At 63.0% G+C, this 56,352-nt stretch carries 52 protein-coding genes and 2 pseudogenes (1 of these 54 only partly in view); 19 read left to right on the top strand and 35 right to left on the bottom strand.

Features of this window, described 5'->3' with window-relative positions; genetic code table 11:
• Positions 1 to 25: 25 nt before the first annotated feature.
• From AB4Z38_RS12380 to AB4Z38_RS12360, 5 genes are all read right to left on the bottom strand, one after another.
• Positions 26 to 1,012, bottom strand: a complete 987-nt coding sequence (locus AB4Z38_RS12380; protein ID WP_441429992.1) for a Gfo/Idh/MocA family protein — start codon at positions 1,010 to 1,012, stop codon at positions 26 to 28.
• Positions 1,009 to 1,869: a carbohydrate ABC transporter permease gene (locus tag AB4Z38_RS12375; RefSeq protein WP_441429991.1), complete on the bottom strand. Its 861-nt coding sequence runs from the start codon at positions 1,867 to 1,869 to the stop codon at positions 1,009 to 1,011. The genes AB4Z38_RS12380 and AB4Z38_RS12375 overlap by 4 nt, the downstream gene beginning before the upstream one ends.
• Positions 1,866 to 2,780 (bottom strand): carbohydrate ABC transporter permease, encoded by a 915-nt coding sequence (locus AB4Z38_RS12370; RefSeq protein WP_441429990.1) that lies wholly within the window; start codon positions 2,778 to 2,780, stop codon positions 1,866 to 1,868. The genes AB4Z38_RS12375 and AB4Z38_RS12370 overlap by 4 nt, the downstream gene beginning before the upstream one ends.
• Positions 2,781 to 2,838: 58 nt before the next feature.
• Positions 2,839 to 4,104, bottom strand: coding sequence for an ABC transporter substrate-binding protein (locus AB4Z38_RS12365; protein ID WP_441429989.1), 1,266 nt, complete (start codon positions 4,102 to 4,104; stop codon positions 2,839 to 2,841).
• 146 nt (positions 4,105 to 4,250) lie between these two features.
• Positions 4,251 to 4,535 (bottom strand): hypothetical protein, encoded by a 285-nt coding sequence (locus AB4Z38_RS12360; protein ID WP_441429988.1) that lies wholly within the window; start codon positions 4,533 to 4,535, stop codon positions 4,251 to 4,253.
• A gap of 127 nt (positions 4,536 to 4,662) precedes the next feature.
• Between AB4Z38_RS12360 and AB4Z38_RS12355 the strand changes: the two genes are divergently transcribed.
• Positions 4,663 to 4,869: a hypothetical protein gene (locus tag AB4Z38_RS12355; RefSeq protein WP_441429987.1), complete on the top strand. Its 207-nt coding sequence runs from the start codon at positions 4,663 to 4,665 to the stop codon at positions 4,867 to 4,869.
• A 162-nt stretch (positions 4,870 to 5,031) separates the two neighbouring features.
• Here the strand turns inward: AB4Z38_RS12355 and AB4Z38_RS12350 are convergent, their stop codons facing one another.
• From AB4Z38_RS12350 to AB4Z38_RS12330, 5 genes are read right to left on the bottom strand one after another with little or no spacing between them, the layout of a single operon-like run.
• Positions 5,032 to 6,024 carry a Gfo/Idh/MocA family protein gene (locus AB4Z38_RS12350; RefSeq protein ID WP_441429986.1) on the bottom strand — a complete coding sequence of 331 codons (993 nt, stop codon included), beginning with the start codon at positions 6,022 to 6,024 and terminating at the stop codon, positions 5,032 to 5,034.
• Positions 6,021 to 6,923, bottom strand: a complete 903-nt coding sequence (locus AB4Z38_RS12345; RefSeq protein WP_441429985.1) for a sugar phosphate isomerase/epimerase family protein — start codon at positions 6,921 to 6,923, stop codon at positions 6,021 to 6,023. Before AB4Z38_RS12345 ends, AB4Z38_RS12350 begins: the two co-directional genes overlap by 4 nt.
• On the bottom strand, positions 6,865 to 7,494 hold the full coding sequence (locus AB4Z38_RS12340) for a VOC family protein (RefSeq protein ID WP_441429984.1): 630 nt from the start codon (positions 7,492 to 7,494) through the stop codon (positions 6,865 to 6,867). Before AB4Z38_RS12340 ends, AB4Z38_RS12345 begins: the two co-directional genes overlap by 59 nt.
• Positions 7,491 to 8,486: a LacI family DNA-binding transcriptional regulator gene (locus AB4Z38_RS12335; protein ID WP_441429983.1), complete on the bottom strand. Its 996-nt coding sequence runs from the start codon at positions 8,484 to 8,486 to the stop codon at positions 7,491 to 7,493. Before AB4Z38_RS12335 ends, AB4Z38_RS12340 begins: the two co-directional genes overlap by 4 nt.
• Positions 8,479 to 9,459, bottom strand: coding sequence for a Gfo/Idh/MocA family protein (locus AB4Z38_RS12330; protein WP_441429982.1), 981 nt, complete (start codon positions 9,457 to 9,459; stop codon positions 8,479 to 8,481). Before AB4Z38_RS12330 ends, AB4Z38_RS12335 begins: the two co-directional genes overlap by 8 nt.
• Before the next feature lie 134 nt (positions 9,460 to 9,593).
• Between AB4Z38_RS12330 and AB4Z38_RS12325 the strand changes: the two genes are divergently transcribed.
• The 4 genes from AB4Z38_RS12325 (at position 9,594) to AB4Z38_RS12310 (ending at position 14,174) form a co-directional block, all read left to right on the top strand.
• Entirely contained in the window at positions 9,594 to 10,241 is a 648-nt protein-coding gene (locus AB4Z38_RS12325; protein WP_441429981.1) for a bifunctional 4-hydroxy-2-oxoglutarate aldolase/2-dehydro-3-deoxy-phosphogluconate aldolase, read from the top strand.
• Positions 10,241 to 10,807 carry an AAA family ATPase gene (locus AB4Z38_RS12320; RefSeq protein WP_441429980.1) on the top strand — a complete coding sequence of 189 codons (567 nt, stop codon included), beginning with the start codon at positions 10,241 to 10,243 and terminating at the stop codon, positions 10,805 to 10,807. The genes AB4Z38_RS12325 and AB4Z38_RS12320 overlap by 1 nt, the downstream gene beginning before the upstream one ends.
• 360 nt (positions 10,808 to 11,167) lie before the next feature.
• On the top strand, positions 11,168 to 12,589 hold the full coding sequence (locus AB4Z38_RS12315; RefSeq protein WP_441429979.1) for an MFS transporter: 1,422 nt from the start codon (positions 11,168 to 11,170) through the stop codon (positions 12,587 to 12,589).
• Between the two features lie 745 nt (positions 12,590 to 13,334).
• Positions 13,335 to 14,174, top strand: a complete 840-nt coding sequence (locus AB4Z38_RS12310; RefSeq protein ID WP_441429978.1) for an MFS transporter — start codon at positions 13,335 to 13,337, stop codon at positions 14,172 to 14,174.
• Positions 14,175 to 14,351: 177 nt separating this feature from the next.
• Here the strand turns inward: AB4Z38_RS12310 and AB4Z38_RS12305 are convergent, their stop codons facing one another.
• The 6 genes from AB4Z38_RS12305 to AB4Z38_RS12280 all read right to left on the bottom strand — a co-directional run bounded on the left by AB4Z38_RS12305 (position 14,352) and on the right by AB4Z38_RS12280 (position 25,121).
• Entirely contained in the window at positions 14,352 to 14,990 is a 639-nt protein-coding gene (locus AB4Z38_RS12305) for a TMEM175 family protein (protein ID WP_441429977.1), read from the bottom strand.
• A 1,368-nt stretch (positions 14,991 to 16,358) separates the two neighbouring features.
• Positions 16,359 to 18,287 carry an allophanate hydrolase gene (gene atzF / locus AB4Z38_RS12300; protein WP_441429976.1) on the bottom strand — a complete coding sequence of 643 codons (1,929 nt, stop codon included), beginning with the start codon at positions 18,285 to 18,287 and terminating at the stop codon, positions 16,359 to 16,361.
• Complete coding sequence (uca, locus tag AB4Z38_RS12295) at positions 18,284 to 21,982, bottom strand: urea carboxylase (protein ID WP_441429975.1); 3,699 nt, start codon at positions 21,980 to 21,982, stop codon at positions 18,284 to 18,286. The genes atzF and uca overlap by 4 nt, the downstream gene beginning before the upstream one ends.
• Positions 21,979 to 22,686, bottom strand: coding sequence for an urea amidolyase associated protein UAAP2 (locus tag AB4Z38_RS12290; protein ID WP_441429974.1), 708 nt, complete (start codon positions 22,684 to 22,686; stop codon positions 21,979 to 21,981). Before AB4Z38_RS12290 ends, uca begins: the two co-directional genes overlap by 4 nt.
• Positions 22,683 to 23,564, bottom strand: coding sequence for an urea amidolyase associated protein UAAP1 (locus tag AB4Z38_RS12285; protein WP_441429973.1), 882 nt, complete (start codon positions 23,562 to 23,564; stop codon positions 22,683 to 22,685). Before AB4Z38_RS12285 ends, AB4Z38_RS12290 begins: the two co-directional genes overlap by 4 nt.
• 42 nt (positions 23,565 to 23,606) lie before the next feature.
• Positions 23,607 to 25,121, bottom strand: coding sequence for an amino acid permease (locus AB4Z38_RS12280; protein ID WP_441429972.1), 1,515 nt, complete (start codon positions 25,119 to 25,121; stop codon positions 23,607 to 23,609).
• 241 nt (positions 25,122 to 25,362) lie between these two features.
• On the opposite strand from AB4Z38_RS12280, the gene AB4Z38_RS12275 reads away from it, so the two are divergent.
• Positions 25,363 to 26,046, top strand: a complete 684-nt coding sequence (locus tag AB4Z38_RS12275; protein WP_441429971.1) for a TetR/AcrR family transcriptional regulator — start codon at positions 25,363 to 25,365, stop codon at positions 26,044 to 26,046.
• A 282-nt stretch (positions 26,047 to 26,328) separates the two neighbouring features.
• Here the strand turns inward: AB4Z38_RS12275 and AB4Z38_RS12270 are convergent, their stop codons facing one another.
• The 3 genes from AB4Z38_RS12270 to AB4Z38_RS12260 form a co-directional block, all read right to left on the bottom strand.
• On the bottom strand, positions 26,329 to 26,895 hold the full coding sequence (locus tag AB4Z38_RS12270) for an enolase C-terminal domain-like protein (protein ID WP_441429970.1): 567 nt from the start codon (positions 26,893 to 26,895) through the stop codon (positions 26,329 to 26,331).
• Positions 26,816 to 27,433 (bottom strand): mandelate racemase/muconate lactonizing enzyme family protein, encoded by a 618-nt coding sequence (locus AB4Z38_RS12265; protein ID WP_441429969.1) that lies wholly within the window; start codon positions 27,431 to 27,433, stop codon positions 26,816 to 26,818. Before AB4Z38_RS12265 ends, AB4Z38_RS12270 begins: the two co-directional genes overlap by 80 nt.
• A gap of 88 nt (positions 27,434 to 27,521) precedes the next feature.
• Positions 27,522 to 28,799 carry an MFS transporter gene (locus AB4Z38_RS12260; RefSeq protein WP_441429968.1) on the bottom strand — a complete coding sequence of 426 codons (1,278 nt, stop codon included), beginning with the start codon at positions 28,797 to 28,799 and terminating at the stop codon, positions 27,522 to 27,524.
• Between the two features lie 583 nt (positions 28,800 to 29,382).
• On the opposite strand from AB4Z38_RS12260, the gene AB4Z38_RS12255 reads away from it, so the two are divergent.
• Together AB4Z38_RS12255 and AB4Z38_RS12250 are read left to right on the top strand one after the other, a co-directional pair.
• The gene (locus AB4Z38_RS12255) at positions 29,383 to 30,204 is read left to right on the top strand and encodes an IclR family transcriptional regulator (protein ID WP_441429967.1); all 822 of its coding nucleotides are present in this window, start codon (positions 29,383 to 29,385) and stop codon (positions 30,202 to 30,204) included.
• Positions 30,205 to 30,672: 468 nt separating this feature from the next.
• Positions 30,673 to 32,829 (top strand): amylo-alpha-1,6-glucosidase, encoded by a 2,157-nt coding sequence (locus tag AB4Z38_RS12250; protein ID WP_441429966.1) that lies wholly within the window; start codon positions 30,673 to 30,675, stop codon positions 32,827 to 32,829.
• 178 nt (positions 32,830 to 33,007) lie between these two features.
• On the opposite strand, the gene AB4Z38_RS12245 is transcribed toward AB4Z38_RS12250, so the two are convergent.
• The 12 genes and pseudogenes from AB4Z38_RS12245 to AB4Z38_RS12190 form a co-directional block, all read right to left on the bottom strand.
• Entirely contained in the window at positions 33,008 to 33,262 is a 255-nt protein-coding gene (locus AB4Z38_RS12245; protein WP_441429965.1) for a hypothetical protein, read from the bottom strand.
• Positions 33,263 to 33,649: 387 nt separating this feature from the next.
• A pseudogene (locus tag AB4Z38_RS12240) lies at positions 33,650 to 34,370 on the bottom strand (zinc-binding dehydrogenase); the annotation flags it as partial.
• A gap of 9 nt (positions 34,371 to 34,379) precedes the next feature.
• A complete protein-coding gene (locus AB4Z38_RS12235; protein WP_441429964.1) occupies positions 34,380 to 35,504 on the bottom strand; it encodes a mandelate racemase/muconate lactonizing enzyme family protein in 1,125 nt (374 codons plus the stop codon).
• Positions 35,501 to 36,697: an alcohol dehydrogenase family protein gene (locus tag AB4Z38_RS12230; protein ID WP_441429963.1), complete on the bottom strand. Its 1,197-nt coding sequence runs from the start codon at positions 36,695 to 36,697 to the stop codon at positions 35,501 to 35,503. Before AB4Z38_RS12230 ends, AB4Z38_RS12235 begins: the two co-directional genes overlap by 4 nt.
• 36 nt (positions 36,698 to 36,733) lie before the next feature.
• A complete protein-coding gene (locus tag AB4Z38_RS12225) occupies positions 36,734 to 37,492 on the bottom strand; it encodes an SDR family NAD(P)-dependent oxidoreductase (protein ID WP_441429962.1) in 759 nt (252 codons plus the stop codon).
• A 72-nt stretch (positions 37,493 to 37,564) separates the two neighbouring features.
• The gene (locus AB4Z38_RS12220; RefSeq protein ID WP_441429961.1) at positions 37,565 to 37,804 is read right to left on the bottom strand and encodes a hypothetical protein; all 240 of its coding nucleotides are present in this window, start codon (positions 37,802 to 37,804) and stop codon (positions 37,565 to 37,567) included.
• Between the two features lie 97 nt (positions 37,805 to 37,901).
• Entirely contained in the window at positions 37,902 to 39,488 is a 1,587-nt protein-coding gene (locus tag AB4Z38_RS12215) for an aldehyde dehydrogenase (NADP(+)) (protein ID WP_441429960.1), read from the bottom strand.
• A 91-nt stretch (positions 39,489 to 39,579) separates the two neighbouring features.
• Entirely contained in the window at positions 39,580 to 39,999 is a 420-nt protein-coding gene (locus AB4Z38_RS12210; RefSeq protein ID WP_441429959.1) for an ester cyclase, read from the bottom strand.
• Positions 39,996 to 40,547, bottom strand: coding sequence for a flavin reductase family protein (locus AB4Z38_RS12205; RefSeq protein WP_441429958.1), 552 nt, complete (start codon positions 40,545 to 40,547; stop codon positions 39,996 to 39,998). Before AB4Z38_RS12205 ends, AB4Z38_RS12210 begins: the two co-directional genes overlap by 4 nt.
• Positions 40,548 to 40,592: 45 nt before the next feature.
• Positions 40,593 to 41,117, bottom strand: coding sequence for a flavin reductase family protein (locus AB4Z38_RS12200; protein WP_441429957.1), 525 nt, complete (start codon positions 41,115 to 41,117; stop codon positions 40,593 to 40,595).
• The gene (locus tag AB4Z38_RS12195) at positions 41,114 to 42,445 is read right to left on the bottom strand and encodes a flavin monoamine oxidase family protein (RefSeq protein WP_441429956.1); all 1,332 of its coding nucleotides are present in this window, start codon (positions 42,443 to 42,445) and stop codon (positions 41,114 to 41,116) included. The genes AB4Z38_RS12200 and AB4Z38_RS12195 overlap by 4 nt, the downstream gene beginning before the upstream one ends.
• 39 nt (positions 42,446 to 42,484) lie before the next feature.
• Complete coding sequence (locus tag AB4Z38_RS12190; protein ID WP_441429955.1) at positions 42,485 to 43,885, bottom strand: LLM class flavin-dependent oxidoreductase; 1,401 nt, start codon at positions 43,883 to 43,885, stop codon at positions 42,485 to 42,487.
• Positions 43,886 to 44,235: 350 nt separating this feature from the next.
• On the opposite strand from AB4Z38_RS12190, the gene AB4Z38_RS12185 reads away from it, so the two are divergent.
• Positions 44,236 to 45,057, top strand: coding sequence for an IclR family transcriptional regulator (locus AB4Z38_RS12185; RefSeq protein WP_441429954.1), 822 nt, complete (start codon positions 44,236 to 44,238; stop codon positions 45,055 to 45,057).
• 51 nt (positions 45,058 to 45,108) lie between these two features.
• Here AB4Z38_RS12185 and AB4Z38_RS12180 read toward each other — a convergent pair whose 3' ends face one another.
• On the bottom strand, positions 45,109 to 45,297 hold the full coding sequence (locus AB4Z38_RS12180; protein ID WP_441429953.1) for a helix-turn-helix domain-containing protein: 189 nt from the start codon (positions 45,295 to 45,297) through the stop codon (positions 45,109 to 45,111).
• 210 nt (positions 45,298 to 45,507) lie between these two features.
• The gene (locus AB4Z38_RS12175; RefSeq protein WP_441429952.1) at positions 45,508 to 45,876 is read right to left on the bottom strand and encodes a CBU_0592 family membrane protein; all 369 of its coding nucleotides are present in this window, start codon (positions 45,874 to 45,876) and stop codon (positions 45,508 to 45,510) included.
• 212 nt (positions 45,877 to 46,088) lie between these two features.
• Between AB4Z38_RS12175 and AB4Z38_RS12170 the strand changes: the two genes are divergently transcribed.
• The 9 genes from AB4Z38_RS12170 to AB4Z38_RS12130 all read left to right on the top strand — a co-directional run bounded on the left by AB4Z38_RS12170 (position 46,089) and on the right by AB4Z38_RS12130 (position 54,862).
• Positions 46,089 to 47,471: an LLM class flavin-dependent oxidoreductase gene (locus AB4Z38_RS12170; RefSeq protein WP_441429951.1), complete on the top strand. Its 1,383-nt coding sequence runs from the start codon at positions 46,089 to 46,091 to the stop codon at positions 47,469 to 47,471.
• Between the two features lie 10 nt (positions 47,472 to 47,481).
• Entirely contained in the window at positions 47,482 to 48,018 is a 537-nt protein-coding gene (locus tag AB4Z38_RS12165) for a flavin reductase family protein (protein WP_441429950.1), read from the top strand.
• A 3-nt stretch (positions 48,019 to 48,021) separates the two neighbouring features.
• Complete coding sequence (locus tag AB4Z38_RS12160) at positions 48,022 to 48,447, top strand: ester cyclase (RefSeq protein ID WP_441429949.1); 426 nt, start codon at positions 48,022 to 48,024, stop codon at positions 48,445 to 48,447.
• On the top strand, positions 48,444 to 49,538 hold the full coding sequence (locus tag AB4Z38_RS12155) for a quaternary amine ABC transporter ATP-binding protein (protein WP_441429948.1): 1,095 nt from the start codon (positions 48,444 to 48,446) through the stop codon (positions 49,536 to 49,538). The genes AB4Z38_RS12160 and AB4Z38_RS12155 overlap by 4 nt, the downstream gene beginning before the upstream one ends.
• Positions 49,528 to 50,433, top strand: a complete 906-nt coding sequence (locus AB4Z38_RS12150; protein ID WP_441429947.1) for an ABC transporter permease — start codon at positions 49,528 to 49,530, stop codon at positions 50,431 to 50,433. The genes AB4Z38_RS12155 and AB4Z38_RS12150 overlap by 11 nt, the downstream gene beginning before the upstream one ends.
• A gap of 38 nt (positions 50,434 to 50,471) precedes the next feature.
• The gene (locus AB4Z38_RS12145) at positions 50,472 to 51,359 is read left to right on the top strand and encodes a glycine betaine ABC transporter substrate-binding protein (RefSeq protein ID WP_441429946.1); all 888 of its coding nucleotides are present in this window, start codon (positions 50,472 to 50,474) and stop codon (positions 51,357 to 51,359) included.
• Between the two features lie 131 nt (positions 51,360 to 51,490).
• Complete coding sequence (locus AB4Z38_RS12140) at positions 51,491 to 52,294, top strand: IclR family transcriptional regulator (protein ID WP_441429945.1); 804 nt, start codon at positions 51,491 to 51,493, stop codon at positions 52,292 to 52,294.
• A gap of 66 nt (positions 52,295 to 52,360) precedes the next feature.
• Positions 52,361 to 53,260, top strand: a complete 900-nt coding sequence (gene dapA, locus AB4Z38_RS12135) for a 4-hydroxy-tetrahydrodipicolinate synthase (RefSeq protein WP_441429944.1) — start codon at positions 52,361 to 52,363, stop codon at positions 53,258 to 53,260.
• 90 nt (positions 53,261 to 53,350) lie between these two features.
• Entirely contained in the window at positions 53,351 to 54,862 is a 1,512-nt protein-coding gene (locus tag AB4Z38_RS12130) for an aldehyde dehydrogenase family protein (protein WP_441429943.1), read from the top strand.
• Positions 54,863 to 54,967: 105 nt separating this feature from the next.
• Here AB4Z38_RS12130 and AB4Z38_RS12125 read toward each other — a convergent pair.
• Together AB4Z38_RS12125 and AB4Z38_RS12120 are read right to left on the bottom strand one after the other, a co-directional pair.
• A pseudogene (locus tag AB4Z38_RS12125) lies at positions 54,968 to 55,270 on the bottom strand (FCD domain-containing protein); the annotation flags it as partial.
• 4 nt (positions 55,271 to 55,274) lie between these two features.
• Positions 55,275 to 55,565 (bottom strand): IclR family transcriptional regulator domain-containing protein, encoded by a 291-nt coding sequence (locus AB4Z38_RS12120; RefSeq protein ID WP_441429942.1) that lies wholly within the window; start codon positions 55,563 to 55,565, stop codon positions 55,275 to 55,277.
• Between the two features lie 538 nt (positions 55,566 to 56,103).
• On the opposite strand from AB4Z38_RS12120, the gene AB4Z38_RS12115 reads away from it, so the two are divergent.
• Positions 56,104 to 56,352 carry the 5' portion of a hypothetical protein gene (locus tag AB4Z38_RS12115; protein WP_441429941.1) on the top strand. Its footprint extends 120 nt past the window's final position, so only the first 249 of its 369 coding nucleotides appear in the window; its start codon is at positions 56,104 to 56,106; the stop codon falls past the right edge of the window.

Raw genomic sequence — 56,352 nt, 5'->3', positions numbered from 1 at the left:
CGCCATGTGGTCAGGTTTGATCATGCTACGGGGCGACCACGTCCTTAGCTCGGGAGGCTACCGCTGCCAGGAGTGCGTCGGCGATTTCGGTGGCGCGGAGTGCCTGGGCGAATGTGACTGCAGGGGTCTCTCCCGTGCAGAACTTCAGTGCTGCCTCTGCCTGGCGAAGGAAGAGGTCCGAGGGATCGAAGGTCTTCTCGTACTGGCTGCCGTCCCGTTCCCACGCGTGAAGGGAATCGTTGGACCAAAACATCCGGCCGGTGCTTGCCAGGACATCGATGGTGAGGCTCCAGTCACCTTGATTGAGACCTTGAGGCTCCTGCCACGGAGACCAGTAGCTCTGAAGGTTCAACACCGCGCCCTCAGGAAATTCGAGGGTGGCGATGACGTGTTCTGGTACCTGCGAACCGTACAGACTGCTGCTGGCGCTGGCGGCCAGAACTTTCGGGTCGCCGTCGAACCAGGATGACACTAGTTCGATGGCGTGAATGCCGTTGATGACCGCGACGCCGCCCTCCTTCGGGTCGGCGCGCCACGAGTCGACCTTCTGTTTATGGGCCACGGAGCGGACGGACACGGCAATCACGTCGTGGTCCCTGACCCATTGAGAGACAAGGGGTGCGGCGGGATGCTTGTGGAGGGTGTACCCGACCATAAGGCGTTCGTTGACGCCGGATGCAGCGGCAAGGACGGCAACGCCTTCGGTATCTGCGGCTACCGGCTTTTCAGTCAGCACACGGAAACCCCTGTTGAGCAGGTCTGCGCAGACGTCAGGTTGCATGGTGGTCGGGAGGGCAACGACCACGAGGTCCAGGTCCTCGGGGCGGAGTGCCTCAGTGCTGGGCACCAACGCTGACCCCAGCTCCCGGGCGAGCAGGTAGGCGCGGTCGTCCTTGTCAACAAGGAAGACGACGTCGGCACCGGCTGCGACGAATGCTCGTGCGTGCCGTGATCCGGCCCAGCCGGCCGCTCCTACGACGGCGACGCGGGGAGCATGTTCCGTTACGGTCATGATTTGACGCCTCCCGAGGTCAGGCCGGCGATGAACCAGCGTTGGAATACGGCGAAGATGCCCAGGACGGGTATGAAGGCGACGATGACGAAGGCGCCGAAGGAGGCCCAGAAGTTGCCGAAACCCGTTGAGATGTAGCGGACGATGCCGTTCTGCACGGTCTTCATGTCCTCGGTTGTTGCGAGGACGGTTCCGACAAGGAAGTCGTTCCAGACGAAGACGAAGATGAAGATTGCAACGGCTGCTATGCCAGGACGGATCAAGGGCAGCACGATCCGCAGGAGGATTTGGCGCCGGCTGCAGCCATCGATCGCCGCTGCTTCCTCGATCTCAACCGGAATGTTTTCGATGAAGTTGCGCAGGAACAGGATCGTCTGTCCGCAGATGATGCCCGTGTAGACCACGATCAGCAGAGGGTAGGTGTTGATGAGGGACGTTTTGACGAACATCGAATAGAGCGCAATGAAAACGACGACACCAGGGACCATGGACAGCACGAGAATTGCCGTCATGAGGGCCTCCATTCGGCGGCCGCGGAAGCGGGTGGCGACATACGCTGCAGGAATACACACAGCCAAGGCCAGGACGATTGACCCGATGGCGTAGATGAGTGAGTTCGCGAAGAAGCGAATATTGGCGGAGGTAAACAGCCCGCCGTAGCTGCCGAAGGAGACCGGGTCGGGGATCCATACCGGCGGGAAAGCCACCGTGTTCGCTTCAGTCTTCAGGGATGTCGACAAAATCCACAGGATGGGTGGCAGCACCAGGGCGGCGGTCACGGCAACAACGACCCAAATGGGTAACCGTTGCAGAATCTGTCCCGGGCGTCGGCGTCGGGCGGGGATAGTGGCAGTCACAGGGTGTCCTTCCGTCGGAAGCGGATTGCTACCAGGGTCAGGGCGATGTTGATCGCGAAGAGCAGGATGGCCGTTGCCGAGGCTCCCGACAGGTCAAAGTCTTGGAACGTCTTGTTGAATACGCGCATGGAGAGCGTTTCGGTACCGCCAAGCGGGCCGCCGCGCGTGGTGACCAGGATGATGGTAACCATCTGCACATAAAGCATCAGCAGGACGACGACGACCGAGACGATGGTGTTCCGGAGGAAGGGCAGCGTGATGTTCACAAAGCCCTGCCAGGCGTTCCCTCCGTCGACGCGAAGGCTCTCGTAAAGTTCCATGGGAACGGTCTGCAGAGCCCCAAGGAACAGGACCATCGCTTGCGGGTAAGACCACCATGCGGTGATGAGAGTCACGGCCACAAGGGCAGAACCAGGTGATGAGAACACGTCCGTGGGTCCGAAACCAAGTGCCTTGGTGATGGCCGTGCCCGGACCGTAGTTGGGGTTGAGGAACCACAGCCAGAGGGTGCCGACGGTGGCTTGGGACATCAGCCAAGGAAGCAGGAACAGGCTCCGGACCGTCCGCTTGAAGCGGATGATTTTGTTCAATACCACTGCAGAGGCAAACCCCAGCGGCACGGCGATGGCCAGCGCACCAAGTGAGAAGGCAAGGGTGGTGCCGATTTGCTTGGGTAGATCCTTGTCTGAGAAGAGCTTCGTGAACGAATTCAGCCCGGAGAACTCTTTGATCTGGTAGTACGTGGTTTCGTGGAGGGCAGTCAAGGCTGTGAAGACCAGGGGCCCGACGAAGACGAAGAGGAAGACCGCTACGACCGGGACGACGTAGAGCCAGACAGCGCGGTCTTTCCGGGAAGTCCGGATTCGGGGTTTGATACTCCGCGCTGTGCGTCGTACTTGTGTCACTGACATGGGGTTCGCTTTCCTGGGGCCAGGGCTGTTCCGTCGTTATTCCTGTCCGGACCGAGGCTCACTTGTTGGCCGCGTCCTGGGCAATCTTCATGAACTCGTCCGCTGAACGGTTGTTGAGGTACAGCTCCTGGCCGGCGCCGGCGAGGCCGCCTGCGATGGCAATCCAGTTGTCCGGGTAGGGGTGGGGCTCGCTGTGCTGCTCGACAAATTTACTGACCTCCAGCACGGTCTTGGCCCCGGGAGTGGTGAAGTAGGGATCCTTGAAGGTCGCGGAGCGAGTGGGTACGTCACCTCCGGTTGCCATGACTGCCCCGGCTTTCGGGCCGGTCATGTACTCAATGAACTTCCAAGCCGCCTGGGCATGCTTGCTTCCGGCACCGATGCCAAGCGTCCAGCCGAATGTCGATCCGGTATCCGAGCCGTTTGAGGTCTTGGGCAGGGTGGAAGACTTGATGTCCGGGTTCGCCTTCTGCAGGGTCAACAGGCGTTCAGTTCCGAGGACGGCCATCGCCACAGTGCCGTTTTGGAGACCGTCATTGACTGTCGAGTACTGGTCCCCCACCACACTCTTGGACATGCCTCCGGCTTTTTTGAGCTTGACAAGGAAGTCGGCGAATTCCTTGCCTTTCTCAGTGTTGAAGGTGGCTTTGCCGTCCTGATTTGAGATTTCCTGCCCCACCTGACTCATGAAGCAATCAAAGAAGGTCGAGATGATCGCCGAGTTGTCGACGCCGGAGAATCCCGTGCCAAACCCCGTATAACCGGCGGCTGCTGCTTTTCCAGCTACGTCCGCGACCTGGTCCCAGGTCGCGGGTACGGCCGCTCCGATCTGCTTGAGGATCTTGTCGTTGTAATAGAGCGTGCAGGTGCGGTAGTCGTACGGCACGGCTACCTGTTTTCCATCCTTGTCCGCCAGCTTATCCACCGGGCGCAGCCAGTCGGTGATCTGCTTGGCCTCCCCTGGAAGCGGCTGATAGACCTGGGCGGCAGCCATCTGTGGAACCACCGGTGCGTACATCTTCACAACGTCCGGCGTCTGACCCGCTGCTGCCGCCTGCGGGAGCCTGCTGATCATGTCGCCGAAGGAAACCGTCGAAAGCTGGACACGGATGTTGGGATTTTCCTTCTCGAAGTTCTCGATGTTCTGCTTCAGCGCCGCGGACCGCGGGTTGTTCTGGCTGGGGTCCATGAAGTCCCAGTACGTCAACGTCACGGGACCGGCTTCGCTGTTGTTGCCGGTGTCGCCCGGATTGCTGCTTGAGCAGCCTGTCAGCAGTGCCGCGGCCAGGGCAACTGCGGTCAAAGCGCCTGCACTTTTGATCATTGAGTCTCTCCTTTGAGATCGGTTGCATTTACGTCACCACGAATGAGATCGGTTGCTGAGATCGGTTGCAATAAACATAGGGTGGCGAAAAGGGTCTGTCAAGGATCTATTTGGCTCGGGGTTTGGGGTAGTGGCGTTCTGGATTGTCAGCGAAGATGATGTCGACTTTGGGAGCTGCTGGAGCCGAGAACCCCATCAGTGTCTTGCTCTGTTGAGTGCTTGGCTGTCTCACCCGGGAAGGCATCTTCAAGCTCGCGTGGCTTGTTGATCATGCTGGCCCCCAGCGTGAGCACCAGGAGCCAGGCTCCGAGCATGCCAAAAGAGGGCAGCCAGCGGTCCCCTGGATGATGCAGGAGACCGAAGAGGAAGGGGCCGGCGCTTGCGAGGGCGTAGCCGACTCCGTGGGCGAAGCGGCGGCGGACTGACGACATTGACCACCCCGATTCCCAGCATGGTGATCCAGGTGAAGGCCAAAAAGGCCGGGGTGGCCCATCCCAGTGCGCGGCCGACCTGGCCAAGTGTTGTCAGTAGGATCGAAAACAGGAGCAGGTTTTCCAGGTGGATACGCCGGACGAGCGGGAGGGCCAGGAAGCCCATCACTGCGAAGCCGACGGTCGGCAGCACCCCAAGGAACCCTGTCGTCAGTGCGTCGAGGGGCAGGTCCTCGCTTATCGGACCAAGGAGTGGGGATACCGCCGAAACCGCTTGCCTGGCGCTGAACGCGACCAGCAGGATGCCGGAAAGCGGGGCGAGCCGGCCGCGTAGCAGGCCTGGCCCCTCTCCCCCGCTATGCGGTCTACTTTGGCGGAGGCGGAATGGAGCTATCTTTACACCTCCCTAATTTCTGTGGGGTGTGTTCAGGCAGCTCTTTCCAGAGTGCTTTCGTCAAGCACCAGGCGTGGAGATCGGCGGGTCGGGCGTGGTTGTTCAGCTTGCGTTTACTGCATGGCTGGCCCATTCCCGACCGGCTTGCTCCTCTGTCGGCAAGCCGGAAGCAGCGAGGATCTGGTCGAGCAGGCGCTGGGTGTAGACAGCTTCGCGGCCTGAGGTCAGCGGCTGCGCCCGGTCGGCGACCCGGTCGAGGAAATGGTGAACGGCGGCAGAAAAGCCCAGGGTGTCTGTGGCGGTAGCCCAGCCGTACGCCTCGGCGCTAAGCTCCCGTGAGGTGGTGACTCCCCTGTCAGTGATCGAGACAGTTTCGGGTGCCCTGACCTCTACGGTCTTACCGTCACCGTAGGCGTCCAGTTTCTCGTTCCAGGCACCTGCCGTGCGGGCTGCCATGAGCACTCCTGTGTTGCCGGTGCTGAAACGGATCATCGCTGCGATGCCGTCTTCTTCCCAGGGGTCGTCACCGGCGGCGTGGGCGGCCACGTGCTCCGGTTCGCCGCCGCAGTACCAGCGGAGGAGGTCGACCATGTGGATGGCGTTCTCAAATGTCGCACGGTATTCCGATCCAGGCCGGTTTTTTTGGGCGACGCAGAAGGTGGCACCTTGGTCGCCGAAGACTTCCCGGCCGGCCGTGTAAACGGGCGCGTAGCGGCGGTTGAAGTCGACCATCAGCACTCGTCCGCGCTCGTCGGCCAGGTCTGCCAGTCGTTCTGCTTCATCGCTTGCCGGAGCCAACGGTTTTTCGCAGAACACGTCGACGTCACGGCTCAGGCATAGCTGGACGGCATGGGCGTGCTCGGAGCGTGGCGTCAGCACGAAGACCGCATCCAGCTCCTGGGAATCCAGCATGTCCTCCACCGTTTTGTAGGCTGCGTTGAAGCCCCAGCGTCGGACCAGGTTGCTTGGGTCCTCACGCCGTGACACCAAGGCGGCCAATTCGACGTCGGCACGTTGTACGAGGGTGGGCAACTGGGCAATGGTGGCGATATTGCCTGCGCCGACAACTCCGACGCGGAGACGGTTGGTGTTCATTGGATGTTCCTCACTTTGGCCAGGTCAGAGAGCATTGAGCGCAGCACGGCGGCGGATTCCCGGAATCCGTCCTCGGGCACAGGCAGGTCTTGCGGGTGCCAACGGTACTCAAGCTCGATGCTCAGCACGTCGTCGTAGCCATGCTGCAGCAACGCGGCCAGGACTTGGGACCACGGAACGACGCCGCTTCCCACCACGCGGGACCGGACGGCACGCTCGGACGCGTTGACCCGGGCCGTTTCAGTGGCGCGGAAAGCCGCGTTGGGGTTCGTGAAGACGAGGTCCTTCACGTGCACGTGACCGATCAGGTCCCCTTGAACAGCAAAGGCCTGTTCGAACGATTCATCGTGCGTGAATGTCAGGTTTGCCTGGTCATAGAGAACGCGGACGGCCGGGTGGGCAATTTCCCGGACCAGTGCGGCGGTGTCCGCCGCGGTCTGGGTCATGGTGCCGAAGTGGTTTTCCACGCAAAGGCGAACCCCTGCCTGGTCAGCTTCAGGTGCGAGCGTCTCCAATGCCTGGCGCAGTTTTACCCATCGCGCCGCGTGGTCGTTGTCACCGGGGTGCCAGGAACCAGCATAGACACGGACCCGGTCAGCGCCGAACAGGTGTGCAGTCTCTATGGCGCCCCGGAATTCATCGACTGCTTTACGCCATTCTGCATCGTCCAGTGAGTTGATGGCGGTTGTGTAAGGCGTCAGACCCACGATGGGCACGCCTTCACTATTGGCCGCCTGAAGTGCCTCCATGGCGGCGCGCCGGTCACCTAACGGCAATCCGGACCTGTAGTCATCCTGGTAGATGACTTCGGCGGCATCGAGCCCGGCGGCTCGGAAGAGTTTAAGTGCTTGGGGAACCGTGTGGTCCGGAGTGCCTAGTGTGTGACCCGCTAGCCGCATTGTTCATTGTCCTTTCTGAAGTGTTGTGGGCTGCTGTCCAGTCCGCAGGGCCGACCAGCCGGGGCGGGACTGCGACGCGGGATCGGTCCACGATTTCCATCAGCAGTCCCCATGGGGTGATGAAGTAGGTCCAGCGGTTGCCGGCTACGCGGGGGCTGTCGCCCGCGACTTCCTTGCGTTCACCGAGCACGCGTACCCCAGGTGTTTCCTGCAGCACAGCGATCGCTTCATCAACATCGTCTACTACGAAGCACAGGTGGTGCCCGCCGGCGTCGCAGTGGCGCGGTGGCGTATCGCGCCGCTCAGCGCTGTTCCACTCGAAAAGCTCGATGTTGAGGTTCGGTGGAAGGCGCAGCATGGCGAGCGTGAGCTTGGCATCTGCCGGGACTTCGAAGTTCGTGGGCATGAATTCTTCGTCGGGCCCGCGTTCGGAGCGGTAGAGTTCCTCGGCTCCGAGAACGTCGACGAAGAACCGGATGCCTTCCTCAAGGTTCGGAACCGTCAGGCCGACATGGTCCGTGTGCTGGAGCCCCGGCAGACGCCGGAGCACCGCGCCCTGTCCCCCGGTCATTTGCGTGGTCCCGAGGTGGATCCGCGCACCAGGAGCTCAGGTTCGAGGACGATATGGTCCACCGAGCCATCCGCGATCTGCTTCTCGGCGAGTTCGATGGCAATGTGTCCCATGTCGGCGATCGGCTGCCGGATGGTGGTCAGAGGAGGGTTGAACCGGGCACCAAGAGCGAGACCGTCGAACCCGATGACGGATACGTCTTCCGGGACCCGTACGCCGCTTCGGCCAAGTGCCGAAATCACTGCAAAGGCCACCATGTCATTGGCTGCAATGATGGCCGTTGGGGGATTGTCCATTTCCAGGAAATGCTCTGCTCCCCGCGTGCCCGCATCAAGATCTGACCCGCTGTCCAGCACGATGGGCGTGCCGCCGCTCTGGGCTGTGAGCTCCAGGTAGGCATCCATCCGGTCCTGGGCGGTGTGCGTCCCGGCAATGCCGGATACGTAGCCGATCGAGGTGTGCCCCAGCGAATGCAGGTGCTCCAGCGCGAGCAAGATTCCCTGGCGGCTGTCGACGGTGACGGTGGGAACGGAGTCGTCACCTTCCACGCGGTCGATCACCACGACCTTATGGCCGAAGTCGAAGCGCTTCAGGGCCTCGGTATCGACCTTTGTTGACGGGGCCACAATCCCGAAGGGGGCATACATCGCCTGCATGGCAGTGAAGTACCCATCGGTTTTGGTCGGGTCCCCGTTGGTGACGCAGAGCAGCAGCTGGTAGCCGCGCTCGTCAGCTGCCTGTGTCATCGTCTTGGCAAGTTCAGCGAAGAACGGGTTTGTGATGTCAGGGACGATCAGCGGGATGAAGGTGCTCGTCTTACGACGAAGCGCCTGGGCGAGTGGACTCATCGTGTAGCCGAGTCCCTCGGCGACCCGGAGAATGTGCTCACGTGTTTCGCTCTTCACCGCCTCAGGGCGTGAGAACGCCCGGGAGACCGTCGACCGGTGGACACCGGCAGCTTTTGCGACGACGTCGATACTCAAATCAGGCATGTTCTTTTCCTCCGTGCTGGTCGTCGTAGGCCTGCCAAATGGGGCGCATGACGTTTTCGAGCTGGGCCAGCGTAGGCAGACCCCGGAATCCATCATCCAGCGTCCGGGCAACGCTCCGCACGAACGGATCATAGAGAGGGTCACTGTCCACGTCGATCTTCTCGACCTCCGTGGTGCCGTCCAGTGCGGTGAAGGTAGCTGTACCGTCCGAATCAACGGACGCGAATCCTGCCTCACCCACCGAGGTAAAGCTGCAGTAGCGCTTAAGCGGGGAGCCAGGGAATGCGTAGCCAACCTCAATAATGGCTTCGCGTCCCTCCGGAGTCGTGAGGATCAGGCTGGCATGATCCTCAACGGCCTGGTGGTGAAGAACCGAGGAGAGCCGCGATTCCACATGTGCCGCTGACTCACCGCAGCCCTGGAGGAACAGATCCACGAAATGTGGACCCAGGTTGGCCAGACAACCCCCGCCCGCCTCGACCGGGTCGAGCATCCAAGGATTGGCATTGTCGAGATACCGGGATGGCGGTCCTGCAATGAATGAGGTTCGCTGGTACGTGGGCCGACCTGCCTTGGCAAGCCATTGATCTGTAGGTCCGCCGCGCTGGACCAGGGGGACAGTGGCAGGCACGCCGGCAGCCTCGGCGGCTTGACGCACGGCAGAAAGCTCGGCAAGGGACGTGCCCAACGGCTTTTCCACGACGAACGGAATACCGCGCTCAATCAGGGCGAGACACTTTTCGGGCATACCCCCATGGGGACCAAAGACATATGCGAGACCGACGTCGGGAAGATCAACCAGCTTCTGCCAGTCATCTTCAACCGGCGCCCCCCAGCCTTCGGCCAGCTCCTGCACGAGGGATACATCGTCGTCACTGACTCCGATGACCTCGTGCTCTTCGACAATGCCCCGCGCGTACAGCGGAACGTGCCAGTGGGAAGCGCCAAGAATGATGGTGCGTACATGAGTCAACCGCAATACCCCCTTGTATGAGATCGGTTGCTGAGATCGGTTGCAATAACACTATGGATGGTGGGAGAGTTTGTCAACGACACCTCAACAGCGGCCCAGGCAACCAAACCGCTTGGGCCTTAAGAAAGGCCAGCATGTACAAGAAACTTCGCACCCTGCAGACCATCGACGAATCCGGAGCGGTCCTCATCGTCCGCCTTGAAAACGCCGACCTGGCGGAACGTGTGGCGGAAGCTGCCATCGCAGGAGGCTTCCGCGCCCTTGAAATCACCCTTTCAATCCCCGGAGCCGTCGACGTCATCCGCCGGCTCTCCACCAAGCACGGACCCAACGGAGTAGCGGTGGGCGCCGGCACGGTGCTGGACGAGCACTCGGCCTACGAATGCATCCGCGCCGGCGCTGAGTTCCTGGTCAGCCCTCAACTGAACCCCGCGATGATCCGCACAGCCAACCGCTACCAGGTACCAACCGTCAGCGGGGCATACACGCCGACCGAGCTCTTAAACTCCGCCGAAGCGGGCGCTGACATCCTCAAACTCTTCCCCACCGAGGCCGGCGGCATCCCCTATGCCAAGTCCGTGCTCGCCCCGCTCGCACATCTGCCAATCATGCCTGCAGGCGGCGTAACGCTGGAGAATGTCAGCGAATGGTTTGCGGCGGGCGTTGTCGGAGTCGGCGTCGGCAGCTACGTGACAAAAGCATGGCAGCCGGACGGCGACTTTACCCGCGTCACCAAAGCTGCCGAGGAGTTCCTCTCAGCAGTGGCAAAGGCCCGCCAATAATGTACCCGCACGTCTTCATTGTTATCGGGCCGGCGGGCTCAGGGAAAACGACGATTGCCCAACAAACAGCACAGGAGCACGAAGCGGCATACCTGGACAAGGACCGGGTCAGCGGCCGTTTCGTTGAATTCGCGCTGACCGCTACCGGGCACGACCCCACCGACCGGGAATCCAACGACTACTATCGCGACAATCTGCTGCCCCTTGAGTACGAGACTCTCATGGATGTGGCTGGGGTGAACCTGCGCCTCGGCCGGTCCGTTGTCCTCGATGCCCCCTTCGGAGCCTACTTCGGAGAAGCAGACTATTTGACTCGTGCGGCAGAGGACTTCCAGTGGCCCTCATCCGAGATCACGGTGATACGCGTTCGGGTACCTCAAGACGTTCTACGCGCTCGGCTGACCCGCCGCGGACTGGAACGGGACCAATGGAAACTTGCCCATTGGGATGACTACTGGTCGGTGTATGGCAGCCTGGAGTGCGCATGGTCCGGAGTGCAATTCCTGGACGTCAACAACGAGGCGCTTCTTCCAGTCGAAGGCAGTGAACTGGCCTCAGGCAATTAGTGGCGCACACACTTGCGCACGCTGATCAACGAGGCGCAGGACCCTCGCCCTTGAGACCGTGCCGTCCTCAAAACCAAGGGCGCATCGTCGAAACCTGCGCCGCCGCAATTAAACGTTGACAAGTCTGACCAATCATTCGTAATGTTGTTGCAACCGATCTCAGCAACCGATCTCATTACGTACCTACCAGGACCCGACCCGTAAGAACAGCTGGACAGGGAAACATGATCAGGGGACTTGAAGAGGCCTCCAAACGGTCCCATGCTTGGCAACGGGCGCCCATATCGCAGTCTGCCGCCGCGCGGATTGCCTCAAATCATCCCGGTACTCCCTCCCTAAACACCGTGAAAGTAGAGTTCAATGAAGACCTCAAAAGAAGCGCTCGACAGTCCGGGCTCTTCAGAATTTCCTGAAGCGTCCGTGCGGCCTCGCCGCAGCGTCAACATGATCGCTGGTACGATCGGCCACTTCGTGGAGTGGTACGACTGGTACATCTACGGGCTGCTGGCAGCCGTCTTTTCGGGACAGATCTTCCCAAGTGATTCCGCGTTCGCATCCCTTGTCGCGGCCCTGCTCACGTATGCCGTCGGGTTTGTTGTACGTCCATTCAGCGGAATCATTATCTCGCCACTGGCTGACCGCTTCGGACGACGGCTCATCCTGACGTTGTCCATCTCCGGGATGGCGCTGGGCGCTCTGATCATTGCCCTGACCCCTTCATTTGCAACGATCGGCTACGCAGCGCCAGTTCTGTTCCTAGTAGCGCGCATCCTTCAGGGAATTTCGGCCGGCACTGAGCAGCAAAGCGCCATCGCGTTCATGGTCGAACACGCTCCCGCGAACCGTAGGGGCCTGTTCGGATCCTTCTCCAACATGGCAAGCGGCCTCGCGACCCTCGCAGCGACCGGCGGCGCGGCGATGGTGACATCGGCATTTGCCCCTGCAGACCTCGCCGCCTTCGGTTGGCGCATTCCGTTCCTCGTGGGCGGCGTTCTTGGCGTCGTTGGTCTCGTCATGCGGGCCCGCGCAGACGAGACGCCCGAGTTTGAAGCAAGCGCCCTCGTCGATCAGAAGTCCGCATGGGCGCGGCTTATGGACCTGCTCCGTGAGCACCCGAAGGCTCTGCTACAGGCGGCCGCACTCTCGGCTCCGGCCGTGGCCTACTACACCTGGGCCACCTTCCTTCCCACCTACGCCAAGCTGACCACGGGCCGGGACCTGTCCTCCACCCTGGCCGGAAGCGTCATCGGATTGGCCCTGCTCGTCATCATCGTGCCGATTTGTGGTTATCTTTCCGACCGCATCGGTCGTCGCAAGATCTTCCCCATCATCGGTGCCATCGGCATGATCGCGCTCTTCTACCCCTTGCTCCTGCTGCTGAACCAGCCAGGCTTCGGCGTGTACGTTCTGGTGTCGGCATCCGGATGGGTGGTTCTCGGTATCTGGCAGGCCGTCTACCCGACCATCCAGGCCGAGCTGTTCCCGGCCGCTGTCCGGGTGTCCGGCATCGGGTTCGCACATCAGATCGTCATCGCCGTCTTCGGAGGCACCGCACCACTGATCGCAGCAGCATTCGTCGGCGCCGGACAGCCCATGTACGTAGCGGTTTACATGATCGCCATTGTCGCCCTCAGCCTCATCGTCTACTTCACGCTCCCGGAGACGGGCAGCCGCACGGGACGCGCCACTGTCGCTCCGGCCGACCCAGAGGTGCTGAAGGGTGAGCACCTGATCTCGGAAACTGCATCAAGCGGGATCCGGACGCATGGATCAAAGCCCTAAACGTCCTGTTATTTGCTGACGAGGGCGTCGATAAACGCGTCACACCCTGAATATTGGGAATCGCCCTCGACCGAGGCCCGGTCGAGGGCGATCTCGCGTCTGCCCAACGCCAGCAAATCGGCTGAAGTATGCGAACTCAAGAGAGTCCCGGCCGTCTCTATCTCGAAGCCAACCGCAACAGGCCTGCTACACCGCGCCCTCTAGCCGGCTGAGCTACACCCCAACCTGACATCAGGCACGTAGCCGAAGACTGTCAGAATAGGGTCCGATTCGGCACTCCTGACAATGGCTCGGTTGCGAGACACAGCAACGTACGTTTCATCAGACGGTAGTGATGGGGCGGCCCATGTCTCGGTTCGACGTCTTTCAACCCTCAGTCTGCCGGACAAACTCCGTATGCCCGAAATCCGCCGCGTGATGCGCCGGCGGTTTCCGGTCGTCCTCCCTGCCAGCAAGCCCATGGCCGTTGAAGAGCAGGCTCAGGTAGTCACCCGATTGCCGCGCGTCTAGACCCGGACCGGCCATGACGGATCAACAAAGCCAGGACCGCCCCGGAAGAAAGCCCGGATCCCACACACCTGGACTCTGTGGACGGCCTGTACGCCTGCCACAGGGATCCCCATTGACGTTCCCGCTGAACCAGGAACGCCTTTGGAAACCGAGGGTTTGGGCCGCAAGGTCATGTCGCCTGCAACAGAGACCGGCATGAAATTGTGTTGGCAGAACCAGGAGGAAGGGTCCAAAAATGCATGTCGAAAGCGGCCGTAACCGCGGGTTCGCGCTCGGCTCCGTCAGCGCAGCATTCGGCCTGGGCGGCTTCACCGGACCACTGCTCGGCGGAGCCATCCTGTCGGCGACGGGCGACTGGCGAGCACCCCTGGTCGTCTTCGGCGGAATCGGACTGGTCATTCTTCTCATGGTTCTTGTCCTTGTACCGAAGTCCGTCACCGAGGTCGGCCGCATGCAAATACCAGACGCGTCATCCTCATCGGCGACCACGAACGGTCTGCGCTTCTTGAACCGTCGTGTGGTGTGCAGCGTTTTCGTCGCGATCGCCGGCGGTTTCGCGATCTACGGCTATCTGGGACTGTACCCGACGTATCTTCGTGAAGCGCTCGGATTCACACCTTCAGAGTCTGGTCTGGCGGCTAGCATGTTCGGCATCGGTGCCCTGGGAGCGCTCGTCGGCGGTGCAATCGCTGACCGCGTCGATCAAAGACTGCTCAACATGACAGGTTTGCTCGCAATCATGGCACTGGGGGTGGCCATCTTCGGATTCTCCACCCCAGTTCCCGTCCAGATGATCTTCTCGGCACTCCTTGGCGCCGCGTTCAGCGGCATCGTGGTCACGAACACCAGCACCCTGATGCAGCGGTCGGTGGACGTCAAGTACGTCGGTCGCGTGAGTGGCCTCATGATCGCAGCGATGTACATTCCCGCCAGCGCTTCCGGTTACTTCGTCACGTCCATGCGCGACAGCTTCGGGTGGCAGACCGCCGGAATCATCCAGCTGACACTCATTCCGATTATCGGCTTGGTCGCCATGGCCGCGATGGGCAAGACGCCTGCCCGCACCAACCCATAGATCTCCTCATTTTCAGTCCGACATCTACTATTTGTCTGCAGAAAAGACTTCACCATGACAGAGCGTTACCCATCGAAGACTGACGTGCGGGAGAAATGCCGGGCGGAGACATCCTCGGGTTCTAAAAACGCCGGAACCTTCCGGGACCGTTGCTCCTCCCGGCCGGTCCGATCCGCTTTAAGATGATTGCGCGGCTGGCGTCAGACGCGCAGCAGCTGATCTTCGATCGTAGACCCGCTGCAGTGGGACGGTCAGCAAAATAATCAACAGCGCGTAGAAGTTGATGGGGGGCACGAGGACTCCCACGATCAGGGCGATGAAGAACCCGATCGTCGAAACGGCGCTGGAGAAGACTTCGCGGCCAGGAATGGGATTCTCTTCCATCTCGAGCTGCGGGTGTTTCCGGATCAAGAGCGTCATCGCCGTGAGCGTGAGGCTGCTTGCGGCCATCGTCCCGATGTAGACGCCGACCGAGAGGGGCGAAGTCCTGAACTGGGACACCATTTCCGTCGGCAGCGGCAACACCACCACCGTGAACGCCCAAAACAGGTTGAGCAGCAGGAGGAGACTGCTGTAGGACCTGACATGCTCGAACGCCGAATGGTGGGCAAGCCAGAGCCGGGCGATCACCACGAAACTCAAGGCGAAGCCGGAGATCGCAGCGTAATTGTTCCCGATGAATTGCTCAGCACTCAGCCCGTCGTGGGCCGCCTGGGTGACGGAGTCGACCAGCGGCAGCACGAGCAGAGTGATGGCAATGGCCGTCACTGCGTCCGTGAAGAAAACGAGCCTGTCCAAGCCGCGGGTTGTTTGCATTCATTCAGTATGTTCCGACAACTGTCCGAAGCGAACTCGGCATCCGCCACCCGCACCCTCACCGGAGACCGTTGAGGGTGCAGGCGGCTTCGAACTCTTCCTTGTCTTAAGTCCTCTGCACCACATCGGAGTTCCGAAGTATACGTCCAGAGTCGAATCCGGATGGCCTGCCGATCCAAGAGCATCTGGTTGGATGACACCGTTAGAGTCGAGAAGCGAATCCGGGACCAGAGGCGCGGCGAGACGATGTTGATGAGGTACGACGACACGGCGGATGCGGTCTACATCCACCTCGATGCCGCCATCCTCGGACGGCAACGCGGCCAACACCTGTCCGTGAGATCCCATCGTAGTTCCGGGCCCAAGAACAAGCTGCCACCTGAGATACTGAGGACACCTCGCGCCCAACGTCGTCCACGGGCAGAGCGCGTCTTGGAAGGTCACCGCGGCGCCAGGGCACCCTTGCGGTGAGAACCAGACCGCACGGATCACGTCATGCCTCGCCCTTCCCGAGAAACCAAGAAGGACCGAAAGGTGCTTGGCGGTTTGTCGTTCTGATGCCCCATCGTCGCTGGGCGGGTCCGACGCGAAACCAGGGCGCCACGCGCCAGTCCCGATCCAAAACTTCGGCGCTCCTACGTCGCTTCATTCCTCGCCAACTTTTGGATCGTTCCCGGTTCCCCAAGTTGCACTCCGGCCCCTCTGCCCAGCCGTGCTCCCTCCATCGGAACGCCGCCCGGGACTGACAGACAACCTAGGCTGTTAGCCGCGAGTCACTGCGGAAGACCGTTGAACGATAAAAGCAGTGGCATCCAAAGCCGTTTCCTTCACGGGCGGTCAGCTGGCCGAGACCGTATCCCTCCCCGGCATCACCGCACCGCCGGCGGCAGCCCAACGCAGGCCCTGCAACTGAACCTGGCCCAGGCTGAGCCAGACCAACGGCACCTTCACAAGTCATGTAGCCCTGTCCTCTTCAAGCCATGAAGAAGCAAGAACAGGGACATCCTGCCTAACACAAAGGAAAGCGGCGCACGGCCAAACCAACGGCCACTAACAAAAATGGCCCCGAATGGGCCCATAAAAAGCTGATTTGTGCACAGTCAGGGGCCAAATAAGTCCCTGACCTGCGAAAACACCGTGCCCGAGGTGGGACTCGAACCGCATTCCAACCCTTGAAAACACGGGGAACTCCCGAAAACATTGGCAATCCGGCCCAGTCCGGCCCGATCCGAGGTCCAAAGTGTTGACACTGTCAACACTTCTGTCCTTGGCTTTTTCGGCGTCTCCAGTCGGACCCCGCGGCCACGGAACCACTGAGACACTTGGAGAAGTCGCCAAAGGTCGTACCGCTTTGGACTCGCTTTCTTCCTAAACCCTCCCCCGCTGCAGCCCCCTGACAAGTGCCTTGCCGACCTCGCGCCAAACTCCCTTCCAGGCCGGTTCCGGTTCCAGCTCCGCCGTACCGTCGACCTCCGTCGTGGAGCCGGACCTCGCCGCTTGGGCTGCCAACCAGTCTCCAAAGTGGGTAATGTCCTCACCCCGGGACGCTGCGACCGCGTCGCATGCGAAGCCCACTGCCTTTGAACCGTCGCTCAGCAGCACGGAGCCCAACAGCATGGGTTCGGGTAGCTCTGAGAGGAAGGAGCCCAGGGCCGTTCCGGAGAGCAGCCACCGTTCGGCAACGAGTTCGGCGCCGTCGTCAGAGCGGACCACGCCGGGTTTGGGCGGCTGGGTGTCCAGCGAGACCATCCGGTACCGGGGCGCCGTCCTGACCGGACCCTCCCAGAAGGCGCCGCGCCGTTCCAGTTCGGTGACCAACGGCTGGCCCTTGCGGTGGGCGCCCACCACCACCAAGGGCACGACGGCGGCCCCCGCCGCCACGGGCCACGGCACTCCCTGCGAGGAGACACGCGCCGGCGCGGCGCCGGTCGTGAAAAGCCTTGGCCTCGCCGGGGTGCACTCGATGCGCCGCGCGATGTCGGCCACCACGGCGTCGTCGAAGGTCCGGCCGACCACCGTCAAGCCGAACTGGGACACCGAGGGCGCCCCGCCGTCGTCGGTTCCGCTGCTGTCCTCAACAATCCCGGCCGGAACTGCTACGGCGCACAGATCGAACAGGTTGCAGAAGTTCGTGTAGGTGCCCATGCGGGAATTCACGCCTACCGAATCCGCTGCGACCGCTGCCAGCGTCGGATGGAACGGCGCTGTCGGCACGATGAGGGCGTCGAAGCCTTCAAGCCGGGACATCGCCTCGCGCTTCAGTTCCTCCAGCGCCTCGGTGTCCGCCACATATTGGTGGGCGGGCACGTGGCCGGCCACACTGACGATGCCCGCCACGGTCGGATCCAGCCCGCCGCCGTTGTCAGCGCCGCCGGAAAGCGCGCCGTCGATGAAACTCCCGACGGCGGCATAGCGCTCAGCGACCAGCGCTCCGTCGTATAGCAACCGTGCCGCCTGCAGGAAGACATCGAATTCGATCGGCTCCGCATCCACGCCGGCGGCGCGCAGACGATCGATCTGGACCCCGAACTCGGCAGCCCAGGCAGGATCCAAGGCCGGGAGGTCCGCCGGAAACGCGACACGCGGCTTCGAGGGAGCGGCCAACCGGATGTCTGTGGGCCACGTCCGGCTCTGCCCGGCCATGACGCCCATCGCGAGTTCGGCGGTGTCCAGGTCCCGGGCGAGGATGGAAGCCGTGTCCCAGGATCGGCACGCCGGGACCATGCCGGCGGTGGAGACCACGTTCAGGGTCGGTTTGATACCGACGATTCCCTGTAGTCCGGCCGGAACTCGCCCGGAGCCGGCGGTATCCGTACCGATGGCGATGTCCACGAGTCCCAACGCCACAGCCACGGCGGACCCGGAGCTGGAACCCCCGGAAATCCGGTCAGGCCGGCGTGAGTCACGGACCGCCCCGTACGGGCTCCGGGTGCCCACCAGGCCCGTGGCGAACTGGTCAAGGTTCGTCGCGCCGAGCACCAGGGCGCCCGCACTCCGCAGCCGGGCCACGGCTACAGCATCTTCCGCCGGTTCGTACCCGAACCCGGGACACGCCGCCGTCGTCGTGATACCGGCGACGTCCACGTTGTTCTTGACCGCCAACAGGAGCCCGGCCAGCGGCAGTTCGGAGCCGGATGCCGCCTCGGCGTCGATGCGGGCCGCCTCGGCCAGCAATTCTTCCTCTCCGCGGATTTCGATCCAGATCTCGGGCCGATCCAAGGCGTCAATAGCGGCAAGCGCGTCCTTTACGCGTTTGGCGGCAGTGGCTGCACCGATCTTTGTCCCGTGGGTGGTCATGCTGCTGCCTCTTCCAATTCACGTTCGCTCAGTTCGTCCGCGCCGACGAGCACCACAAGGGCCTCACCGGCCACAACCTGGGAACCGGCGGTCGGCAGCACTTGGTGCACCACGCCGTCGCACGGTGCGGACAGGACGGTTTCCATCTTCATGGCCTCAAGGGAAACCAGTGGCTGTCCCTCTGTCACGCGGTCACCAGCTGCGACATCCACCTTCCAGACGCTGGCGGCGAACGGCGCTGAAACGAGTGTTCCGCCGTCGGGCACCACCACTTCGCCGGCGTCGGGAACCGCGACGGCGGCTGCGACTTCCGCGCGATCAAACTCGCCGGCATCCGCCCAGGCCTGGCGTTCCACCGCGAACGCCGCCGCCTGCCGCTCCCTGAAGACGCCGATCGATTCGCGGTTCTCCTCCAGGAACGCCTCGTGTTCGGCCAGCGAGAAACTGCCGTCCTCAATCTCGACTCCCCGGCCGCGGCCGGCGGCCATGTCGGCGCGGAGGTCCAGCAGCTCTTCGGGGCTGACGGGGTACCAGGAGATGCGGTCGAAGAAGCGCAACAGCCAGGGCGATCCGGGTTCGAAGGGTGCAGAGTCGGCGTAGCGGGACCACACCTGCGTGGTGCGGCCGACGAACTGGTAGCCGCCCGGGCCTTCCATGCCGTAAATGCACATGTAGGCCCCGCCGATGCCCACGGCGTTCTCCGGCGTCCACGTCCTGGCCGGGTTGTATTTGGTGGTGACCAGCCTGTGACGCGGGTCAAGCGGCGTCGCCACGGGCGCGCCAAGGTACACGTCGCCAAGGCCCAGGACCAGGTATTCGGCGTTGAAGACGGTGTCGAAAACGTCGTTCACCGAATCCAGGCCGTTGATGCGGCGAATGAACTCGATATTCCAGGGGCACCACGGAGCGTCGTCCCGGACGCCGGTCATGTAGCGTTCGATCGCCTCGCGCGTGGCGGGGTCGTCCCAGGACAACGGCAGCCGGACCGTGCGGCTCGGCACCACGAGCTCGGAACTCGCGGGCAGCGCGGCCACGATCTCCTGGACGAAGCCCAGCAGCAGCCGGGTGGACAGAATCGACGGATCCACCTTGATCTGGAGCGAGCGGATCCCGGGCGTAAGGTCCACCACTCCGGGGACGCGGAGCTCCTCGATGCGCTGATGCAGGGCATGGACCCGCGCGCGCAGACCGAGGTCCAACACCATGTCGCCAAACTCCACCAGAAGGTTGTCATCTCCCGAGCGGCGGTACGTGACCGCCGGCCGTCCCTCGCTTTCCGGCATGCGTCCCAGCACGCCGTCGTCGCCGTCGCCCTTCGCCGTCCCGGCATGCCCGACGGCGGCTAGGCCGTTTGTGCGGGTGCCGGCACCATCGGACAGAATAAGCTGCCGTCCCGGTCCAAGGTCCTTCACCGACGGAGCATGGGCGTCCGTCACCGGCACGAAGCGGACTTTATCGCCCGGACGCAGCTGGCCGAGCTTCCAGCGTTCGCCGGTCACCACCGTCACCGGGCAGACGAAGCCGCCCAAGCTCGGGCCGTCAGGGCCGAGCAGGATCGGGGTGTCGCCGGTGAAGTCCAGGGCGCCCACGGAGTAAGGGGTGTCGTGGATGTTGGAGGGGTGCAGCCCTGCCTCGCCGCCGTCGGCACGTGCCCAGCGCGGCTTGGGGCCGATCAGCCTGACGCCGGTGCGGGCCGAGTTGAAATGCACCTCGTAGTCCGTCGCGAAGAGTTCGTCGATGTCCTCTCGCCGGAAGAATTCCGGGGCGCCGTGCGGACCTTCGACCACCTTCAGTTCCCAGTGGGACGTGAGGGCGGGGCGGCTCTCGACGGGAACGGGCTGCAAAGGGACATCCACCGATGGCTCGTTGGTGGTGCGCAGCACATCACCGGCGCGGAGCACGCGGCCGCCATGGCCGCCAAACTGGCCGAGGGCGAACGTGGAATCGCTGCCGAGGTAGTGAGGGACGTCGAGTCCGCCTCGGAACAGGACGTAGCCGCGTAAGCCGGCCGCGTCGGCGGAGCCAATATCCAGCAAGCCGCGAGCGGGGACCGTCAAGGGTTCCCAGGCTGGGACAGATTCGCCGTTTAGCGTGACGGTCACATCGGCGCCGGTCACGCACACGGTGGTGGCGTGGGTGAACCGCAGAGCGGGGCCGGCCATGGTGAATTCCAGGCCCGGCGCACCCTCCGGGTTGCCCAGGGCCTTATTCCCCAGCCGGAAGGAGAGATCGTCCATCGGGCCGCTGGGCGGCACTCCCACCTTCCAGAGCCCGGTTCTGCCCGGCCAGTCCTGCACGCTCGTCTGGAGGCCCGGGCGTTCCACGGTGATGCGGGGTTCGGGATCGCCCACGGTGTCCAGGGTTCCCGTGGAATGGTTCGCAGCCCGAAGCACGTCCAGCCCGGTCACCGCGCGCAACATGCCCAGGTTGGTTTCGATGCCGTCAATGCGGGTGTGAGAAAGGGCATCGGCGAGGGCGTCAAACGCCGCATCCCGGTTGGGGCCGAAGGTGATGAGTTTGCCCAGCAGGGGGTCGTAATTGGTTGATACCTCGCTGCCGGTCTCCACCCACGCATCAACACGCGCGACGTCGGCGCTTGGGTACTGCGCGTTGGTGACGGTTCCCGCACTGGGCTGGAAGTTGCGGGCCGGGTCCTCGGCGTAAATGCGGGCTTCGACCGCGTGGCCTGTGACCGGAACGCTTTCCGGGACGCCCGCGAGGACGGGCCGCGCTTGGGCCAGGTTGAGCATCCACTCTACGAGGTCGACGCCGGTGATCGCTTCGGTTACCGGGTGCTCCACCTGGAGCCGGGCGTTGACTTCGAGGAAGGAGGCTTCCTGCCGGGCGGGATCGTAGACGAACTCCACGGTCCCCGCCGAGCGGTAGGCCACCGAGGCGCACAGGGCACGGGAGCTGCGGTGGAGCTCTTCCCGGAGCACTGCCGGCAGGTCCGGTGCGGGGGCTTCTTCCAGCACCTTCTGGTGCCGACGCTGAAGGGAACAGTCGCGGTCTCCGAGGCTTACGACCCGGCCCTCGCCGTCGCCGAAGATCTGCACCTCCACATGGCGGGCGTGTTCGATGTAGCGTTCGGCGAACACTCCCGCGGTGCCGAAACTGGAGTTCGCAAGCCGGGCCACGCGGGCATAGCTTTCCGTCAATTCTGCTTCGTTCCGGCACACGGCCATTCCGATGCCGCCGCCGCCACCGGTAGCCTTCAGCATCAGCGGGAACCCGATCTCCCCGGCGGCTCCGATCGCGGCGTCGAGGTCTTCAAGCAGGCCGGAACCGGCAATCATGGGCACGCCTGCCCGCTGCGCCGCGTCCCGGGCGGTGTGTTTGGTGCCGAAGATCCGCAGCTGTTCGGGGGTCGGGCCGACGAACACCAGCCCCGCGGCTTCCACGGCCTCGGCGAAACCGGCATCTTCGGAGAGGAAACCGTAACCGGGGTGGATGGCGCCGGCGCCGGTCGCGGAGGCGGCTGCCAGGATGGCGTCGACCCGAAGGTAGGACTCCTTGGCCGAGGCCGGTCCGAGCAGCACGGCTTCGTCGGCGAGGCGGACGTGCTTCGCGCCGCGGTCCGCTTCGGAGAATACTGCCACCGTTCGAAGCCCGAGTTTTCGGGCGGACTCGATGATTCGGCAGGCGATCTCGCCGCGGTTGGCGACGAGCAGGGTGTCGAAACGGTTCACGGTCATGCCTCCGGACGGGTGACGATCATGCGCACGGGCGTGGGGTTGAAGCCGTTGCAGGGGTTGTTGATCTGGGGGCAGTTTGAGACCAGGACCAGCACGTCCGTTTCGGCCCGGAGCGCAACGCGCTTCCCGGGAGCGGACAGCCCGTCCACGATGCCGAGGGCACCGTCGGGATCGACCGGCACGTTCATGAACCAGTTGATGTTCGAGACCAAGTCCGGCTTCCCCAGTCCCCATTTGGACCCCTCGATCAGGAAGTTCTCCACGCAGGCATGCTGTTCGTGGGTGTGCTGCCCGTAGCGCAGTGTGTTGGACTCCTGGGAGCACGCTCCGCCGATGGTGTCGTGGACACCCACCTCGTCAGCCTCCACGGTCATCAGGGCGTCGCCATCGTCTGAGCGGAGGACGGACCCTGTGGTCAGAATGATGGACCGCTGGGCGGCAATGGTGACGGCGGCAGAGTAGCGGATGGTGGCATCGGCTGCCGAATAGAGGAGGCAGTCCACAGCCTGGTTGCCCTCGAGGTCCACGATGGTCAGGACATCCCCGGCTGCGACCACGGCCGACCAAGGACCGCGGGCCTCGATGTATTCGTCCAGGATGACCCGTCCGGAAATCAGCGCAGCGGACTGGGCATCGGGCTGGCGCTGGGCATCGGGCTGGCGCGGGGCCTCCGGCCGGCGAGCTGTGGCAGTGGTGGCGTTCATGCGGAGGTCCTCGCTTTGTGGTCGTGTTCGGTGTTCTGCAGAGCCAGGAGGTGCTCGGGGCCAAAATCGAGCCCAAGTTCTCCGGTGGCGAGGGCCCGGAGGTCCTGCGGCGCCTGCCAGGCGACGATGTCCACTGCACTGCCGGTGAAGGCCGGGCGGGGGTCGAGGGGATGGGCGGTGTTGGCAAGGACCAGCACCAAATCCATGTGGAGCAGGAGTTCGATTGCGGTTCCCGCGCCGGCGCTGCCGTTGAACCGGATGCCGCCGTCGGCGTCTACGGTGATGCCTTTGAAGAAGGACACCGACGGCGGGAGCTCCCGCCGGCTGATCCCGTGCTTAAGTGCGCCAAGGGTCAGCAGTTCGCGGCTGGCCGGTGACGCGCTGTGGGCGCTGCCCGCACCATACTTGGCCTCGTTGCCGGCCCGGTGTGTGGTGCCGGTGAGGGCGTCGTGCCTCCCTGAGGAATCGGCGACAATGGTGGCCATCAGCCGTCCGGCGTCGGAAAGCAGCGGGTGGCCCTGCCCGAGGTAGGCCTGCCACGGGACCTTGACGGTATCCGCGACGTTGATGCGCTCGTGGTGGGAGCCTCCGCGGAAGAGAACTGCGTGGACGCAAGCGTCGCCGTCGAGGTCGGTCAGCCGGATCCGCGTCCCTCGCGCAAGTTCCATGTGGGTGTAGCGGCCGAAGGCCAGCGACTCGGTCCAGATGACGGCCTCGCGTGCGTCGAGTCCCGCCGTCAGCCGTTCCGGAGCCGATACGGCGGGCACGTGAATCATGGTGTCGGCAGTTCTGCCGTGCTGCGAGCGTGCATGGGCGCGGGCACCGGCTGTCGTCGCCGTCCCAACGGCCGTTTCAGTGGTTTCGAGGGTCTGTGTCATGTCAGTTCGTTTCTGCGTGGCGGTTTCGTTGTGGTGTCGGCGTCAGTCCACCGGTGTGAGGTCAGCTGTCTTCCTCGTCCGAACCCAGATGCCCAGGAGCAGGACGGCGCCCACCATCAGCGGAGCGGAGAACAGCAGGAGGCCGTTATCGCCGCTGGGGTCATAGACCTCGGGCCGGGGCCAGGCGAGGTTCACCACCATCAGTGCGCCGTAGAGGACTGCGAGGATGTTGACCGGAAGCCCCCAGCGTCCGAGCGAGAACAACCCTTGGGGCATCGTCTTACCCGTACGGTCCCAGTCTCCGCGCAGCCGGTTTATCAGCAGCGGCACTGTGACCAGCAGGTAGGCGAGGTAGAGCATCACGATGCAGACGCTGCAGAGAGTGGTGAACAGCGCGGCGTTGCCGATGTTGATGGCCAGGACGGCGATCGCGAGCAGGCCCACGATGACCGAAGGCCACAGCGGGGTGCCGCTGCGCGGGCTGACGGCCGACAATGCGCCCGCGGCGGGGAGCTGGCGGTCGCGAGCCATGGAGAAGACCAAGCGTGAGCCCGCGGTCTGGATGGCGAGGGTGCAGACGAAGATGGCGATCGCGACATCGACCAACAGGACCTTGCCCCAGAAGGTCCCGAGGACCGCGGTCAGCACGTAGGGCAGGCCTTGGCTGGCCAGGTTGCCGTCGTCGAGGCTTGGGGCGGCCATGAGGGCACCGATGATCATGAGCCCGCCGCCGAGTCCGGAGATCAGGAGGGCGGAGATGATGGTGCGGGGCGTGGTGCGGCGCGGATTCCTGGTCTCCTCGGACAACTCGCCGGCGGAATCGAACCCGACCATCACGTAGGCGGCCATCAGGCCCGAAACAAGGAACGCGCCTACCGGACCGAGGTCCGAACCACTGACGAGCTGCGTGTCCTGGACAACATCGGGGCCGCGTTGCGCCACGGAAACGAGCGCCAGGATCACGGCGGCGACGCCGACCAGCTCGCAGGTGACGCCGATCGAATTGATGTGCGACATGAGCTTCACGCCGACGGCGTTGATCGCCGTGGTCGCGACCAGCAGCACGGCGCCGAGAATAACGGCATTGCTCGCCCCGGTGACTGTATTCAATGCCGGGTCGCCGCCGACGAGCTGGAACCCGTCCCAAAGCTGGGGAAGGACCACCTGCATGGCGATGGCGGCCGCGGCGGCAGTGATCACCTGGGCAATGGACATGAACCAGCCGGCGAACCAACCAACGGCTTCGCCGCCTACCCGCCGCGACCACTGGTAAACGGCCCCGGAAATCGGGTACCGGGCAGCCAGCTCGGCGAAGTTCAGCGCCACAAGCAGCTGGCCGACGAGGACGATCGGCCAGGTCCAGAAGAAGGCCGGCCCGGCAAAGGAGTACCCGAAACCGAACAACTGGAAGATGGTGGTCAGGATGGAAACGAACGAAAAGCCTGCGGCGAAGGAAGCGTACCGGCCAAGTTTGCGATGCAACGACGGCTCGTAGCCAAGCGACGCCAGGTCTGCATCGTCGACGTGGGCGGACGCCGTCGAAATGGTGGAAGTCATCGGTTTCTCCGTGTCTGGAACGGGTGGATGGTGACAACGGAAACGAGAAGGCTCTGGCAGCCGTCCGCAATACCGTTCACTTGATAATTTTCCAGCGGGATGTCCCGTTACCGTTTCGCCAATGTAAAAGATGGATGACGGCGCATTTCCGGCACGTGAACATGAACTCACCTGAGACTGGCGCGTCCCGACGACGACGGAATCGGCCACGAAGGCGCCTTTAACGATGTAAGAATGTGGGGTGAACTCAGCCGGACCGGGTAGACCCCGCAAACAGCAACCCGTGCGCCCTGGCGCCACAGCCCGGGACGAAATCCTCGATGCAGCGGCCGAACTATTCACCAGCCAGGGCTTTGCGAACACCTCCACCAGGGCGATCGCCGACGCTGTGGGGATCCGCCAGTCGTCGCTCTACCACCATTTCGGCACTAAGGATGACATTCTGGCGGAACTCCTTGACGGCACCGTGACAGGAGGCCTGGTCTTCGCGAGCACCTTGCATGCCAGTCCGCCGCCGTCCGACTCCGGAACCGCGGCGGCCCGTTTGCACGCGGTGGCACTCTACGACGGAAACCAGCTATGCAGCGCCCGTTGGAACCTCGGCGTCCTCTACCATCTACCGGAAGCCCGTGCGCCGAGATTCCAGCGCTTCATGGATGACAGGCTGCAACTCCGTCGGCTTTACGGGGAGCTGGGGCAGAATGTGGAGGAATTCACCCCGGCGGGTCACCGGCAAGGCGCCCCATCGCTTGGCGATCTCCTCTTCCGGCTGGTCGAGTCGCTGATCAATCTTCGTGCCGATGGCCTCGTGGGGCCCGATTCAGCCATGCAGACGGCAGACGCCGGAATTGCCCTCGCCGGGATGGCTGCAGACCTGGATGAAGTACGGGCCATGAGCGCAGGACTGATCCGCCAATTCGGGTAGGGCCACTGTTGGGTAAGACCTCACTCCCCGAGTTCAAGGATGCCCGCAAAAGTCATCCCATTGGGGCAGTGCCCGTCCAGCCGGCACGGCAACGACCGGCTACAGTCCGGTCCTCCGCGGAATCCCCTGCCGAACTATGAAGGTCCGCTCTTCCCGGACATGGCCGGATAGCAACGGTCACGGGGACCCTTGAATCTACTCAAGGTCAGCTCAGTGACACCTGGCCCTCGACTCGCGAACGCCCCGTTCTCGGACGGACTGCTGTCGGGATCGTCGTGCCGTCTAGCTGAAGGACGCGAGGGGTTCGCCGAAGACGCCCTCGTCGGGAACTACGCCAAGCCCCGGGCCGGTCGGCAACTTGATGTGTCCTCCGTCAATCCGGACCGGGTTGTTTGAGTCGTAGTGGACATCCATGTAGGAGTCGGCTATCCAAACGCCTTCGAGCAAGCGCTGCTGCACTGTTGCGGCTATGTGTACGCAGGCGGCTGCGATGATGTCGCCGCCCCAGGTGTCGTCGCATGTGTGGGGCATGGATCGGGACTCGCAGACGTCTCTGACCGACGCGAAGTTGCCGAGTCCGCCCAGGCGCGTGACTTTGAGTCCGAAGCCATCGGCGATGCCGAGCGAGATCGCACGCAGCACGCTGCTGAGGTTCTCGGTGTTTTCGTCAAGGTAGATCGGATGGTGCACTTGCGCACGGATCGCAGCAATCTCCTCCATCGTGTTGCAGGGCTGTTCAAAGATGAAGGGGATGTCCGCGCATTCCCGATCAATGCGCAGGACGTCGCGCGTGGTCAGTCCCCGGTTGGAGTCGACTGGAAGACGGATGCACCCCGTGGCCTCCCACACTTTGCGGATCGTCTCGATGTCGAGTTCGACCGGACGTCCGCCCGCCCGCCTTGATCTGAAGCCGCGGATAGCCCTCGGCGACCTTCTCTGCGGCAGCCCGGGCGACGTCGTCCGGTTCGCCTAGGGCGAGGGCGTAGTAGGAGTTCGCGCTGTCAGTTATCGCGCCGCCGAGCATGTCACTGACACGGATGCCATGGGTTTTTCCGATGAGGTCGTGAATTGCGATGTCGATCGCGGCTTTGGCGTAGTTGTGTCCGTTGAGGAGCTTGTCCATTGAGTGGCGGACCGCAAGTGGGCCGGTGACCTCCTTGCCGATCAGTCCTGGCGACATTTGGTTCAGAGCCGCGCGGGCACCCAGAGCATGTTGCGGCTGATAGCTCGGGCCGACCGGGCAGGTCTCCCCCCAACCAGAGACACCTGTGTCCGAGATGACTTCAACGATCGTCGAATCCAGTATCGAGTACGCACCTTCGGACATCCGATAGGTCCCGTTCAGCGGCAAGTCCATCTGGTAGAGGTGAATTTCAGCTATGCGCACGGTGGCTCTCCTTCGTTCCAACTTCATTGGATGGTTGGCGTGTGGCCATTCGTCCAGCAGGACCGCGAGCCTTGGTCAGGCCGTCGGCTTAGCTTTCGTGCGAGTAGCCTGCTGCTGCCTCGGTCAGGCTCTTGCCCTTGGTCTCCGGGGCCAGCCACTGGGACACCCCGGCCCCAACCACGGCGACACCGGCGGCAATCAGCATGGTGGGGCCGGCGCCGAGGGTATGCATCGACGTCGGCATTAGGAACGTGCCGATGCCTGCCCCGATCCGGCTGAAAGCTGCCGCGAAACCCGTTCCGATCCCCCGGATCTCGGTCGGGAGGACTTCGCCCGGGTAAACGCCCGTCAGCGTTGTGTACAGCGCGTTGAAGAACGAGAAGACCAGGAACAGGGCGAGCACCACGGGTCCCGGCGCGCCTGCCCACAGGCCGATGATCGCCAGGACGACGGCGCACAGCCACTGCGGCGGAACGGTCAGGATGCGGCGGCCGGCCTTGTCGATCAACAAGAACGTGATGACGACACCGAGCAGGGCGACGGCCGAAAGGCCGACCCCACCGGCGAGCCCGCCGGAGAGGCCGTACTGTTCCAACACGCTGTCGGCGAAGGTGGCGATCGCGAAGTACGGTGTGACGGCGCAGAACCAGAACACGGAGATGAACACTGTGGACCGCCAGTATTTCTTGGAGAACAGCATCCCGAAGCTGCCCTTGCGGACGTCCTCGTGCTGGACGTCGTCGAGCGCGTCCTCAGGCAGGTATTTGTAGGCCAGAGCCTGGGCCTCGTCCTTGCGGCCCACGCTCCACAGCCAGCGTGGAGACTCCGGCAGGCCGATCCGGCCAAGGAACAAGGCCACCGCGACGAACGTGCTGGTGCCCAGGATGAAGTGCCAGCTCAGGTCGGTGTACTCGTTCAGCAGGTAACCGATCAGAAACGCAATCATGAAGCCGCCGTACCAGGCGATCTCCATTGCGCCCAGGAACCGCCCCCGCAGATGGGTCGGCGAGAATTCACTCATCATGGGCCAGCCGACCGAGTACTCGGCCCCGATCGCGATGCCCATCAACAGACGCACCACGATGAGCCATGTCGGTGAGTCGATGAAGAACTGCATGCCCGACGCGGCCGCGAAAAGAGCGATGTCGAACATGAAAATCGGTTTGCGGCCCCATTTGTCGGCGGCCCAGCCACCTAGGGGTGAGCCTGCCAGGATCCCGATCAAGGCGGCAGCAGCGATTACGCCCTGCGAGACCGGCGAGAGGTGCAGGTCCTGGGCCATCTTCCCCGACAAGGGTCCGACGATGCCCAAGATGTAGCCGTCCAGGAACATGCCACCGATCAGGACGGTGACCATTCTGGTCATGAAGCGTCGTTTGCTTGCCGGTGATCCGATGCCCCGGTGAGTAAGTGCATTATCTATGGTTGACATTTTCTCACTTCCCCACAGTCGGGGACATGGGTTCCGCCGTGTTCGCGGCAGTGGGAAGTTGGTTCGTGAGCATGTTTTGATCTCCTGGTCAGTGAGGGCGCTGGGCGTGCGATGAGCGATGGGGTGTTGTACAGATGCGAGTCCGCCTAGTGCCCACGGCCCAGCGGTTGCCCGCTTAGTACGACGATGAAGTTGCGTTTGGTTGGCGTCCCGATCAGGGGCGCACATAGGTCTCGGTAGGCGGGTCCTGCCGTCATTCTCTTGCCACGTTGCTCGAGAATTCGGGCTGACTGAACCAAGCTGCCCTGCGGAGCCATCCCACACCGCTCCGTTCATTAAACGAACGTAATGATCAAATTATGATCGGCATCACAGTCCCGGTCAAGACCCGCAAGCGAGATGACGCACCACATCCGTAGCCGTTGACAGTAGTGGAAATAACGCCTAAATTGAATGCAGCGTTCATTATGTGGACGTCTGTGTAGACACCACGACCAGCAAGGAAGCGGGAGCACAAATGGCGGCGGTACGAAGTGCGGCGCTGGAGGAAGTAACAGCGGGCGACGGAGCCTTGCTTTCCGAAGAGCCCTTTGACCTGGCCAATAAGTCCGTCATTAAGGCCACCGTGCTGCTCAAGGAACTAGGACACCACCGGCAAGGCATTACCGTCACCGAACTGGCGCAGTCAGGGGAAATGACGCGCCCGACAGCCTTTCGTCTGCTCCTGAGCCTGGAGCAGACCGGGTTTGTCCAGCGCATGGACAACCGCTACCTGCTTGGATGGCAGGTAGCCCGCCTGGGCAGGCTGGCCGATCCCCATGCAGGCGCAGTTGTGAGGATCCAGCCCACCTTGGACAAGTACGCGGCCAAGTGCAACGAGACCTTCAGCTTCGTCATGGTGCACGGCGAAGGGGACCACCAGGTGATCGCCGAAGCCCTCGGCTCGCGCTACCTCAGTGTGTCCCACCAGTACCTGGGTGGAATCTACCCCCTGCATGCCAGCGCAACGGGCAAGCTGATCCTCGCCGAGCAGAGTGACGAAAAAATCGCAGCGGAACTGCCTGAGACGCTCGACTCCCACACGACGGACACCATCACCAGCCGGGATGCACTTCTGCGTGAGCTGGGCAAGATCCGGGAGCAGGGCTACGCAATTCTCGACAACGAGCTCGAAGAAGGCCTCCTCGCGGTCGGCTTCCCGGTCCGGGACTCCGCCGGCGAGCTCATCGGCGTTGTGACCATCAACGGACCCACGCAGCGCCTGAAGTCGGACCGCCTGCCCGAAACGATCGACAAACTGCGTCAAGCCGCAGAGGAACTCGCCAAAGCTCTGGCTTAACGGAGGTCTGATTCTGAAGAATCGCCCAAGGTCCTGCCGCTCCGACGAATCCATGTCCTTCAGCCGACGCGTACGGGACTGAACGCAATCCATGCCACTTCCGCAGATGACTCCTCGTCGCTCCGTATCGGCCACCCCCCGTCACTTTCTCTAGAAGGCAGCCCCTGCACCCATGGGGGTCACTTATCGCAGCCATCCACACGACCGGCAAGGACATCAACGCGCAGGCCACTCAGTAGAGCCCCCGGCAAAAAGCATGCGGCCTCGCTTGAAACCATCGGCCACTGGACGGTCCTCGCACCCTGCCACCATCGCCGGAAGTAGCCGCGCAGGGACTCGATTTCAGAGGGTTCACAACACCTACTATCAACGGGGGCAAAGGCGTACCGTTCATCCAACGGAGTACGGCGACCTACGGTTGGACAACGGTAGCGCCGCCCCGGTCTTGAGCCGTTGAAGGAGGCGGAGATGGCTGGATGGAATGCTGACACGGCCGCCGGACCCGTGGGACCCGGAACGGTTACCTTGGTGGAGGGTTCATCGTTCTGTATTTCCTCGGCGAATGGGGACATCCAGCCCGAGCACCCTCACGGTGTTTTCCATGACGACACCCGCATTTTGTCCCGATGGAACCTTGCAATTAATGGGCGAGCCCTGGAACCGCTGACGGCGGAGACGAAGGAACCCTACCGGGCTTTGTTCATCGGCCGGGTTCCGCGCTCCGACGGGTACGCGGACAGCCCCTTGATCGTGGAGCGCCTGCGGGAAGTTGGGGCCGGGATCTTCGAGGAAATCACTATCCGGAACTATTCCCTGGCTGAAGCCGAATGTGCTGTCACCCTCAGCGTCGCAGCCGACTTTGCGGATCTCTTCGAAGTAAAGGAAGCTCGGGTCCAGCGGCAATGGGAGGAAACCCGCCACCCTGACGGCGACTCGCTGACCATTAGGGCCGTCTGGCAGGACGTCCGGAAGGGCGTCCTCGTCAAGGCGAGCGGCGCCGACGTCGCCCCCGAAGCCCTGAGCTACCGGGTGGTTGTCCCGCCACACGGGCACTGGAGCACCCTGCTGAGCGTGGTGCCCACCGTCGACGGCGCAGCACCGCTGGCGTCGTTCGTTCGTCAGGCCGGAGATGCAACATCTCCCAGCGACCGACGCCGCGCGGAATGGGTGGCGAAGATTCCCAAACTGCACATGGCCAACCGTTCCGTCGAACGGACCCTGCGGCGAAGCTATGACGACCTCGGCGCACTCCGCATTGAGGATCCTGCCCATCCGGAACGGATCGTCGTGGCCGCCGGCGCCCCGTGGTTCATGACGCTCTTCGGCCGCGACTCGCTCTGGGCTTCGGAAATGGCGTTACCGGTGGACCCGTCGCTGGCCTTGGGCACGCTGCAGACGCTCGCCGACCGCCAGGGAAGCACGGTGGATCCGATGAGCGAGGAGGAGCCGGGAAAGATCCTGCATGAGGTCAGGCTCGGCGTTTCCAGCGGGCTCTCTCTGGGAGGCAAGTCCGTCTACTATGGCAGCGTCGACGCGACCCCGCAGTTCGTGATGACACTTGCATCGGTGAGCCGCTGGGGTTTTGCCAACGACACCATCGCCGCGCTGCTCCCCCACGCGGACCGCGCGCTGGACTGGATCCGGGAGTATGGCGACAAGGACGGTGACGGGTTCGTCGAATATGAGCGCCTCAACGACCAGGGCCTCATCAACCAGGGCTGGAAGGACTCCTGGGACGGGGTCAACTTCGCTGACGGCCGTCTGGCTGAGCCTCCTATCGCGCTCTGCGAAGTCCAGGCATTGGTCTACACCGCGTTTATGTCCCGGGCATGGATGGCTTACGACGCCGGCGACGCGCCTTTGGCCGGCCGACTCACCGGTGAAGCGGCGCGGCTGAAGAAACGGTTCAACGAAGAGTTCTGGATGCCTGACCGCGGCTACTATGCCATCGCCCTGGACGGCAAGAAGCGGCAAGTCGACGCCTGCGCGTCCAACATGGGGCAATGCCTGTGGCACGGCATTGTCGACGAGGACAAGGTGCCGCTGGTCGCGGAACGGCTAATGTCGCCCGAGATGTTCAGCGGCTGGGGCGTGCGCACCCTTGGGAGCGACATGGGCGCCTACAACCCCGCCAGCTACCACAACGGATCGGTCTGGCCGCATGACAACGCGATCATCGCGGCAGGCCTGATGCGCTACGGCTTTGTGAAGGAGGCGCAGCGGATCGCCACCGCGCTCTTCGAGGCAGCCGATTACAGCGAGGGCCGGCTGCCGGAACTGTTCTGCGGATTCAGCCGTGAGCAGGTCACAGAGCCGGTGCCGTATCCGACGGCATGCTCCCCGCAGGCCTGGGCGGCGACGACGCCGATCATGTTGATTACGAGCATGATGCGGTATGACGCCCATATTTCCCAGGGCGGCTTCTGGATGGATCCAGCACTCCCGGAGTCATTCGGCGATCTTCACATCACCAACGCGCCCATGGCAGGGGGCCGCATCACCATCGACATCGCGGGCTCCGAACCTACCGTGCAGGGACTGCCCAAAGGAGTCGTATTCCACCGTGAACACCGACCATGGCTGACGGAAATGATGGAACAAGCCAAACTGCTGAGGGAAGACTAGTATGACGGCTGCGACGATGACCGGGTCGCCCCGCGTTGCGAGATGGCTTGGCGTCCGTGTTCAGTCCGGATCGGGTTAGGGGCAGAAGAAGCACTCCCTTGATGCCACTCTGGTGTAGCAACTTGCTTCATTTGTCCAAGACTGGCAGCAGAAGCTCTGTCAGCCCCCAGCAGCCTCCCTACTCGCCGTACATGATGCCGTTGAGGAAGCGGTACTGCTCCTCGTTCGGCTCCACCCGCTCCTCGAAGGCTTGCTCAGCCGGTGCGTCGTCTTCCAGGTAGAGGCCCTCCCAGGGAGACGACGTGATGTTTCCGGTCACTCCGTAGCGTCGGGATTTGGAGAGTTCCTCCTGGCGGGCCTGGCCTTTCTTCGGACGACGGGTGGCATGGCTGGTACCGAAAGCGGCAGAAAGTGCGCGATGTGCGATGGTCATGATGGCTTCCTCTCTGAAGTGATCGGACAATTGAAAATGTTGAATTGAACGTAACGTTCAATAGATGAACGTTGATAAAATCATGACACGAGTCACAGATTGCCCGCAAGTCTTTTGGCTGAATCATGGGAAAAATAAACATGACGTTCGTGCTATGAACGCGCGTACCCTTCGCCGCATAACTACTTGCCCGGAACATCCGAATCGGGGGCACCTGAAGCGTGCACGCCACTTCACGCATAAACCTGTCCGGTTCTGGTTCAGGAGCCCGGGCAGCCACGCCCCGCGGAGACCGCCCCCGGGCACACAATGAGCGGCCACCGACCAAAGTCAGGAGCCGCCCACTTATGCCTCTTGACAAGCGACGCTACCTATCAACTGGACCTGCTAGGGGATGAGGATGACCTTGCCCGTGGTTTTTCGGCTCTCCAGGTCACGGTGAGCCTGGGAAGCTTCGGCCAGCGGATAAGTGGCCCGATTCGGACGACCATTTCATCCGAAAGGACGGCCGAGAAGATCTCCTCCGCTCGCCAGCGTCGTTCCTCAGCGGTCTGTAGGCAATGGGCCATGGTCGGCCGCGTCAGGAAGACGCTACCGCTGGAATTCAGGCGCTGAATATCGAACGGAGGGACTGGCCCCTAGGCTGCACCGACCAGGACGAGCATTCCTTGGATTTTCACGCTGGCGAGGGAGCCATCGAACGTGTCCCTGCCGATGCCGTCGTAGACGCAGTCGGCCCCGATACCGTCAGTGAGTTCTCGGACTTTGTCCTCGAAGCCGTCATACCGCAGGACGACGTCGGCTCCAGCACTGCGGGCAACCTCCTCCTTACCGTCATCGGACACAGTAGTCATGACGCGTGCATCTTTGGCCTTCAGAAGCTGAATCGGCAGCGATCCGACTCCGCCGGCCCCGGCATGGATAAGCACCGTGTGGCTCTGCCGGGCGGTCATGCTTTGGGAAAGCAGTGCAGCCGCCGGCTCGTTGCTGATGCCCTGAGGTATGGGGAACACCTTGTCTCGGCATATGTCAGAGCGCTTTCCGCCGGGGCGACCCGGTCACTAACAGCAAAACTTTCCGCTCCCTCGCCGAGGGCTATGACAGTTCCTTGCTCCAGCTATTCGCCCCAGACTGCTACCGGGTCACCGAGGACTTCCTCGTTGACATCGAGGCCCAGGCCTGGGACGTCCGGAGGGAGGACTCCGCCGTCCTTGAAGAGGAAGTCGAATTTTGCGGTGTCAACGCTGAGCATGTCCTGGCAATTAAGAACGCACCTTAGGATGCGGGGTGGAACGGTAGCCCCGAGATGGGCGATCGCGGCGAAGGCGATGGCCGATCCGGCCGTTTCCTGCACGCTGATCGTCAGTCCGGCGGCGCGAGCGATGTCGCGGTGGCCCCTTCCCCGCGTCAGTCCGCCTGCCTTGGAGATCTTGAGTCCGATCCCATCGGCTACATCGTTGGCGATGGCCCACGTGATGTCCTCGTCCTGTTGGGCAAGTTCGTCAACGATGATCGGGTACGGACACCGCTGCCTGAGCGACATGGTTTCGCGCCATGTGGCGCACGGGGCCTCCAGGACGAAATCAAGGCCAGGCGGGAGCATGCGGAGCATCCGCAAGGCCGTTTCCGGGATCAGCCCGCCGTTAGCGTCGACGATGAAGTATTCCCCGGGACGTTTATCGGCCAAGGAAGCGGCGATCCGTTCAGCATCCAGCGCCGGTCCCCCTTCGCTGTCGAGGGCACCGATCTTGATGGAATGGCCGAGGTACCCGCGCGCCCGGTGTTCAGCAACGCGATGGCGCATGTCCTCAGGGTCGCCCGCATAAATCGAGGAAATCATGGGCATGGGAATCCCGGTGGAGCCTCCGAGGAGCTCGGAGTCAGGCAGGCTCACCGACTTGCCGAAGATGTCCCAGCAAGCAACATCGAGCGGCGTTTTGGCATGGTTGTGGCCGACAAGGGTGGCGTCCATGAGGTCGTTGATGCGGTCGGCCTGGCGCGGATCGCGGCCGAGGAGAGCGGGTGCTAGTTCAGCAATGCCGGCCCTGGCTCCGAGCGCGTGCGCGGCGATGTAAGTCGATCCGAAGGGAGTGCTCTCACCCCATCCTTGCGTTCCGTCGTCGCACGTGATCCTGACGATCGAAGAGTCGAACGAGGTGTACGTGCGTCCGCCGGAGAGCAGGTATGTGCCTCCGGCGTACGGAAGGTCTACCTGGAAAAGTTCGATGCGTGCGATCTTCACTGTGTGGCCTCGGTTCCGTTTGTGTCGGGTGTTGTGTTTGCGGGTGTGACGGGCGGCGGGATGAGAACGAGCTTTGCGGTGTGTTTCTTGGAGAGGAAGTCCTGCTGTGCCTGCGCAATCTCAGACAGGGGGTACGTGTTGGAGACAACGGGGCGTATCTCGTTGCGCTCGACGTAGCCGATGAGGTTTTCGAATACTTCATCGTCCTGGAAGGTGCAGCCCAATAGTTGGAGGTCCCTCAGGTAAATGGTGCGAAGGTCGATGTCAGCGTGCGGGCCGTCGATGGCCCCGGCGATGGCGTAGCGTCCGCCAGCGCGCAGCAGGTCCAGGCGCTGCGCCGTTTGGGAACCGCCCACAATGTCGACCACGACGTCGATGGAGTTGCTTCCGAGCGCCTCCAAGAGGTCGGCGCCCCTGTCGAGCGTCTGGTCTGCACCCCGGGCCTTGACCTCGGCTGCCTTTGCCGGTGAGCAGACTGCGATCACCGTAGCGCCACGGCGTTTGGCGAGCTGAACGGCTGCCAGGCCGACGCCGCCGGAGGCTCCGGTAATCAGGACCCGTTCTGCGCCGACGCCTGCACGGTGCAGCATGTTTTCTGCTGTCGAGTAGGCACAGGGAATCGATGCAAGCTCCGCATCGGTCCAGTCCGAGCGCACAGGGTGAGCCTCGCGGGCAGGGGCCACGGTGAACTGGGCAAACCCGCCGTCACATTCAGCGCCCAAGGTCCAGCATTCGAAGGGACGGTATCCAACGTAGCTGCGCAGCATGTTCCGGACGAGGACCCGCTCGCCGATCCGTTCCTCGGACACGCCCTCACCGACGGCGGCGATGCGTCCGCAAACGTCCGCGCCTTGGATCCGGGGAAAGGCCATCGCTTCACCCGACCAGGCCGCGTCGGAAGTGGTGATAGTCGCGAACCCGTCCGTGCCTCCGGCGTTCGTACCCGACGCAACGGCCTTGGAATACCATCCGATCCGCGTGTTGATGTCCGTGTTGTTGATGGCCGCGGCGGCGACCTCGATGAGCACCTCCCCCTGCTGTGGGCGGGGAACGGCGACGTCGGTGCGGTAGTCGAGTTTGTCGAGCCCGCCGTGGCCTGTGAGCAACACTGCGGCCATGGTCTCGGGCAACGAAATCCGGCTCATCCCTTTGGCTTTGGGGTCTAGGCCGGCTACTACTTGGTTGTTGTTCATTGCGCTCCAATGATTCGTACTTGATTTCACAGAGTTTCAGAAAGGCAGCGGCAGCCTTGCCGTCCTGCCGCCGTCGAGCACTACGACCTCGCCAGTCAGGAAGCCTGACTTGTCGCCCGCCAGGTAGACGGCAAGGTCTCCGACGTCTTCGGGCCGCCCGACTCGCCCTAGCGGGTGTAGGCGGTTCAGGGCCTCGAGGATGGCTGCTGGATCAGCTTGGCTGTCCAGATAGCTTTCGCTCAGTTCGGAGGAAATCCATCCGGGAGCGATCGCGTTGCATCGGATGTTGTCCTTGCCAAGATCCACCGCCAGGGCGCGCGTCATTCCGTGGATGCCCGCCTTGGACGCGCAGTATGCGGCATGGCTTGGGTTGGCCGCGAGGCCCTCAATGGAGCCGATGTTGATGATGCTTCCCCCGCCACGCCGGCGCATGTGCGGCAGTGCAGCTTGCGTCAGGAACAGCGGTGCCCTCATGTTGATGGCAATCATCAGGTCCCACTCCTCCGGCCTGATCTCGGAGACGCTTCGCTCAAACATGATGCCAGCGTTGTTGACCAGGATGTCGACACCGCCGAACTGCTCGACCGCGCGTTCCACCGCAGGGGAAATTGCCGACGAGTCGCTCACGTCCGCTTGGATGCCGAGAACCCCGGCGTGCTTGTCCAGTTCAGAGTCCAGCGGCCGGCGCTGGAGGATCGCCACCTGCGCTCCTTCCTCCAGGAACCGATCGACGATGCCACGGCCGATGCCTTGACCGCCGCCGGTGATCAGGGCGATCTTTCCTTCCAATTGCATCGGCTTTCCTATCTCGAGCAGCGCGGGCTCATCTTTGAGCTTCCAGCCGGTGGCGCATCTTGTCCACGCTACTCATGTAAGTGAAAGATCGTCCCCCGGCGCCAGGAAGCGCTGCGGAACGCGGCCGACAAGCTTATATCCCACGAGTCGGTCGCCGTTCGCGACTGCGTGGCTGACGTTGATCTTCTGCACTTCGAATGCGGCATCGGCGTCGAGGGCCGGCCAGGTTTCGGTTGGTGCGGCGATGGGCTCGCCCTGCAGCCGGGCGGTGCGGAGGGTGTCCACGATGTCCTCAAGTGTGGTGCTAGGCATGGAATGAAGTTCCTTCGAAAATTTGTGAACATTCGGCCCCGGACGAGCGCTGGGTGAACCAGGTACTTCCGGGGCCGCCAGCCGTGGGCTCAGGTATTCAGCGCGTCGGGATGACCGTCTCGCCGTTGACGAGCCGGCTTACCTTCCAGGGGTTGGAATCCTGCAGGGCCGACGGAAGCAGCTGTTCGGGGAAGTTCTGGTAGGAGACCGGCCGCAGGAAGCGGTTGATGGCCAGCGTGCCGACCGACGTCGTGCGCAAGTCGGAGGTTGCCGGGTACGGGCCGCCGTGGACCATGGCGTGGCCAACTTCCACTCCGGTAGGCCATCCATTGATGATGATCCTGCCGACCTTGCGTTCCAGGAACGGGATAAGGGGTGCAACAGAGGCATAGTCCTCGCCGGTCGCGTGGACGGAGGCGGTCAGCTGGCCCTCGAGTTTGTTGGTCGCATCGAGGAGGTCCTCCACGCTCTTGTACCGGACTATCAGGCTGGCCGCTCCGAAAATCTCCTCGTGGAGAACGCTGTTAGCGGCGAAAACGTCAAGGTCCGCGCCGAAAACCGCCGGCGCAGGGGCGTTGGCCGTGGTGCCGGCCTGCCCGCGCGCGATCAGGTCAACGTCGGCAACGGACTCGACCGAGTCGAAGCCCTGTTGCCAGGATGAGGCGATTCCGTCGGTCAGCATTGTCTGTCCTGCCTGTCCGATGACCGCCTTGGCGACGGCTTCGGCGAGCCGGTCCCCCGCCTCTCCTGCCGGCACGAACAGGAGCCCGGGCGAGGTGCACAGCTGGCCCGAGCTGCCCGTGACGGAGGTGACGTATTGGCGTGCCAAGGTGTCGACGTCGCCGCGGAGGGCACCCGGCAGTACGTAGACCGGGTTGATCGAGGACATTTCGGCGTAGACCGGGATGGGTTCGGGGCGGGCTGCGGCCGTGCGCATCAGCGCTGTGCCGCCGGCGCGGGAACCTGTGAAGCCGATCGCCTTGATGGCGGGCTCGGCGGCCAGGGCCTGCCCGATGCTTGCACCCGCGCCGTAGACAAGGGAGAAAACACCCGGGTGCAGGCCGAGCTCGCGGACGGCCTGCACGATTGCCTGACCTACAAGCTCCGAGGTGCCGGGGTGGGCGTTATGTGCCTTCACGATCACGGGGCAGCCTGCCGCAAACGCCGAGGCGGTGTCACCGCCTGCGACCGCGAAGGCCAGCGGAAAGTTGCTGGCACCGAAGACGGCGACCGGTCCCAACGGGATCTGCCGGAGCCTGATGTCCGCACGAGGCAGCGGCGCGCGATCCGGCAGGGCCGGGTCGATGCGGACGCCGCGGAAGTCGCCCCGGCGGACCACGTTGGCGAACAGGCGTAGTTGGCCGGTGGTGCGTGCGCGTTCGCCGCGCAGCCGCTCAGCTCCCAGCCCCGTTTCTGCCGAAGCCCGGATGATGAGTTCCTCTCCGATGGTTTCGATGTTGTCCGCGATGCTCTCCAGGAACAGCGCGTGCGGTTCGGGGTGTAGGTTACTGAAGGATTCAAAGGCGTCGGCGGCTGCGTCGGTTGCTGATTTGAGCTGAGCGTCGCTGACCAGCGTGTAGGCCGGTTCCAACTTTTCGTTCGTGGCCGGGTTCATCCCGTACGTCGTGCCGGTTGTTCCGGCAACAGTGTTCCCTGCGATGAGGGAATGTCCTTTAAGTGTCATTGTCGCGCCTCCTTGCGCGGGTGAAGCATGTCAGGGTCCCGGCAGTCGGCGGCTGGGTCCTCTTGTTGGACGCCAGGGCAGGATTGACTGCTTAGGCGTTTCCGGCGCCCAAGTGCCAGATGCCCAGTGCCGAGAGAAGTTCACGCGGGTCCCAGACAACCCATTCCTCGGCAAGCTTCTCGCCGTCGAAACGGAGGAAGGATGCTCCGGTGACGACGACGCTCCGGCCTGTGGCCGGCACATCCATGAACGTGCCCTGGTGCGTGCCGCGGGTCCGCCAATGGATTGCCACGTTGTCGCCGTCTTCGATGATCTGCAGGATCTCGATATCTGAATCCGGGAATGCTGTGTGCATTGCCTCGATTGTCTTACGCAAGCTGCCGTAATCCTCGGTCCCGGACTTGGACCGGCGAATATATCCGGGGGCCAGGATTCGCTCGAATGCGGCCAGATCCCCGTCCCCCCAGGCGCCGTTCCACGCTTTGAGAATTGTCTCTTGCCTGATGCTCATGATGCGCTCCTTGTTTCTTCCGGGGCAGGGATTTCGATCTGCTGGTACTGGCCAAACTTTCCGCCCCTGAACAGCAGGGCGTCGCCATTACCTTCGCTCATATGGGTGACGGCGCCGACAACCATGTAGTGGTCGCCTACTACGACTTCCGCAGTGACGACACAGTCGATGTAGGCCGCCGCCCCGTCAAAGTGCGGGGTACCGAGAGGTCCGGGGGTGCAGGGCAGATCCTCGAATTTCCTGGGCCCTTTCCGGGACAGTGAACGGCAGATGCTGATCTGGTCATCGGCAAGGATGTTCGCGGTAAAGCTTTGTAGTTTGCGAAGTTTGGGCCAGGTGGAGGAGGACTTGTCGACGCAGAACATGACCAGGGGCGGCTCCAGGGAGAGCGACTGGAAGGTTCCGACGACCAGGCCGAGTTCTTCATCGTCGTCGTTGATACCGGTGATGGCCACAACGCCGGTGGGGAGTTTGCCAAGGACCTGGCGGTAATAGGCGGGAGTGATGTCCGTGTCCGGAGTCGTCTCGGTGGGAGGGGTGATATCCATGTCGGTGTTCCTTTTGTCTACTTTCTTAAGGCCGCGATGCTCTGTTTAGTTGGACGGCGTAACGGTGCTTTCGCGGACGGTGCCGAAGCGGCCGCCATGGAAGATGAGGGGGTTTCCCTCACCGGTCGTCATTTCGAGGATGCTCGCGATGACGATCAGGTGGTCCCCGGCGACGATCTGTCTCTCGATGCTGCAGTCGAACCACGCGAGCGAGCCCTGGATGTGAGGAGTACCCCAATCGGATTCACACCAGTCCACGCCGTTGAGCTTGTCATCGCCTTTGGCCGAGAGTGCCCGGCACACGTGCTGCTGGTCTTCAGCAAGCAGGCTGACGCTGAACCGATCAACCCAAGCGATCTTCGGCCAACTGGTGGACGTATGGGTGACGCTGAACGTCACCAACGCGGGTTCCATTGAAAGGGAGGCGAACGTTCCGACGATCATGCCGTTTTGCTTACCGGTGACGGTATCGGTGGAGCAGATGGCGGCAACGCCGGTGGGCAGGTGCCGCATGACGGCCCGGTAGTGGTCCGAGGCGATAGGGCGGGCTTCGAGTGCCGGGGCGCTCATGACTGTTCCTCCAGTACGGCGGCCTTCAGTTCTGCGTGGACGTTCCGGCCGGCGCGCAAGCCGCTTTCGATGGCTCCGTCGAAGAAGCCGGCCCAGATGTTCGCGGTATCGCTGCTGGCAAAATGCAGCGCTCCTTCGCTGGCTTGCTGCGCCAGGTGGTATTTGGTGAGCTGGCCGGGCCGCTGGATCTGCCAGGTTTCCTCGGCGTATGGGTCTTCGCCCCATTTGTGACCGGTGACCTCAAGAACTTCCAGGTCGTCGCGCCAGACCTCGATGGCTTCCTGGACCTGCTCGCGATCGGTGACGTCGATGCGGTTCGCATCGGCCCCGAAGCCCACCATCACGGCGTCGTCTTCTCCGAGGAACTCGGTGCGGATCACGGAGAGCGGTTTGTCCTGGGCAGAGTACGCGAAGAACGGCTTGATGGGTCCCCGTTCTCCTCGACGACCGACCCGGATCCAGGCCTTGACACCCTGGGAGGCGGTCTTTTCCCTGCTGGGTGCGAGCTTTCCCTCGGACAGGGCGGGCTCGACGTCGAGCTTATGCAGCACGTTCTGCGGCAGCGTGATGACCACTTTTTTGGCCTGGATTTCCTGTCCATCGCCGTAAGTGATCGTGGCTCCATCGGCGTTGTGGCGGACGGCGGTTACCGGGGTGTTGAGGCGAATGTCCGCGTTGGTGTCCCCGGCAATGGCATTAGCCAGCCCGTCGTTGCCGTTCTTCAGGCGGAAGATCGCGGAGGCCTCATGCATCAGGTGCCAGTGTCCTGAGGATCCGGCGGTCCATCGCAGAGCGTTGACGTAGGCGCACTGATCCAGCGGGGCGTTGAAGTGGCCGACCCAGGCGGCCTCGTTCGCGTTCCGCTCGTCTTCCGAGAGGTCCAGCTTGTCCAGCATTTCCTGCAGGTTGTACTGATCGACCTCTGCCAAGTTCTCCACAGTCAGTGGTGCATCCGGTCGGGGGAGCCACTTCACGGTGTCTTCCAGCAGCCGGGTCATGCCCGGGTCGATCAGCTTCATGAAGTCGTCCAAGTTGCCGCGCCGCACCTCGCTACCGGCGAGCCAGTAGGTTTCCTCCGAGCGCGGACCCCGGGAGACCTCCAGGCCGTAGCGGGTGACCTCGGCCCAGACGTGGGGCTGGGTCCAGTGCAGCCAGTTGCCGCCGAGCTCCAGGTTCTGGCCCAGGCGGCGCTCCGTCCACAAACGGCCGCCAAGGCGGTCCCGGGCTTCCAGCACAACCACGGCGTGGCCGCGGTTGCCGAGCTCACGGGCAGAGATGAGGCCGGCAAGACCGGCACCGATGACGACGACGTCAGTCTGTTCAGTCATTGAAGTATCTTTCGTTGATCTGTCCGTTGGGGCTGGGGCTTAGCGGCTGGAGTCCGTGAGGCGCCTGGCACGCTCTGCCGTTGCGGGGTGGCCGTCCAAGGTGTGCTTGTGCCCGGGGAAGAGCTTTTCGCGCAGGGTGACGGGTTCCTGTTCCTCGGAGCGCGCCGGGGCAACAATCCCCTGGGCACGGAGTTCGGGGAGAGCCAGCTCGATGAAGTCTTCCCAGCTCCCCGGCTTGGTGGTGTAGCTGAGGTTGATGCCGTCGACGTCGGCCTCGTCGCGCCAGCGGCGCAGTTCGGCGGAGACCGTCTCCGGGGAACCGATGACTGTGGACCCGGTGCCGCCGACGGCGAGGAATTCCGCGATCTGGCGCGGGGTCCAGTCCCGGTCTAGGTCGGCCGCGGAGAACATGTCCACCATGGACTGCCCCGCCTTCGTTCCGACGGACCTCAAGGGCACGTCCAGCTCGTACGTGGACATGTCGATGCCGGTCCAACCGCTGAAGCGAGCCAGGATTCCATCGATCGGTGCGTTCTCCACGGCCTTGCGGTACTTTGCCTGGGCTTCTTCATCGGTGGGTGCCACCACCACGGTGAGCAGGATGACAACCTTGACGTCGCGGGGATCGCGACCTGCCTCTGCCACCGCCTGCCGGAGCCTGGCCACCGTGCGCTTGGCGCCCTCCACGGAAGTGCTCTGGATAAAGACCGCTTCGGCGTGCTTGCCACCGAAGGCCATGCCCCTGGAGGAAGAACCTGCCTGGAACAGGGCCGGGGTGCGCTGCGGGGAAGGCTCGCAGAGGTGGAACCCGGGCACCGTGAAGTACTCGCCGGAATGGTTGATCTGGTGCACCTTCGCGGGGTCGATGTACGTGGCCGATGCAGTGTCCCGGACGACGGCGTCTTCTTCGAAGGAGCCTTCCCAGAGCTTGTAGACGACGTCCATGTACTCGTCGGCCATGTCGTAGCGCTCTTGGGGGGTGAGCTGCTGTTCCTTGCCGAGGTTCCGTGCGGCGGCCTCTGAGTACGAGGTGACGATGTTCCAGCCCACGCGTCCGGAGGTGAGGTGATCCAGGCTGCTGAACTTGCGGGCGAGCAGATACGGCGGCTCATAGGTGGCCGAGCAGGTCACGCCGAAGGTGAGGTGCTTCGTCACGGCGGCCATGCCGCTGATCAGCACGGTCGGGTCGTTGATGGGGAACTGCGCCGCATCACGCAGGGCAGCATCCCCGTTCCCCCGGAAGACATCGTGGTAGCCGAGGTTATCCGCGAAGAAGATCCCGTCGAAGCTGGCTTCCTCAAGCATCCTGGCGATACCCGTCCAGTATTGAAGGTCGGTATAGCGGTGGCCTTGGTCGCCTTCGTTCCGCCAGGAGCCGGATGTGAGGTGGGCCGGGGCGAAGACGTCGAAGGCGAAGAGGCTCAGGGGTTCGTTTTTCATGGCAGCGGTGCTTCCTTGGACTGCGCCGGACAGGGCGACAACTTGTTCCGAGAACGTTCACTTATTGAACATTACGTTCAAATTTTATTATGAACACTGCGTTCAATGTAAATGTAGCGTGGCTCACTGTCAAGGTAGGACGATAGGGCGCGTCGCACACTGCGCAGGTCGGAACGGATTTTCGCCCGGCGCGCCGCTTCTCCCCATCCGCCGGGGAAGGCCAATGCGCACCGAAGATTTCCCGTTGCGAGCTGAGACTGAACGCCTGGTTCGCAACTTGAAAGGCCCTAAGATGAGATGTGTAATCAAGGTCGTCGGGGCCTTTCAGCGGACGGGGAGCAGGAGCGGAAATGGCATCGGTACAAAGTGCAGCGCCGGAACAAGCACCAGTGGACGACGAGGCGTCAACTCCGCAGGAGCCCTTTGACCTGACCAACAAATCCGTCATCAAGGCCACCGTGTTGCTCAAGGAACTCGGCCGCCACCGGGAAGGCATCACCGTCACCGAACTGGCGCAAGCGGTTAAGATGACGCGACCAACAGCGTTCCGCCTGCTCCTGAGCTTGGAACAGACCGGTTTTGTCGAACGCGTGGATAACCGCTATCTGCTTGGATGGCAAGTCGCGCGCCTGGGCAGGCTGGCCGATCCGTATGCGGGCGCGGTTGCCAAGATCCAGCCCATCCTGGACGAGTACGCGGCCAGGCTCAATGAGACCTTCAGCTTCGTCATTGTGCGCGGCGACTGGGACCACCAGGTGATCGCCGAAGCCTCAGCCTCACGCTACCTCAGCGCATCCCACCAGTACCTAGGCGGAAGCTACCCGCTGCATGCCAGCGCGACCGGAAAGTTGATTCTCGCCGAGCAGAGCGACGAAAAAGTCGCGGCGGAACTGCCTAAAAAGCTGGAGTCCTACACGCTGCAGACCATCACCAACCGGGACGAACTTCTCCGCGAGTTGGGCAAGGTCCGGGAGCAGGGCTACGCAATCCTCGACAACGAGCTCGAAGACGGCCTGTTCGCGGTCGGATGCCCGGTCAGGGATCCCGCCGGAGAACTCATTGGCATTGTGACGATCAACGGGCCCACGCAGCGACTCAAGTCGGACCGCCTTCCCGAAACGATCGACAAACTTCGCCAGTCCGCGGAAGAAATCGCCAAGGCCCTGGCCTAATCGCCCGCGGGCCTGACCCTTCGAAGCGCGGGGATGACGCCTGTTTGAAATTCAGCGAATGGTCCTCGACCGGCCGTCCCGGAGCTGGTTCAGGCAACGTCGCGCAAGGCTCTTGCTGAGTCCGGCCCGGCGCGCCAAGTCGACGGCGGTCCCCTTTGGCCGCCCTTCCCTGTTCTCTGCTTCAAGAACGGTAGCCACACGTTGGATCGCCCATGCGGGCAGCGAAGCTTGGGGACTCATGCGATTGTTCCTGTCGTGGTTCGCTGCATCCTGAGCGATTGGCAATACCGGTAGATTCGGATACCGGTCATAAGAAATCCCGCTCTCGGGCTGCCGGTGATCGGCCCGTCGTTCGACGTCGCATTGAATGGCCGGCATGGCAAATCCGTCGCGAATCAAGTGTTCATTTAATGAACCTAGCGTTCAATATATATTGCAACTTGAGCCTCGTCAAAGGATCGGCTCCGCTTTGCCGTGAGGCGACGAGGAACATGCCGCCCCTCCGCCGCGAGCTAATTCTTCGCACGCCGTGGACTCAGCCCGGGCGGCAGGAGCCCGAAGACCTCCGGGGAAAACGGAACGCTCGGCCCGCAGGGCCCGGATCAGGGCGACGCACGAGATTGTGGCCCAAGCAATGTTCAGGGACACCGAGGGCCAGGCGTCGTGATAGAGGCCATTCAGCATCAGAGCTGCCGACCCTAACAGGTTGCAAGCTTGGAAGATCCGCCCATTGGCGATCCACCCGAGCGAGAAGGACGCATACCCGGCGAGCACGGCCAACGCTCCGAGCCACCCGCTCAATTCAGCCAATAAGGCCATTGCCGATTCTCCTCGTCCACTCATCAGCCCGCAGCGCGCGGCAAGTGGCCACGATGGTCCCGCCACTCAGATACATTCGCGCCCCCCCGCTAGATCATCATTTCTGAACACGGTATTCAAATTGACTCTTGACGCTGTGACTCAGGCCACTCTATGCTGTGTTCACTAAGCAATCAACATGTTCATCTAGTGAACAGAAGGATATTGTGGCCATGACGCATATGAGGCTCTTCGCCTTCGACTTCACCGGTCCGGCCCACTTGTCGGCCGGGTTGTGGAAGCACCCGGCGGACCGGGGCTCCGAGTACAAGTCGCTGAAGTACTGGGTGGAATACGCCCGCATGCTGGAAGAGGCGTGCTTCGATGGGATCTTCTTCGCTGACAACGTGGGATATCACGATGTCTATCGCGGCAACGTGGACGCCGCATTGAAGGACGCGGCGCAGATCCCTGCCAACGATCCTTCCTACGTCATTCCCGCGATGGCCGCCGCAACCAGGCATCTCGGTTTCGGCGTAACGTCCACGACCGCCTACGACCACCCCTACTCCCTTGCCCGGAAGTTCGCCACGCTCGATCACCTTACCGACGGACGCATCGGCTGGAATGTCGTGACGTCTTATGCAGACAGCGCGGCCAGGAATCTCGGGACCGGAGTCCAGCGTGCCCACGACGACAGGTACGAGGTAGCCGAGGAGTTCATCGAGGTTGCCCTTAAGCTCTGGGAGGCGTCGTGGGAGGACCGGGCAGTTGTGGCGGATCCCGCTTCCTCCACATATGTCGATCCGCAGCGGGTTCATCCCATCGAACACTCGGGCGAGCACTTCATGGTGCCGGGCATCGCCCTTTGCGAGCCTTCTCCTCAGCGCACCCCGGTGATCTTCCAGGCAGGAGGCTCCAGCCGCGGCGTCGCCCTCGCGGCAGCCACGGCCGAGGCCGTCTTCATGAACGCCCTGACGAAGTCGGCACTGAAGCAACAGGTCGACCGGCTCCGCCAGCAGGCTGCGGAAGCCGGAAGGAATCCAGCCCACATCGCCGTGCTGCAGATGATCACTGTGATCAGCGGAGCGACTGACGATGAAGCCCGGAAAAAGTACGAGGAGTACCGGAAGCTGGTCTCCTATGAGGGCGCCATGGCCCGGTACAGCGGGTGGAGCGGGTTGGACATGTCCACCTTCGATCCCGACGTTCCCCTGCGGCATGTCAAGACCAACGCGGGCCAGACGATGGTGGACATCTTCTCAAAGATGGACCCGGACAAGGAATGGACCCCGCGCGACATCGCCGAGTACATCGGCATCGGCGGGACCTCGCCCGTCATCGTGGGCGGTCCCGAAACGGTCGCCGACGAACTGGCCTCCTGGGTGGAGGAAACAGGCATCGATGGTTTCAACGTCTCCCATGCCGTGAAGTACCAGGACATCAAGGATTTCACCGATTTCGTGGTGCCGGAACTCCAGCGGCGCAGCCTTATGCGCACGGGGTACGACGGGTCCACACTGCGCGAGAATCTCTTCGGCGCCGGCCAGGCACGACTAGCCGAAGATCACCCCGGAGCCGTTTACCGTGACACGTTGTCCGCCAAGGCACTGTAGGAGCGTCCAGATGAGCACCGAGACGTCATCGGCTCCCGTTGGAGCCATCACCCCCAGCGACTACCGTCAGGTACTCGGCCTGCTCCCCACAGGGGTTGTGGCAATCACGGGTCTCACCGACGAAGGTAAACCCATGGGTTTCGTCGTTGGAACCTTCCAGTCCCTTTCCCTCGAGCCGGCCCTTGTCACCTTCTGCGTGGACAAGTCCTCCAGCACCTGGCCGACCCTGCGCTCCCTGGGGCGGTTCACCGCCAATATGCTCTCGATCGAGCAGCTCAGCGTCTGCAAGGCCCTCGCGCGGAAGGGTGAAGACAAGTTCCGCGGCATCGACTACGAGGAAAGTGCCATCGGCACTCCGCGAATCCTCAACTCGACAGCCTGGATCGACTGCCACGTGATCTCCGAAGTTGTTGCCGGAGACCACTACATGATCGTCGGCTCGGTATCCGCCATGGAGGCCGGTTCGGACGATGCACTGATGTTCCGCGGCGGGAAGTTCGGAGAATTCACCCTCTGGCCACCCGCTGCACCTACCGAGAAAGCCTAAACAATGAACATGTTGTCACGCATCATCGATGCCTGGAGTCGCGCCTGGGGGGAAGGGGACACCGGCGCCTTCGAAAGGATCGTCGCCAAGGACTACGTGCGCCACTCAAAGACCGGCGAAGAAGGCCTGCCCGAGGTGATTCGGCAAATCGAGGACTCGCATGCCGCATTCTCAGACTTCAAAGTCCGCATCCTGTACGCCATAGAAGACTCCGATCTCATCGCTATCAACTGGGAGAGCTATGGAAAGCACACCGGCACCTTCATGGATGTTCCGCCCACCCAGCGCGTGGTGACCGTGAACGGCGCCTCGTTCATGCGGCACAAGGACGGTCTCATCACGGAGGAATCAGTCGTGTGGGACCCGCGGGAGCTCCTGTCCTCAATGAATATCTGGCATCTCGGCAACCAAACCAGGAGCAACCCGTGAGCGCCAAGCAACTTGAAGCACAGACGAGCGATCGTACCGGGCAAGCGATGAACCCTGAGGCGCCCTTCATCCACGTGGAGCACCTTACTAAGGTCTTCCACCCAGCAAAGAGCCGGTCCCTGGGGTGGCTACGAAAGAAGTCAGCACAGGAGGGCTTCGTCGCGGTCAACGACGTCTCCTTCCAGGTACAGAAGGGACAGGTCTTCGTCATCATGGGGTTGTCCGGTTCCGGGAAGTCGACCATTATCCGCATGGTCAACCGGCTGATCGACGCCAGTGACGGAACCATTTCTGTCGATGGTAAAGATGTCCGCTCATTAGCACCCACCGAACTGCGGGCCTACCGAAACCAGACCATCAACATGGTGTTCCAGCACTTCGGGCTCTTCCCGCACAAGTCGCTGATAGACAATGTCGCCTTCGGCCTCAAGGTGCGCGGGGTGGACAAGCAGATCAGGGAAGCGAAGGCGGTCGAAGCCCTCAAGCTCGTCGGGCTCGGAGACCGCATCCATGCCATGCCGGACCAGCTCAGCGGCGGCATGAAGCAGCGGGTTGGACTGGCGCGGGCCTTGGCCACGGATGCTGAAATCCTGCTGATGGACGAACCGTTCAGTGCCTTGGATCCGCTCATCCGTAAGGACATGCAGGAACTGCTGATCAAACTGCAGCGCAACTTCAAGAAAACCATCATCTTCGTCACCCACGATCTCAACGAGGCCATGTACCTCGGGGACCGGATCATGGTGATGAAACAGGGCAAGGACATCCAGTGCGGTACTGCGCTGGACCTGCTCGAAGCCCCCGCAGATCCATACATCGAAGAATTCGTTGCCGAAGTCGATCGAAGCAGGGTCCTCACCGCGGGGATGATCGCCCGGCACACGAGCATCGCGCGAGCAACCGGGTCGCCTGCCGGAAATGAAGCCTTGCAGGTCCCGGAAGGCACCGTCCTGCATGAATTGCTGCCGATCTTCGCGGCAGGCGCCGGCCAGGTCGACGTCGTCGACAATGACGGCGAATCAATCGGAACCGTGACCGCAGGGGAAGTCTTTGCGGCACTCTCACCCAAGGGGCTCAGCAATGCGTCTTAATATAGGCGATTGGTTCGCCTCGGTCATCGACTGGATGCTTGCCAACTTCGGATGGTTCTTCGACGGCGTGGCCTGGCTCGTCAACGGGATCGTTGGCGGCGTGCAAGACACCCTCGTCGGACTGCACCCGTTCGTCATCATCGTCATGCTGGCAGCACTGGCTGCTGTGCTGACACGAAGCGTCGGCCTGACTGTCTTCTCCGTGCTGGCGTTCCTGCTCATCCTCTCCATCGGGCTCTGGGTCGAGAGCATGTCCACGCTGGCCGTGGTGCTCGTGTCCGTGCTGTTCTCCCTGGCTATCGGTATCCCCCTGGGGATCTGGGCGGCACTGAATTCCACCGTGAGCGCAGTCGTGCGTCCGATCCTGGACCTCATGCAGGCCATGCCCGTGTTCGTGTACCTCATCCCTGCCGTCTTCTTCTTCGGCGTCGGCACGGTCCCCGGCATCGCCGCTACCATCGTGTTCGCGATTCCTCCGGCCGTCCGCCTGACCGAACTGGGCATCCGCAAGCTCGACGTCGAACTCCTTGAGGCCGCCACGGCGTTCGGGGCGAAGAGAAGCCTCATCCTCAAAGACGTCCAGCTGCCGCTGGCCTTCCCCTCGATCATGGCCGGCGTCAACCAGGTCATCATGCTCGCCCTCTCCATGGTCGTCGTCGCAGGGCTGGTAGGGGCAGGCGGGCTGGGCGGCGTCGTCGTCCAAGGCGTTGCCCAGCTCGACACCGCCCGCGGCTTCGAAGGCGGAATCGCCGTCGTCATCCTTGCGGTCTACCTTGACCGTGTCACCAGCGGTGCCCAGTCCCTCGGTGACGTCCTGCGCCGCAGGCGCATCCGCAAAGAACAGAAGGCTGCGGCCGCGACCCCGGCAGCCACTGCTGCCGCAGTTGCCAACTAAACCTCCCCACCCCAACCCCCCTCATATTGGAGACCACCTTGAATAAGAAGATCGGGGCCTTCCTGGCCTGTGCCTTCCTCACCGCCTCCGTGGCCGCATGTTCCGGTGTCAGCACCGGCGCCACCAACACCCAATCCGGTGACAAAACCATCACCGTTGCCACAGTGGCCGGATACGACGACACCGTCGCCGTCACCGGACTCTGGCAGGAACTGCTCAGCGAGCACGGCTACACGCTCCAGACCAAGCAGGTCGACCTCGCCGCCGGCTTCTCCGCCGTCGCCCGCGGCGACCTGGACGGCTACCTCAACGCATGGCTGCCCAGCACGCACGGCACCTACGTTGACAAGTACAAGGACCAGCTCCAAATCCTGGACCAGCCCTTCTTCGCCAACGACCGCCTCGTCCTGGTCGCACCGAAGTCTGTCCCCGAGAACACGATTTCGGAGGTCGTCCAGAACGCTGCCAAATACGATTCGAAGATCATCGGTATTGAAGCCGGTTCCGGCGAGATGAAGCTCCTGCCCGACGTCCTGAAGAAATACGCGGCAAGCGACAAGCTCAACATTGTAGCGGGAAGCACCCCCGCGACGCTGGCGGCCCTCAAGGACGCCGCCGCGAAGGACAAGCCGCTCGTGGCGACGCTGTGGACACCGCACTGGGCCTTCTCACAACTGCCCATCAAAGTGCTCACCGACGACCTCGGCGCATGGCCCAAGCCCGACGGCTCATACATGGTGCTCTCCAAGAAATTCGCGGCCAAAGACCCCGAGGTCGTCAAGTGGATGTCCAACATGAAGATCACCGACGACCAGTTCGCAAGCCTGATGCTCGCATCCAGTGAGGCCAAGGATCCCGTCGCAGGCGCCAAGAAGTGGCTTGAAACCCCCGCAAATCGCCAAGCCGCGGACAGCTGGTTCAAGTAAAGGGCAATCATATTGACGTAGCGGTTCCAAACACCCATTTGATGGGCAGTTCCGCCGGTCGGCGCGAGATCTCCTTCGAGTCCACGGCCGCTGGCTAACTCCAGAGACAACCACTCGGAAGGCAGCTTCTCGTGAGCGATAAGGGCTCCCAACCCAAGGGCACGATCAGCGCGAACAGGTCCGTAGCACGAGCTATCAGCGTGCTACGGGCCCTGGCCGGAAGTCCTGAAGCAGCCACGGCCACGGACATTGCGAGAAAGGTCGGGTTGCCCCGTCCAACGACGTTCCGGCTCCTGCTCACCTTGGAAGAGGAAGGCTTTGTTGACCGGCGGGACACCCATTACTCCCTGGGCTGGGACCTGGCGCGTATCGCACGATCGGCAGATCCGGCGGCCGGAGTGATCGCACGGACAAGGGGCACCGCCAAGAGTCTTGCCGAGCAGCTTGGAGAGACGATAACGCTGAGCCTGCGCCGGGGCCTCTTCGAGTTCGATCTCGTGCTCCAAGAGTCCCCCAGATCCATCCTTGTGACAATGTCCGACATGCGCGGCATGAGATGGCCCCTCCACGCGTCCGCTACCGGAAAGCTGCTCCTGGCCGAACTCACGCCAGAACAGGTGTTCCGAGCGACCGGGGAGGATCTACCGAAACTCGCCGCAAGAACAATCACGAACCGGCAGGCTCTCCGTGCAGAACTGGACCGCGTCCGCGGCCAAGGATGGGCACAAATTGACGATGAACTCGAAGATGGGCTTTTCGCGATGGCAGTACCGCTCCGCGACAACGTCGGGCAAATGTTCGCAGCCTTGGCCATGGTCGGACCCCAGCAACGCGTTGAATCAGATCACACAAAACAGCGCCACCTCAAGCTCCTGCTTGACGGCGCAGGGCAACTCACTCAGCAGTTGACAAGTACCATGCCAGCCCACGAGTGACCGCCGGCACGTGAGGCCTCCCCTACTAACCATGTCCCATTCCACCATCAGCAGACAGGATCCTAGATGTCTTCCCAGCTCAGCGGTGTACTCACCGCCCTTGCCACCCCGTTTACCGCCGACGGCCAAATCGATGAACCAAAACTGCGTTTTCTCGTGGACCGATCCATCGATGGCGGAGTCGACGGGGTCGTCGCCTGCGGCTCTACCGGCGAATTCGCTGCGCTCAGCAACGATGAACGACGCCTCGTCGTGGAAACCGTTGTGAGACATACGGCCGGGCGGGTGCCGGTGGTCGCCCAGACCGGGGCAATGAACACGGCCGAAGCCATTCGCTTGTCCCGACACGCGCAGGAGTGCGGGGCCGATGTGCTCATGCTGGCCACCCCATACTATGAGGCGCTATCCCTCACCGAGACCACAGGCTACCTGCGCACGGTGGCCGACGCGGTGGAGCTTCCAGTAATGCTGTACAACTTCCCCAGCGCAACCGGGGTCAACCTCGACTCCAGGACCGTGGGGAAGCTGGCCCGCGAAGTGGAGAACATCCGCTATATCAAGGACTCCAGCGGCGACATGGGACAGGCCACCCAGCTGATCCACCACCACAGCGAACACATCTCCACCATCATCGGGGCCGACAACTTGATCCTGGCCGCTTTGACCGAAGGCGCACCCGCCGTCATGGCGGGCACCGCCAACATCGTGCCGCGCGAGATCGTGGCCGTGCACCGGGCCGTCGCCGCCGGCGACTTCACCACCGCCCGGACCGAGTGGAACCGTATCTACCCCCTCATTGACGCCATCCTCTCCGCCCCCTTCGTGCCCGCCGTCAAGGCCGCCTTGGGAATGCTCGGCCACCCCATCGGCACACCGCGCCGGCCCATCGCAGACCTGGATCCCGCCAACCTGGCCCGCATCCAGAAGCTCATAAGCGAACTGCAGCTGGATGCGGCATACGCCTAGACGACGCGCACGCCCGACAGCTCAGATCGGTCCATCCACGCCAAGCCTTGGATTTCCCATCCCACCAACAACCATCAGGAGTGATCGACTATGACAACTACTGCAACGACCGCCCCCGGCACCGTACGCCGGGCTACTGACCCGTCCCCCCTTCTTGCCGCCGGGGAGCTGCCCCAGGGCCAGCACTTTATCGCCGGACAGTTCCGTGCGGGAACCTCCGGCGAGACTCAGGCCATCGTCGACCCGTCTACTGAGGCCGTCATCTGCCAGGTCGCCCAGGGCACCGTCGAGGACGCCGACGCCGCCATCCAGGCCGCATTCGACGCTAAGGAGGCCTGGGGCCGCACCGTGCCGAAGCACCGCTCGGAAATCCTGCTGGCGATCGCCGACCGGCTAGCCGAGAATGCCGATCTTCTAGCCCGGTTGGAGGCACTCAACACAGGCAAGGCGATGATGGTGGCCGAGGACGACGTCGCGGGTTCCATCGACTCGTTCCGTTTCATGGCTGGGGCCGTCAGGGCCACGACTTCCCTCGCTGCGGGCGAGTACGCCGAGAACCACCTTTCGGTGATCCTGCGGGAACCGCTGGGTGTCGTCGGTGTGGTGACCCCGTGGAACTATCCCCTGCTGATGGCCGCGTGGAAAATCGCCCCCATCCTGGCTGCGGGAAACACGATGGTCCTCAAGCCGTCGGAGCAGACCCCGCTGACCACCTTGAACTTCGCGGAGCTGATCGCGGATCTACTGCCTGCGGGAGTGTTCAACGTCGTCACCGGCCTCGGTCCGGTCATCGGTGCCCGCCTCGCCGAGCACCCCAAGGTGGACATGATTGCCCTGACCGGCTCTGTCAACAGCGGCCGGGCCGTGGCCCGTGCGGCCGCGGAAACGGTCAAGCGCGTGCACCTGGAGCTGGGCGGGAAGGCCCCCGTGGTGATCTTCGCCGACGCCGACCTGGCCGCGGCCGCCGAGTCCCTGCGCGCGGCGGGGTACTGGAACTCGGGGCAGGAGTGCGGCGCCGGCTGCCGGGTCCTCGTCCACGAGTCGGTGGCTGAGCGGTTCTCCCAGTTGCTCGTCGAGCAAGTGGGAACCCTGGTGGTTGGGGAGCCCACCGCGGGCGCCGACGTCGAAATGGGGCCGATGATCTCGAAGGCCCACTTCGAGCGGGTCCTCGGCCACCTCGAGCGCGCCAAAGCCGCCGGAGCCAAAGCCGCCCTCGGCGGAGGCGCCTTGGAGGGCCGCGGTTACTTCGTGGCCCCCACGGTGCTCGTGGACGTCCCCGAGGGGGCCGCCTGCACGCAGGAGGAGATCTTCGGCCCCGTCGTCACTGTCGAGACATTCTCCAGCGAGGAGGAAGCCGTGACCCGGGCCAACCAGGTGCCATACGGGCTTGCCGCCTCTGTGTGGACGCTCAATCCGCAGCTGGGCCACGACATGGCCTCCCGTCTGGACGCGGGCACCGTATGGGTCAACTCCCATCTAGTGCTGGCCAACGAAATGCCCTGGAGCGGCTTCAAGAGCTCCGGCTACGGGCGCGACCTGTCAGCCTACGCTCTGGACGACTACTCCCGCACGAAGCACGTAATGCACAACAAGGCACGGTAGCCGCTTACACCGCCGTAGGCCGCCATTGACCCACAACAATGCCCTGAACGCAGGATGGGGGGTCGGTGGCGGCCACAGGCTACTGGCAAAAGCACGGATCCGCCTTTAGGCTGCGAAGAGCGCGTGCCGGACAGCCTTCTCGAAGCCGTCCACATGGATTCGTGCCAGTTCCGCAGCCTTGGCCTCGTCGCCGTCGATTACCGCGCGAAGGAGATCGACGTGTTCATGCACGTGGCGGGAAAGATCGGGCAGGCGGTCCAGGACCATGCACCAGATCCGCGTGGCCAGGTTGTCGTAGCGGATCAGTGCATCTTCCAGGTGCGGATTTGCTGCCGCAGCATAGATCCCCTGATGGACGCGGGCATCCAAACGCAGGGTCTCCGCAACAGAAGACTTGGTCACATCGAAGGGGCTATGCAATGATCCGCTCCTGTTGCGCCGGCGGGGCAAACGTCAGGAGGAGAAGCCCGGAAGAGGAGGCGTGCAGGGGCAGCCGACCAGCGACGCACGTGTAGTTGATAACAGCTCCGGGTGCAGTCAGGCGCTCCACGAAGAGCACGTCGCCGCCTTCCATGACGCCGAGCTGGATGTGCTGGCCAATGATGGCGTGCAGGTCTTCCATGAACGGCATGGCGACGTCCCTGAGGCCGAGGGTCGGTGGGGCACGGGAAAGGACAGACTCTCCCCCTTGGGTTCGGGGCATGGTCTAAGGCTTCCGCGATTACCGCCATCATGTCGAGCCCCATGCCGCCACCTCAGTCGCGGGGATGGGCGCCAGCAGGTTTCCCGGGACCGCCATGTAACAGTTTCAGCGCATCATGTTGGCCGGGTTCCAGAGACCCCCAGCCGACAAGCGGGGTGGGCGGGGCTCAGTGACGAAACGGAGCAGCGGCAGACGCGGGCCTCCGATGACTGGTAGTCATTCAGTTAACCAGGAGGTCTGCCATGAACAGCCATGAAGGCAGAAACTGGCAACGACACAGCACGGACCCACTCCCCCAACTCCACCCAGTCATGCAGTCTCAGCCCGGCCAGACCATGAAGGAGTATGAACCCATACCGTGACCGTGACAAAGAAACGAGGCACCCAACCAAAGCAACGGCCACCAACAAAAATGGGCCCCCGAAAGGGCTCACAAAAAAGCTGATATGTGCACAGTCAGAGGGCCAAAGGCACCCTGACCGGCCGAGACCTTGCGAGCAGCACTACCTTCAAATGACGTACATGTCAGGGGCCGCGGTTGACTGCTGGACGCTCTTTCAGGGTCTGGCCGATCTTCTCGACGGAGGCGAACCACGACAGCGTCCTGGTCAATCGCGCCGATGACCGTGCGCATGTTCGCGAGCTGGGCTTCGATTCGACTGTTTATAAGGGGTTCAAGATGCGCGACACGATTGCGCAGGCGATACACGCCTTCGACCGCCCTCTCCAGTTCATGGACCGGTCGTTTCAAGTTCGGGAATGCCGAACTCAGCGCCTGATCCCACAG

The sequence above is a fragment of the Arthrobacter sp. 2RAF6 genome, assembly GCF_052115205.1.
Taxonomy (GTDB): domain Bacteria; phylum Actinomycetota; class Actinomycetes; order Actinomycetales; family Micrococcaceae; genus Arthrobacter.
This window is presented reverse-complemented; position numbering and strand designations above follow the sequence as displayed.

Excerpts from the sequence above, each read along its gene's own strand:
- AB4Z38_RS12380 (WP_441429992.1), bottom strand. The coding sequence starts at position 1,012 with ATGACCGTAACGGAACATGCTCCCCGCGTCGCCGTCGTAGGAGCGGCC.
- AB4Z38_RS12370 (WP_441429990.1), bottom strand. The coding sequence starts at position 2,780 with ATGTCAGTGACACAAGTACGACGCACAGCGCGGAGTATCAAACCCCGA.
- AB4Z38_RS12365 (WP_441429989.1), bottom strand. The coding sequence starts at position 4,104 with ATGATCAAAAGTGCAGGCGCTTTGACCGCAGTTGCCCTGGCCGCGGCA.
- AB4Z38_RS12360 (WP_441429988.1), bottom strand. The coding sequence starts at position 4,535 with ATGTCGTCAGTCCGCCGCCGCTTCGCCCACGGAGTCGGCTACGCCCTC.
- AB4Z38_RS12350 (WP_441429986.1), bottom strand. The coding sequence starts at position 6,024 with ATGAACACCAACCGTCTCCGCGTCGGAGTTGTCGGCGCAGGCAATATC.
- AB4Z38_RS12345 (WP_441429985.1), bottom strand. The coding sequence starts at position 6,923 with ATGCGGCTAGCGGGTCACACACTAGGCACTCCGGACCACACGGTTCCC.
- AB4Z38_RS12340 (WP_441429984.1), bottom strand. The coding sequence starts at position 7,494 with ATGACCGGGGGACAGGGCGCGGTGCTCCGGCGTCTGCCGGGGCTCCAG.
- AB4Z38_RS12335 (WP_441429983.1), bottom strand. The coding sequence starts at position 8,486 with ATGCCTGATTTGAGTATCGACGTCGTCGCAAAAGCTGCCGGTGTCCAC.
- AB4Z38_RS12325 (WP_441429981.1), top strand. The coding sequence starts at position 9,594 with ATGTACAAGAAACTTCGCACCCTGCAGACCATCGACGAATCCGGAGCG.
- AB4Z38_RS12320 (WP_441429980.1), top strand. The coding sequence starts at position 10,241 with ATGTACCCGCACGTCTTCATTGTTATCGGGCCGGCGGGCTCAGGGAAA.
- AB4Z38_RS12315 (WP_441429979.1), top strand. The coding sequence starts at position 11,168 with ATGAAGACCTCAAAAGAAGCGCTCGACAGTCCGGGCTCTTCAGAATTT.
- AB4Z38_RS12310 (WP_441429978.1), top strand. The coding sequence starts at position 13,335 with ATGCATGTCGAAAGCGGCCGTAACCGCGGGTTCGCGCTCGGCTCCGTC.
- AB4Z38_RS12305 (WP_441429977.1), bottom strand. The coding sequence starts at position 14,990 with ATGCAAACAACCCGCGGCTTGGACAGGCTCGTTTTCTTCACGGACGCA.
- atzF (WP_441429976.1), bottom strand. The coding sequence starts at position 18,287 with ATGACCACCCACGGGACAAAGATCGGTGCAGCCACTGCCGCCAAACGC.
- uca (WP_441429975.1), bottom strand. The coding sequence starts at position 21,982 with ATGACCGTGAACCGTTTCGACACCCTGCTCGTCGCCAACCGCGGCGAG.
- AB4Z38_RS12290 (WP_441429974.1), bottom strand. The coding sequence starts at position 22,686 with ATGAACGCCACCACTGCCACAGCTCGCCGGCCGGAGGCCCCGCGCCAG.
- AB4Z38_RS12285 (WP_441429973.1), bottom strand. The coding sequence starts at position 23,564 with ATGACACAGACCCTCGAAACCACTGAAACGGCCGTTGGGACGGCGACG.
- AB4Z38_RS12280 (WP_441429972.1), bottom strand. The coding sequence starts at position 25,121 with ATGACTTCCACCATTTCGACGGCGTCCGCCCACGTCGACGATGCAGAC.
- AB4Z38_RS12260 (WP_441429968.1), bottom strand. The coding sequence starts at position 28,799 with ATGACCAGAATGGTCACCGTCCTGATCGGTGGCATGTTCCTGGACGGC.
- AB4Z38_RS12255 (WP_441429967.1), top strand. The coding sequence starts at position 29,383 with ATGGCGGCGGTACGAAGTGCGGCGCTGGAGGAAGTAACAGCGGGCGAC.
- AB4Z38_RS12250 (WP_441429966.1), top strand. The coding sequence starts at position 30,673 with ATGGCTGGATGGAATGCTGACACGGCCGCCGGACCCGTGGGACCCGGA.
- AB4Z38_RS12245 (WP_441429965.1), bottom strand. The coding sequence starts at position 33,262 with ATGACCATCGCACATCGCGCACTTTCTGCCGCTTTCGGTACCAGCCAT.
- AB4Z38_RS12230 (WP_441429963.1), bottom strand. The coding sequence starts at position 36,697 with ATGAACAACAACCAAGTAGTAGCCGGCCTAGACCCCAAAGCCAAAGGG.
- AB4Z38_RS12225 (WP_441429962.1), bottom strand. The coding sequence starts at position 37,492 with ATGCAATTGGAAGGAAAGATCGCCCTGATCACCGGCGGCGGTCAAGGC.
- AB4Z38_RS12220 (WP_441429961.1), bottom strand. The coding sequence starts at position 37,804 with ATGCCTAGCACCACACTTGAGGACATCGTGGACACCCTCCGCACCGCC.
- AB4Z38_RS12215 (WP_441429960.1), bottom strand. The coding sequence starts at position 39,488 with ATGACACTTAAAGGACATTCCCTCATCGCAGGGAACACTGTTGCCGGA.
- AB4Z38_RS12210 (WP_441429959.1), bottom strand. The coding sequence starts at position 39,999 with ATGAGCATCAGGCAAGAGACAATTCTCAAAGCGTGGAACGGCGCCTGG.
- AB4Z38_RS12205 (WP_441429958.1), bottom strand. The coding sequence starts at position 40,547 with ATGGATATCACCCCTCCCACCGAGACGACTCCGGACACGGACATCACT.
- AB4Z38_RS12200 (WP_441429957.1), bottom strand. The coding sequence starts at position 41,117 with ATGAGCGCCCCGGCACTCGAAGCCCGCCCTATCGCCTCGGACCACTAC.
- AB4Z38_RS12195 (WP_441429956.1), bottom strand. The coding sequence starts at position 42,445 with ATGACTGAACAGACTGACGTCGTCGTCATCGGTGCCGGTCTTGCCGGC.
- AB4Z38_RS12190 (WP_441429955.1), bottom strand. The coding sequence starts at position 43,885 with ATGAAAAACGAACCCCTGAGCCTCTTCGCCTTCGACGTCTTCGCCCCG.
- AB4Z38_RS12185 (WP_441429954.1), top strand. The coding sequence starts at position 44,236 with ATGGCATCGGTACAAAGTGCAGCGCCGGAACAAGCACCAGTGGACGAC.
- AB4Z38_RS12180 (WP_441429953.1), bottom strand. The coding sequence starts at position 45,297 with ATGAGTCCCCAAGCTTCGCTGCCCGCATGGGCGATCCAACGTGTGGCT.
- AB4Z38_RS12175 (WP_441429952.1), bottom strand. The coding sequence starts at position 45,876 with ATGGCCTTATTGGCTGAATTGAGCGGGTGGCTCGGAGCGTTGGCCGTG.
- AB4Z38_RS12170 (WP_441429951.1), top strand. The coding sequence starts at position 46,089 with ATGACGCATATGAGGCTCTTCGCCTTCGACTTCACCGGTCCGGCCCAC.
- AB4Z38_RS12165 (WP_441429950.1), top strand. The coding sequence starts at position 47,482 with ATGAGCACCGAGACGTCATCGGCTCCCGTTGGAGCCATCACCCCCAGC.
- AB4Z38_RS12160 (WP_441429949.1), top strand. The coding sequence starts at position 48,022 with ATGAACATGTTGTCACGCATCATCGATGCCTGGAGTCGCGCCTGGGGG.
- AB4Z38_RS12150 (WP_441429947.1), top strand. The coding sequence starts at position 49,528 with ATGCGTCTTAATATAGGCGATTGGTTCGCCTCGGTCATCGACTGGATG.
- dapA (WP_441429944.1), top strand. The coding sequence starts at position 52,361 with ATGTCTTCCCAGCTCAGCGGTGTACTCACCGCCCTTGCCACCCCGTTT.
- AB4Z38_RS12130 (WP_441429943.1), top strand. The coding sequence starts at position 53,351 with ATGACAACTACTGCAACGACCGCCCCCGGCACCGTACGCCGGGCTACT.
- AB4Z38_RS12120 (WP_441429942.1), bottom strand. The coding sequence starts at position 55,565 with ATGCCCCGAACCCAAGGGGGAGAGTCTGTCCTTTCCCGTGCCCCACCG.